The sequence below is a fragment of the Paenibacillus sp. J5 genome (assembly GCF_054955055.1).
Map to the genome: position 1 here is coordinate 576,716 of NZ_JBUEDD010000001.1, position 57,671 is coordinate 634,386.

General features: G+C 55.8%; 49 protein-coding genes and 1 riboswitch (2 of these 50 running past the window's edge). Of the genes, 19 read left to right on the forward strand and 30 right to left on the reverse strand.

The annotated features are described in order from the left end of the window. From purK to ACY1JZ_RS02335, 6 genes are all read right to left on the reverse strand, one after another. Positions 1-1,067: the 5' portion of a 5-(carboxyamino)imidazole ribonucleotide synthase gene (gene purK / locus ACY1JZ_RS02310; protein WP_462627885.1), read on the reverse strand. 109 nt of this gene lie to the left of the window's left edge; only the first 1,067 of its 1,176 coding nucleotides appear in the window; the start codon lies at positions 1,065-1,067; its stop codon lies off the left edge, out of view. Then, on the reverse strand, positions 1,064-1,549 hold the full coding sequence (purE, locus tag ACY1JZ_RS02315; RefSeq protein WP_270168361.1) for a 5-(carboxyamino)imidazole ribonucleotide mutase: 486 nt from the start codon (positions 1,547-1,549) through the stop codon (positions 1,064-1,066). Before purE ends, purK begins: the two co-directional genes overlap by 4 nt. A 233-nt stretch (positions 1,550-1,782) precedes the next feature. Then, a riboswitch (purine riboswitch) is annotated at positions 1,783-1,884 on the reverse strand. A gap of 294 nt (positions 1,885-2,178) precedes the next feature. Further along, a complete protein-coding gene (locus ACY1JZ_RS02320) occupies positions 2,179-3,267 on the reverse strand; it encodes a Gfo/Idh/MocA family protein (RefSeq protein WP_462627886.1) in 1,089 nt (362 codons plus the stop codon). Positions 3,268-3,285: 18 nt separating this feature from the next. Then, positions 3,286-4,011: a ThuA domain-containing protein gene (locus ACY1JZ_RS02325; protein WP_462627887.1), complete on the reverse strand. Its 726-nt coding sequence runs from the start codon at positions 4,009-4,011 to the stop codon at positions 3,286-3,288. Positions 4,012-4,042: 31 nt separating this feature from the next. Then, a complete protein-coding gene (locus ACY1JZ_RS02330) occupies positions 4,043-5,206 on the reverse strand; it encodes a Gfo/Idh/MocA family protein (protein ID WP_270168354.1) in 1,164 nt (387 codons plus the stop codon). A 99-nt stretch (positions 5,207-5,305) separates the two neighbouring features. Next, complete coding sequence (locus ACY1JZ_RS02335; RefSeq protein ID WP_462627888.1) at positions 5,306-6,322, reverse strand: LacI family DNA-binding transcriptional regulator; 1,017 nt, start codon at positions 6,320-6,322, stop codon at positions 5,306-5,308. A gap of 292 nt (positions 6,323-6,614) precedes the next feature. Here ACY1JZ_RS02335 and ACY1JZ_RS02340 point away from each other — a divergent pair, with 292 nt between their 5' ends. After that, positions 6,615-6,983 carry a TM2 domain-containing protein gene (locus ACY1JZ_RS02340; RefSeq protein WP_462627889.1) on the forward strand — a complete coding sequence of 123 codons (369 nt, stop codon included), beginning with the start codon at positions 6,615-6,617 and terminating at the stop codon, positions 6,981-6,983. A gap of 260 nt (positions 6,984-7,243) precedes the next feature. Here ACY1JZ_RS02340 and ACY1JZ_RS02345 read toward each other — a convergent pair whose 3' ends face one another. The 3 genes from ACY1JZ_RS02345 to ACY1JZ_RS02355 all read right to left on the reverse strand — a co-directional run bounded on the left by ACY1JZ_RS02345 (position 7,244) and on the right by ACY1JZ_RS02355 (position 11,613). Next, positions 7,244-8,830, reverse strand: a complete 1,587-nt coding sequence (locus ACY1JZ_RS02345) for a peptide chain release factor 3 (RefSeq protein ID WP_462627890.1) — start codon at positions 8,828-8,830, stop codon at positions 7,244-7,246. A 150-nt stretch (positions 8,831-8,980) separates the two neighbouring features. Then, entirely contained in the window at positions 8,981-10,537 is a 1,557-nt protein-coding gene (zwf, locus tag ACY1JZ_RS02350) for a glucose-6-phosphate dehydrogenase (RefSeq protein ID WP_462627891.1), read from the reverse strand. Between the two features lie 191 nt (positions 10,538-10,728). Beyond that, entirely contained in the window at positions 10,729-11,613 is an 885-nt protein-coding gene (locus ACY1JZ_RS02355) for a YwmB family TATA-box binding protein (RefSeq protein WP_462627892.1), read from the reverse strand. 182 nt (positions 11,614-11,795) lie between these two features. On the opposite strand from ACY1JZ_RS02355, the gene ACY1JZ_RS02360 reads away from it, so the two are divergent. Then, positions 11,796-12,167 (forward strand): hypothetical protein, encoded by a 372-nt coding sequence (locus ACY1JZ_RS02360; RefSeq protein ID WP_462627893.1) that lies wholly within the window; start codon positions 11,796-11,798, stop codon positions 12,165-12,167. A gap of 282 nt (positions 12,168-12,449) precedes the next feature. Then, on the forward strand, positions 12,450-12,743 hold the full coding sequence (locus ACY1JZ_RS02365) for a YesK family protein (RefSeq protein WP_270168342.1): 294 nt from the start codon (positions 12,450-12,452) through the stop codon (positions 12,741-12,743). A gap of 101 nt (positions 12,744-12,844) precedes the next feature. On the opposite strand, the gene cas5c is transcribed toward ACY1JZ_RS02365, so the two are convergent. Next, positions 12,845-13,510, reverse strand: coding sequence for a type I-C CRISPR-associated protein Cas5c (gene cas5c / locus ACY1JZ_RS02370; RefSeq protein WP_462627894.1), 666 nt, complete (start codon positions 13,508-13,510; stop codon positions 12,845-12,847). Positions 13,511-13,870: 360 nt separating this feature from the next. On the opposite strand from cas5c, the gene ACY1JZ_RS02375 reads away from it, so the two are divergent. The 5 genes from ACY1JZ_RS02375 (at position 13,871) to ACY1JZ_RS02395 (ending at position 17,883) form a co-directional block, all read left to right on the forward strand. Next, positions 13,871-14,593 carry a response regulator transcription factor gene (locus ACY1JZ_RS02375; RefSeq protein WP_462627895.1) on the forward strand — a complete coding sequence of 241 codons (723 nt, stop codon included), beginning with the start codon at positions 13,871-13,873 and terminating at the stop codon, positions 14,591-14,593. Next, the gene (locus ACY1JZ_RS02380; RefSeq protein ID WP_462627896.1) at positions 14,590-15,528 is read left to right on the forward strand and encodes a sensor histidine kinase; all 939 of its coding nucleotides are present in this window, start codon (positions 14,590-14,592) and stop codon (positions 15,526-15,528) included. Before ACY1JZ_RS02375 ends, ACY1JZ_RS02380 begins: the two co-directional genes overlap by 4 nt. 105 nt (positions 15,529-15,633) lie before the next feature. Beyond that, positions 15,634-16,545, forward strand: coding sequence for an ABC transporter ATP-binding protein (locus tag ACY1JZ_RS02385; protein ID WP_462627897.1), 912 nt, complete (start codon positions 15,634-15,636; stop codon positions 16,543-16,545). A gap of 3 nt (positions 16,546-16,548) precedes the next feature. Then, a complete protein-coding gene (locus tag ACY1JZ_RS02390; RefSeq protein ID WP_462627898.1) occupies positions 16,549-17,259 on the forward strand; it encodes an ABC transporter permease in 711 nt (236 codons plus the stop codon). 261 nt (positions 17,260-17,520) lie between these two features. Further along, positions 17,521-17,883, forward strand: a complete 363-nt coding sequence (locus ACY1JZ_RS02395) for an aminoacyl-tRNA hydrolase (protein WP_462627899.1) — start codon at positions 17,521-17,523, stop codon at positions 17,881-17,883. 84 nt (positions 17,884-17,967) lie between these two features. Here the strand turns inward: ACY1JZ_RS02395 and ACY1JZ_RS02400 are convergent, their stop codons facing one another. Continuing rightward, on the reverse strand, positions 17,968-20,202 hold the full coding sequence (locus tag ACY1JZ_RS02400; protein ID WP_462627900.1) for a heavy metal translocating P-type ATPase: 2,235 nt from the start codon (positions 20,200-20,202) through the stop codon (positions 17,968-17,970). Between the two features lie 144 nt (positions 20,203-20,346). Between ACY1JZ_RS02400 and ACY1JZ_RS02405 the strand changes: the two genes are divergently transcribed. Continuing rightward, positions 20,347-20,868, forward strand: a complete 522-nt coding sequence (locus ACY1JZ_RS02405) for a GNAT family N-acetyltransferase (protein ID WP_462627901.1) — start codon at positions 20,347-20,349, stop codon at positions 20,866-20,868. 42 nt (positions 20,869-20,910) lie between these two features. Here the strand turns inward: ACY1JZ_RS02405 and ACY1JZ_RS02410 are convergent, their stop codons facing one another. Then, positions 20,911-21,390: a free L-methionine (R)-S-oxide reductase MsrC gene (locus tag ACY1JZ_RS02410; protein WP_462627902.1), complete on the reverse strand. Its 480-nt coding sequence runs from the start codon at positions 21,388-21,390 to the stop codon at positions 20,911-20,913. 188 nt (positions 21,391-21,578) lie between these two features. Between ACY1JZ_RS02410 and ACY1JZ_RS02415 the strand changes: the two genes are divergently transcribed. Continuing rightward, positions 21,579-22,568 (forward strand): HD domain-containing phosphohydrolase, encoded by a 990-nt coding sequence (locus ACY1JZ_RS02415; protein WP_462627903.1) that lies wholly within the window; start codon positions 21,579-21,581, stop codon positions 22,566-22,568. 69 nt (positions 22,569-22,637) lie between these two features. On the opposite strand, the gene ACY1JZ_RS02420 is transcribed toward ACY1JZ_RS02415, so the two are convergent. From ACY1JZ_RS02420 to ACY1JZ_RS02440, 5 genes are all read right to left on the reverse strand, one after another. Next, positions 22,638-24,659, reverse strand: a complete 2,022-nt coding sequence (locus ACY1JZ_RS02420) for a methyl-accepting chemotaxis protein (RefSeq protein WP_462627904.1) — start codon at positions 24,657-24,659, stop codon at positions 22,638-22,640. Positions 24,660-24,696: 37 nt separating this feature from the next. Then, positions 24,697-26,493: a beta-glucuronidase gene (uidA, locus tag ACY1JZ_RS02425; protein WP_462627905.1), complete on the reverse strand. Its 1,797-nt coding sequence runs from the start codon at positions 26,491-26,493 to the stop codon at positions 24,697-24,699. Between the two features lie 77 nt (positions 26,494-26,570). After that, positions 26,571-27,917 carry an ABC transporter substrate-binding protein gene (locus ACY1JZ_RS02430; RefSeq protein WP_462627906.1) on the reverse strand — a complete coding sequence of 449 codons (1,347 nt, stop codon included), beginning with the start codon at positions 27,915-27,917 and terminating at the stop codon, positions 26,571-26,573. Positions 27,918-27,939: 22 nt separating this feature from the next. Further along, the gene (locus ACY1JZ_RS02435) at positions 27,940-28,770 is read right to left on the reverse strand and encodes a carbohydrate ABC transporter permease (protein WP_462627907.1); all 831 of its coding nucleotides are present in this window, start codon (positions 28,768-28,770) and stop codon (positions 27,940-27,942) included. Between the two features lie 15 nt (positions 28,771-28,785). Next, positions 28,786-29,718 (reverse strand): carbohydrate ABC transporter permease, encoded by a 933-nt coding sequence (locus ACY1JZ_RS02440; protein WP_462627908.1) that lies wholly within the window; start codon positions 29,716-29,718, stop codon positions 28,786-28,788. Positions 29,719-29,904: 186 nt separating this feature from the next. On the opposite strand from ACY1JZ_RS02440, the gene ACY1JZ_RS02445 reads away from it, so the two are divergent. Both ACY1JZ_RS02445 and ACY1JZ_RS02450 read left to right on the forward strand, forming a co-directional pair. Further along, entirely contained in the window at positions 29,905-31,692 is a 1,788-nt protein-coding gene (locus ACY1JZ_RS02445; RefSeq protein WP_462627909.1) for a sensor histidine kinase, read from the forward strand. Continuing rightward, positions 31,685-33,289: a response regulator transcription factor gene (locus ACY1JZ_RS02450; protein WP_462627910.1), complete on the forward strand. Its 1,605-nt coding sequence runs from the start codon at positions 31,685-31,687 to the stop codon at positions 33,287-33,289. The genes ACY1JZ_RS02445 and ACY1JZ_RS02450 overlap by 8 nt, the downstream gene beginning before the upstream one ends. Positions 33,290-33,389: 100 nt before the next feature. Here the strand turns inward: ACY1JZ_RS02450 and ACY1JZ_RS02455 are convergent, their stop codons facing one another. Both ACY1JZ_RS02455 and ACY1JZ_RS02460 read right to left on the reverse strand, forming a co-directional pair. After that, positions 33,390-34,304, reverse strand: coding sequence for an L-lactate dehydrogenase (locus ACY1JZ_RS02455; RefSeq protein WP_270168309.1), 915 nt, complete (start codon positions 34,302-34,304; stop codon positions 33,390-33,392). A 13-nt stretch (positions 34,305-34,317) separates the two neighbouring features. Then, positions 34,318-35,100 carry a formate/nitrite transporter family protein gene (locus ACY1JZ_RS02460; RefSeq protein ID WP_270168307.1) on the reverse strand — a complete coding sequence of 261 codons (783 nt, stop codon included), beginning with the start codon at positions 35,098-35,100 and terminating at the stop codon, positions 34,318-34,320. 318 nt (positions 35,101-35,418) lie between these two features. Between ACY1JZ_RS02460 and ACY1JZ_RS02465 the strand changes: the two genes are divergently transcribed. Further along, on the forward strand, positions 35,419-36,699 hold the full coding sequence (locus ACY1JZ_RS02465; protein WP_270168305.1) for a methyl-accepting chemotaxis protein: 1,281 nt from the start codon (positions 35,419-35,421) through the stop codon (positions 36,697-36,699). 84 nt (positions 36,700-36,783) lie between these two features. On the opposite strand, the gene ACY1JZ_RS02470 is transcribed toward ACY1JZ_RS02465, so the two are convergent. Continuing rightward, positions 36,784-37,323, reverse strand: coding sequence for a hypothetical protein (locus ACY1JZ_RS02470; RefSeq protein WP_462627911.1), 540 nt, complete (start codon positions 37,321-37,323; stop codon positions 36,784-36,786). A 253-nt stretch (positions 37,324-37,576) separates the two neighbouring features. On the opposite strand from ACY1JZ_RS02470, the gene ACY1JZ_RS02475 reads away from it, so the two are divergent. Beyond that, positions 37,577-38,737, forward strand: coding sequence for an iron-containing alcohol dehydrogenase (locus ACY1JZ_RS02475; RefSeq protein ID WP_462627912.1), 1,161 nt, complete (start codon positions 37,577-37,579; stop codon positions 38,735-38,737). Between the two features lie 108 nt (positions 38,738-38,845). Here the strand turns inward: ACY1JZ_RS02475 and ACY1JZ_RS02480 are convergent, their stop codons facing one another. Beyond that, positions 38,846-38,989: a hypothetical protein gene (locus ACY1JZ_RS02480; protein WP_270168300.1), complete on the reverse strand. Its 144-nt coding sequence runs from the start codon at positions 38,987-38,989 to the stop codon at positions 38,846-38,848. A 257-nt stretch (positions 38,990-39,246) separates the two neighbouring features. Continuing rightward, a complete protein-coding gene (locus tag ACY1JZ_RS02485; protein WP_462627913.1) occupies positions 39,247-42,555 on the reverse strand; it encodes an S-layer homology domain-containing protein in 3,309 nt (1,102 codons plus the stop codon). A 184-nt stretch (positions 42,556-42,739) separates the two neighbouring features. Between ACY1JZ_RS02485 and ACY1JZ_RS02490 the strand changes: the two genes are divergently transcribed. Beyond that, on the forward strand, positions 42,740-44,953 hold the full coding sequence (locus ACY1JZ_RS02490; RefSeq protein ID WP_462627914.1) for an ArpU family phage packaging/lysis transcriptional regulator: 2,214 nt from the start codon (positions 42,740-42,742) through the stop codon (positions 44,951-44,953). Between the two features lie 70 nt (positions 44,954-45,023). Here ACY1JZ_RS02490 and ACY1JZ_RS02495 read toward each other — a convergent pair whose 3' ends face one another. Both ACY1JZ_RS02495 and ACY1JZ_RS02500 read right to left on the reverse strand, forming a co-directional pair. Then, on the reverse strand, positions 45,024-45,743 hold the full coding sequence (locus tag ACY1JZ_RS02495; RefSeq protein WP_270168295.1) for a 3-ketoacyl-ACP reductase: 720 nt from the start codon (positions 45,741-45,743) through the stop codon (positions 45,024-45,026). 165 nt (positions 45,744-45,908) lie between these two features. Continuing rightward, positions 45,909-49,226 (reverse strand): DUF5107 domain-containing protein, encoded by a 3,318-nt coding sequence (locus ACY1JZ_RS02500; RefSeq protein ID WP_462627915.1) that lies wholly within the window; start codon positions 49,224-49,226, stop codon positions 45,909-45,911. Between the two features lie 142 nt (positions 49,227-49,368). Between ACY1JZ_RS02500 and ACY1JZ_RS02505 the strand changes: the two genes are divergently transcribed. Next, positions 49,369-50,259: a helix-turn-helix domain-containing protein gene (locus ACY1JZ_RS02505; RefSeq protein WP_462627916.1), complete on the forward strand. Its 891-nt coding sequence runs from the start codon at positions 49,369-49,371 to the stop codon at positions 50,257-50,259. A gap of 66 nt (positions 50,260-50,325) precedes the next feature. Here the strand turns inward: ACY1JZ_RS02505 and ACY1JZ_RS02510 are convergent, their stop codons facing one another. Then, the gene (locus ACY1JZ_RS02510; RefSeq protein WP_270168290.1) at positions 50,326-51,297 is read right to left on the reverse strand and encodes a DUF4261 domain-containing protein; all 972 of its coding nucleotides are present in this window, start codon (positions 51,295-51,297) and stop codon (positions 50,326-50,328) included. Positions 51,298-51,805: 508 nt separating this feature from the next. On the opposite strand from ACY1JZ_RS02510, the gene ACY1JZ_RS02515 reads away from it, so the two are divergent. Then, complete coding sequence (locus tag ACY1JZ_RS02515; protein WP_270168288.1) at positions 51,806-52,123, forward strand: antibiotic biosynthesis monooxygenase family protein; 318 nt, start codon at positions 51,806-51,808, stop codon at positions 52,121-52,123. Positions 52,124-52,270: 147 nt separating this feature from the next. Here ACY1JZ_RS02515 and ACY1JZ_RS02520 read toward each other — a convergent pair whose 3' ends face one another. From ACY1JZ_RS02520 to ACY1JZ_RS02530, 3 genes are all read right to left on the reverse strand, one after another. Then, a complete protein-coding gene (locus ACY1JZ_RS02520; RefSeq protein ID WP_462627917.1) occupies positions 52,271-53,122 on the reverse strand; it encodes an SDR family oxidoreductase in 852 nt (283 codons plus the stop codon). Then, positions 53,119-53,946: an aldo/keto reductase gene (locus tag ACY1JZ_RS02525; RefSeq protein ID WP_462627918.1), complete on the reverse strand. Its 828-nt coding sequence runs from the start codon at positions 53,944-53,946 to the stop codon at positions 53,119-53,121. The genes ACY1JZ_RS02520 and ACY1JZ_RS02525 overlap by 4 nt, the downstream gene beginning before the upstream one ends. 353 nt (positions 53,947-54,299) lie before the next feature. Continuing rightward, complete coding sequence (locus ACY1JZ_RS02530) at positions 54,300-54,629, reverse strand: winged helix-turn-helix transcriptional regulator (RefSeq protein ID WP_270168284.1); 330 nt, start codon at positions 54,627-54,629, stop codon at positions 54,300-54,302. A 144-nt stretch (positions 54,630-54,773) separates the two neighbouring features. Here ACY1JZ_RS02530 and ACY1JZ_RS02535 point away from each other — a divergent pair, with 144 nt between their 5' ends. Together ACY1JZ_RS02535 and ACY1JZ_RS02540 are read left to right on the forward strand one after the other, a co-directional pair. Next, positions 54,774-55,655, forward strand: coding sequence for a VOC family protein (locus tag ACY1JZ_RS02535; protein WP_462627919.1), 882 nt, complete (start codon positions 54,774-54,776; stop codon positions 55,653-55,655). Between the two features lie 40 nt (positions 55,656-55,695). Beyond that, positions 55,696-56,124 carry a DoxX family protein gene (locus ACY1JZ_RS02540; protein ID WP_462627920.1) on the forward strand — a complete coding sequence of 143 codons (429 nt, stop codon included), beginning with the start codon at positions 55,696-55,698 and terminating at the stop codon, positions 56,122-56,124. Between the two features lie 147 nt (positions 56,125-56,271). Here ACY1JZ_RS02540 and ACY1JZ_RS02545 read toward each other — a convergent pair whose 3' ends face one another. Both ACY1JZ_RS02545 and ACY1JZ_RS02550 read right to left on the reverse strand, forming a co-directional pair. Next, positions 56,272-57,504 carry a response regulator gene (locus tag ACY1JZ_RS02545; RefSeq protein WP_462627921.1) on the reverse strand — a complete coding sequence of 411 codons (1,233 nt, stop codon included), beginning with the start codon at positions 57,502-57,504 and terminating at the stop codon, positions 56,272-56,274. 3 nt (positions 57,505-57,507) lie between these two features. After that, positions 57,508-57,671, reverse strand: the 3' portion of a protein-coding gene (locus tag ACY1JZ_RS02550) for a sensor histidine kinase (protein WP_462627922.1). 1,621 nt of this gene lie beyond the right edge of the window; 164 of the gene's 1,785 nt are visible here — the last part of the coding sequence; its start codon lies off the right edge, out of view; it ends in the stop codon at positions 57,508-57,510.

The following is a 57,671-nucleotide window of genomic DNA, read 5'->3' on the forward strand; positions in this document are numbered from 1 at the left end:
CCATACAGATGAAGCTTCGGCACGACACCCAGCCGCGACGCCGCCTCGTCCGCCACAGCGAACCGCTCCAGCACAGGCGCAACATGCTCGCCCAGCACATTCACCATAACCACTGGCGTCATCAGCGACGTATCGCCGAGCGGCAGACTGCACACCGCGCGAACATGCTGCTCGAATTGCGACGTGCGACATGCCTCCATCGTATAGTGACCGCTATTATGCGGACGCGGCGCCAATTCATTCACATACAGCTCGCCGTCTGCGGTGAGGAACATCTCGACTGCGATCAGGCCGACCGCATTCAATCCGTTGGCTATCTTCACCGCCAGCTCACGAGCCTGCTCCTCCACCTGCTGCGAGATGCGAGCCGGGACGATCGACAGATGCAATATATTGTCGACATGAATATTCTCGGCAACCGGGAAGGTGCGAATCTCGCCCAGCGGGCTGCGAGCCGCGATGACCGACAGCTCCTTGTCGAAGCGGATGAACTGCTCCAGCACCAGCTCCACGCCCGCACGGCTCAGCTCGGCGTAGGCAGGAGCAATGTCCGCCTCGGAGCGCAGCACCCACTGACCCTTGCCGTCATAGCCGCCGGTTGCCGTCTTGAGCACACTCGGCAGCCCCAGCCTTATGACCGCCTCGCGCAGCTCCTGCTCGCTGCCAATCTCGGCATAAGGCGCAACCTTCACACCTGCCGCCTCGATAGCGCGCTTCTCGCGCAGGCGATGCTGGGTCGTATAGAGCAGCTCGCTGCCCTGCGGCACATAGGATTCCTCCATCAGCATCGCCGCTACGCCGGAGTCGACATTCTCGAATTCATACGTAATGACATCCGAGCGGCGCGCCAGCTCCCTGGCTGCCTCGCGGTCATCATATGCCGCCACGATCTGACCGGCTACTTGTCCGCATGGCGCATCCTGCGCCGGATCAAGCGCCACAAAGCGATAGCCCATGTTGCTGCCGGACAGCGCCATCATGCGACCGAGCTGCCCGCCCCCCAGGATACCGATCGTCGCGCCCGGGCGAATGACGCGCGGGGTCTTGCTCGCTTCCAGACTGCTCATAGCGTCTCACTGCTTTCCAGAACCGCCTGCTTCGTCCGCTCACGGCGAGCCTCCACGCGCGCCTGCACCTCCGGGTCGAACGCGCCCAGCATCTGCGCGGCCAGCAGCCCGGCATTGGAGCCGCCCGCATTGCCGATCGCTACCGTCGCAACGGGGATGCCTGCCGGCATCTGCACGATCGAGAGCAGCGAATCCATGCCGCTAAGGTTAGAGGATTTCACAGGAACACCAATAACCGGCAAAGTCGTCTTCGCGGCGACCATCCCCGGCAGATGTGCAGCCCCGCCCGCACCCGCGATAATCACCTTCAATCCGCGCTGTACAGCCGTTTCTGCGTATTCAAACATCAAGTCCGGCGTTCGATGCGCCGACACGACCTTCTTCTCATAAGGAATCTCCAACTCGTCCAGAACGTCACAGGCAAGCTTCATAGTCTCCCAATCCGACTTGCTGCCCATGATGACGCCCACCTTCGCAGACATGCATCCATCCCACTTTCTGATCTAAGTTTGGAAGCGCGGCTCCGCAGGCTATACCTTACTGCGACCACGCTTCGGTTATAAACAACAAAAACCCAGCCAGATGCGCTATGTTCGTGTGCACAGGCTGAGGGACAGCAAGCAATGTGAAGGAATGCGGCACAGGCAGGCTGCCCGCTTGCTGCCGTTTTATCTTTCCATAAAGACAGCAGAAGGCTGCCCCTTGCGGGACAACCTATTCCTTATACGATGCTCGTAGTCCGAAAATTTATGGTCTTCGGGTAGAAACTTTCGGGCCGTATCCCCAAATTTATACGAGACACTTCAAATTTCGACAAGCGGAGGACAGAAAACTGCACTCCCGGCCGACTTGCAACCGAAAGCCCATCCCCTTCATCTATTATAGCATGATTCCCATTGTCTCTTGCAATGTTGCCAAGCAAGCTCCACTGCTTGAAAGTAAAAGCTGATTCAACGTTTTAAACCTCTTCTAGTTTATCAATCCTCACAAGCCTTGTCAACGCCAAAAGGCGAACGTTATAAATAATTTTGTTATTTATAGTTCGCCTTTTTATGCTATTGCCGCCGATTCGGCGGAGATTAAATCACACCGCTTGTATATTGCCGAGTTATCAGATAGACAAAGGAGTCATAGGCTCCGGTCGCTCACAGCGGCTCTGCAGCTCATAATGCCGCCCTTCCGCGGACGCATCATGGAAGCCATGCATCGCCTCCAGCACATGGTAGGCCAGCTCGCCGCTGGCGCGATGCGGCTCCCCTGCCTGGATGGCACGCGCCATATCCGCAACGCCGACGCCGCGATCATTGTCGATATAGCTATGCGTCAGCTCGATCTTCTCCCATTCCCAACTGCCGGCACGGCGCAGCTTGACCTCGCCGCCGAAGAGGTTCGGGTCCGGGATCAACAGCGTGCCTGCACTGCCATGCAGCTCGATGCTCGGGAGCGACGAGCCCGCCTTCGCATCAAAGCTTGTAATGAGTGTGCCCACCGCGCCGCTTACAAAATCGATGACGCCCGCTATATGCGTCGGCGTCTCCACCTGAACCACCTCACCGCGCTTGGGCTCGCTCATAATCGTGCGTTCCGGGTACGAGATGACAGCCGAACCCGTCACGCGACGCATCGGGCCCAGCAGATTGACGAAGGCGGTCAAGTAGTACGGCCCCATGTCAAACATCGGCCCGCCGCCGCGCTTGTAATAGAACGCCGGGTCAGGATGCCAGCTCTCGTGTCCGCCGCAGATCATAAAGCCGGAGATGGAGATCGGTGTTCCGATCGCTCCATCATCCACCAGCTTGCGGCAGGTCTGAATGCCGCCGCCCAGGAAGGTCTCCGGCGCACTTGCCAACCGGAGTCCCTTGCGGCTCGCCGTATCCAGCATCGCCTGCGCTTCCTCACGCGTCACAGCCAGCGGCTTCTCGACATAGACATGCTTGCCGGCCTCCAGAGCCCGGATCGAGACCTCCGCATGCGCCTGCGGAATCGTGAGATTGACCACAATCTCGACAGCGGGATCGGCGATCAGCTCATCTACAGAGTAGGCCTTGCCCACACCGAATTCAGCGGCGCGCGCCTCTGCGCGGCTGACATCCAGATCAGCGCAGGCATAGACTTCAACTTCCTCATACTTTTGCAGATTCGTGAAATAAATCTTGCTTATGTTGCCGCAACCGATGATGCCTACCTTCATCTTGTTCATGATTACTATCGTCCCTTCTTACAACTGGTTATCCGCCATCCCTGTATAAGCTGCTTCTGCTGACGCTCCTGCGCGTGCCGCGAGCTCCTTGCCCTCCGCTGCCCACAGAAACCCTCTGCGCATCATTTCTTTCACTTCCGACATAGCGATAATATTGGCGACATGTCCGAGCGAATTGTAGTATACACGGCCCACGCCCCAACGCTTCGTCCAGGCAACCGGCATATCGACAGCCTTGTTCAGTACATGCGGCCCATCGACCAGCGGGAAGCGAGTCGTAGCCAGCACCTCAACCGCCGGATCAACATGCAGATAATATTGCTCAGTCTTGACTGTAAAATCCTGCAAGCCATCCACGAGCGGACTGGAGCTTTGCTTGATATTGACGACGTACTCCACCCCATCATTCCCCGGATGCGCCACCCAATTGCCGCCGGTCATGAACTGCCAGTCGACATTTTCGCGGAACGCATCGCACATGCCGCCATGGCAGCCTGCCAGACCAACACCGCTCTGCACAGCCGCCGATACATTGTTCACAAGCTCCTGCTCGATCTTGCCCATCGTCCAGAGCGGGATGATCAGATCCAGCCCCTTCAGCTTCTCGGCATCAGCGAAAGCCTGCAGCGTATCCGATATTTCCACCTCGAAATTCTCCTGCTTCAGCACCTCTGCGAAAATATCCGCCACCTGCTGCGGCTCATGCCCAAGCCAGCCGCCCCACACAATCAACGCTTTTCTCATCTGGCTGTCCCCGCCCTCCGTTATATAGTAGTTATTGCAATTCCTTGAGCTGCACCCATCTGCGTTCCTCGATCGAACGGTCGACCGCCTCCAGCACCTCCTGGCATTTCACCCCGTCCTCAAAGTTCGGCACCGGCTGGCGATCCTCCGCAATGGCACTCATCATCTCATGCATCTCATGGGTAAAGGTGTGCTCGTAACCGATCGTGTGACCAGGCGGCCACCACGCCTCCATATATGCATGCGGCGGGTCAGTCACCAGCACGCGGCGGAAGCCCTGCACATCGGCATCATCCTCGGTGAAGTACACCTGCAGTTCATTGAGCCGTTCAAAATCAAACTTGATGCTGCCCTTGCTGCCATTAATCTCGAACGCATTCGTACAGCGATGCCCTGCCGCGAAGCGCGTCGCCTCGAAGCTGCCGAGCGCACCATTCTCGAAGCGGGTCATGAACAAGGTCGCATCATCAACCGTCACCTCGCCCAGCGGCGCATCCTTGCTGCCCTTGGCGCTCAGCCCGGTCATCTCCGACGGCAGCGGCCGCTGCTTGATGAACGTCTCGCTCATGCCGATGACCTCCTGGAATTCGCCTACCAGGAAGCGGGCAAGGTCGATACAGTGAGCGCCGAGGTCGCCGTGCGAGCCGGAGCCTGCAATCTCCTTCTGCAGACGCCAGACGAGCGGGAAGTCCTCCTCAATAATCCAGTCCTGCAGAAACCAGGCGCGATAATGATAGATTTTGCCGATGCGCCCCTCGCTCACCAGCTTCTTCGCAAGCTGTACCGCCGGAGCAAACCGGTAGTTGAAGCCCACCATATGCTTCACACCCGCCTTGACCGCTGCTTCATGCATTTCCTTGGAGTCTGCCAGCGTCAGCGCCAGCGGCTTCTCGCAGAAGATATGCTTGCCATTAGCCGCTGCCGCCAGCGCAATCTCCTTATGCGCATCGCTGGGCGCATTGATGTCGATCAAGTCGATGTCGTCGCGTGCGACCAGCTCCCGCCAGTCGGTGACGGCGCTCTCCCAGCCGAATTGGGCGCGCGCCTGCTCGACGCCCTGAGGGTCGCGGCCACAGATCGCCTTCAGCTCCGGGTGCGGGACATCCGGCAGAAACATCGGCAATGCGCGATACGCATTGCTATGCGCCTTCCCCATAAATTTATAGCCAACCATGCCGACACGAACATTTGTCATGATCATACACCTCTCCTTGGTATGTTAATGAAATTCGCATGCCAGATTGTGTGAATGGCGCAGCCTGCAGCAACGTCTCTGCTAGCATCGCAGATTTCCCTATTCAGCCTTGAAGCGCAGTGTAGAGGCTCGTTCCACGAGCTGCACCGCCAGCTTAGAAGGCACAGCCTGCGCCTTCTCTCCGCTCAACCCTGCGAGTAATAATTCTGCCGCCTGCTCCCCCATCTCATAGAAAGGGACCGCGACGGACGATAGCTGCGGCTCGGTGAAGCGGGCAGACTCGGAGTCGTCATAGCCGATCAGCGCTACATCGCGCCCCGGCTCGATTCCTTGATCCCGCAGTCCCTGCAGCAGTCCAAGCGCCATCCTGTCGTTGGCCGCCACGATGCCGTCGATGCGTCCGTCACGGATCGCCGCCGCCAGCAGCTCTGCATACTGGTAGCCGCTCTTGCGACTGTAGTTGCCCCCAAGCAGCCAGGCATCATCCTGCTCCACTCCGCGAGCTGCCAACGCCTGCAGATACCCGCTTAGCCGATCACGGCTGTTGGAGTACGTCAACGGGCCATTCAGGAAAGCCAGCCTGCGGCAGCCTTGATCCAGCAGGTGAGCGGTAGCCAGCCTGCCGCCCTCGACATGATCAGCCTCCACCGTTACGAACGGCTCCGACTCGAAGCGCTGGTTAATGAGGCAGAACGGATGCTGCTGCTCAGCCAATCTCGACAACGCTGCACGCTCGTTCCCCATATCCTGCGAGCCGAGCATAATGCAGGCATCCACCTTTTGCATCTGATATAGATTCGTATAGCGGTGCTCTTCAGTCTGCGACAGGGGAATAATGAGCAGATTATATCCTCTGCGCCGCGCGCTCTCTCCAATGCCGCTCAGAATCTCGGCAAAATAATAGGTCGAGAACAGATGCACCTTCGGCACATACGGAAGCACCACACCCAGATTGCCGCTGCGCCTGCGGGCTAGCTGCTGTGCCAGCATATTGGGCACATAGCTGAGCTGCTCTGCCGCTGCCAGCACCTTGCGCCTAGTCTCCTCGCGAACCGGACCAATGCCGTTGAGCACCCGCGAGACGGTTGCCTCCGACACCCCGGCCAGCTTCGCCACTTCTTTTCTGCCGATACCAATTCCTCCTGCCTGCTTCTCTTGAGCCGTGGATTCCTCGGCCTGCCGCCGTTCATGCCAGCTCCCCGAAGCGGGACACCTGTCCTGTCCTGACCTGACCTGCTCTGCTCCAGCCGAAATCCGTCACAACTCTTCTTTATTGCCACTGAAACCAATTTTAATGTACGCGCGTACATTATGACATGAAAGCCGTTACATGTCAATGGTGAACTTGTTGTTTTTGTTATTTTTCTCTATAATCTTGGTAACCTTCGCACAAAAAGGAGTGGCGCCTGTGAGCAAGGAGCAGCTACTGTCGGCCCTCTACCCTTCCACCCCCTGGTATGCCGTCGTAGCTTCAAGAGATGCGGACGACCTTGAGGACCCGCCGGGTGAGCCGGGTAAGACACGAGCAGCCGCCTATATCATCTGGTATTTTCTCGGCCTATTCGGCGGACACCGATTTTATACGAAGCGTTACGGATCAGCCTGTGTGCAATTGCTGCTCTCCATGAGCTTGATCGGCCTGCCTGCCAGCCTTCTCTGGTGGATCAGAGATGCCTTCTATGTGCATCAATGGGTGAGTGCCTTCAATGAGGAGCGACGTAGACAGTATCAATCCCGGCTTTTTTATGTGGAGCAGCCCACTTTCTTTGTTCATTAGCCTGCAGGCCGCAATAGACCGCTTGGCAGCGCGGTGAAGTCCGTCATGGGCGGAGCCGCGGCTGACGTGTTACAATCCTCGCATAACAAGGCCCCTGACGGGACAGCGCAAGCTGCCGCTCATCAGGAGCCTTGTATGTTCCTGCTATCATCCGGGCTTCGAGAGCACCCGCCATACGCAAAGGCCTCTTCGCCCGTTCACCTGCCTCCGAGATTGCTCACTTTCAGCATACTGTTGCCGCCTGTGAGGAGAGACAGCTCTTACGGAGCCGTCTCCAGAAACTTCGTCGTCTGGTTTTTCTCCATCGCCGTGCGCATTGCATATTCATTCTCGAACAATGCTACGTAGTTGTCCTTCTTGTCCTTCACCAGCACCGAGTTGATGCGGAATTTGGACGGATCGATCTTGTCGTCCACCAGCCAGCGAGCGAACTGGTATGTCATCCGGTGCAGCAGAACGTCCACCCCATACTCCGCCTTCATCCGATGCTCGAACACTTCAAATTGCAGTTGTCCCACCACACCCAGAATGATCTCATCAAAGCCGCTGGTTGAATGGAAGACCTGAATCGTGCCCTCCTCGGTCAACTGGTCGATGCCCTTTTGATATTGCTTGTGCTTGAGCGCGTTCTTGACCGTCACCTTGGCAAATATCTCTGGAGAGAATGTCGGCAGCTCGTCAAAGACCAGCTCGCCGCCCTGCGACAGCGAATCGCCGATACGGAATATGCCGGGGTCGAACAAGCCGATGATGTCGCCTGGATAAGCGGACTCGACGATGTCCCGATCCTGCGCGAGAAATTGCTGCGGCTGCGCCAGCTTGATCTCCTTGCCGACACGCACATGCTTGACACTCATTCCGCGCTCGAATCGGCCGGAGCAGATGCGCAGGAAGGCGATCCGGTCGCGGTGTGCCGGATTCATGTTCGCCTGAATCTTGAACACATAGCCCGAGAACTTCTCCTCCGTCGGTTCAACGAGCCGCTCCATGCTGCGGCGCGGTGTCGGCGAAGGAGCCAGCTTCAGGAAGTTCTCCAGGAAGGTCTGCACGCCGAAGTTGTTAACCGCACTGCCGAAGAAGATCGGCGTCAGCTCGCCGCGCTGCACCTTCTCATAGTCGAACGGGTCACCTGCTACATCCAGCAGCTCCAGCTCGCCCGCCAACTGATCATGGAGAAAGTCGCCCGCCATCTCGCGTATGATCGGATCGTTATAATCCTCCACCTTGCGAACCTCAATTTTGGAATGATCATTGCCCTGGAACAGCTCCACCTGGCTATTCATCCGGTCATACACACCGCACAGCTCGCGTCCCATTCCAATCGGCCAGTTCATCGGTACCGAGCGAATACCCAGCACCTGCTCCAGCTCCTCCATCAACTCGAACGGACTGCGTCCCTCGCGGTCCAGCTTGTTGATGAAGGTGAAGATCGGGATGCCCCGCTTGCGGCATACCTGGAACAGCTTGATCGTCTGCGCCTCCACCCCTTTGGCTACGTCGATCAGCATGACCGCACTATCCGCAGCCGTCAACGTCCGGTAGGTATCCTCACTGAAGTCCTGGTGACCTGGTGTATCCAGAATGTTGACGCGATGACCCATATAATCGAATTGCATGACGCTTGAGGTGACCGAGATGCCGCGCTGCTTCTCGATCTCCATCCAGTCCGAGGTCGCATGCTTGCTCGCCTTGCGCGCCTTGACCGTACCTGCCAGCCTGATCGCGCCTCCGAATAGCAGCAGTTTCTCGGTTAGCGTCGTTTTTCCCGCATCGGGGTGGGAGATGATCGCAAAGGTTCTTCTCCGCTCCACCTCGTGCTTTAACTCATCCTTTAGCTTCGTACTCATCCTTGCCGTCCCTTCATTGCATAGATTATAAGCTTACGCCCATTATACAGCAAAATGAAGCTGCAAGGCTGGGGATTCTTCATCAATATTGAAGATTCCCCAGCCCTTGCAAGCCATCGTATTCAATTCGGCAGGCTTACTACGCCACCGTTATTTCCCGGTATTGCTCACCCAGATCACGTTATCCTCTTCCTGACCGTTCACCGGCCACCAGCGGAAGCCATCGCGAGCGAGCAGCTCATTCGCCTCAGTCGGCCCCCAGGAGCCGGCAGGGTATGGCCGTACATCCGATGCATCCTCGCGCCATGCCGAAGCAATCTGGTCGACGAACGCCCATGCCTGGGACACCTCGTCCCAACGGGTGAAGTATGTGGAGTCGCCGCGGGCAGCATCATAGATCAGCCGCTCGTAAGCCTCCGGCGTATTAATGCCGATCTGACAGCTCTGGCAGAACTCCATCGCCACCGGCTGAATCTGCGAGTCCGAGCCGGGCTGCTTCGCATTGATCTTGATGTAGATGCCCTCCATCGGATTAACGCGAATGACCAGCAGATTCGGAGACAGGTTATGACGGCTGCCAAACAGAACATTGTCGGGCATATTTTTGAACTCAATGACCACCTCAGTCGTCTTGACCGGCAGCCGTTTGCCTGTACGGATGTAGAAAGGCACGCCCGCCCAGCGGAAATTGTCGACGAGCACCTTGGCAGCAAAATACGTCTCTGTCACGGAATCGCTTGACACCGATTCCTCCTGACGGTAACCAGGCAAGGACTTGCCTCTGTGCACACCTTCAGAATACTGACCGCGCACCACATTCTCCCGCACATCGCCATGCGTTGCATATTGACGCAGCGAGCGAAGCACCTTGACCTTCTCATCACGGATATCCTCGCCATGCAGACGGCTAGGGGGCTCCATTGCGATCATCGTCAGCATCTGCAGCATATGGTTCTGACCCATGTCGCGCAGCGCGCCAGACTTATCGTAGTAGCCGCCGCGATCCTCAACACCAACGGTCTCCGACAGCGTAATCTGAATGTTCGCGATATGCTTGTTGTTCCAGAGCGGCTCGAAGAAGGCGTTCGCGAAGCGGATCACCTCGATATTCTGAACCATCTCCTTGCCGAGATAGTGGTCAATACGGAAGATTTCCTCCTCCTTGAATACCTGGTTAATCTGCTCGTTCAGCTTCTGGGCCGATGGCAGATCATAACCGAACGGCTTCTCGATGACGACGCGGTGCCAGCCGCTGCTCTCCAGAAGGCCGCCCTCGCGCAGATTGAAGGAGACTGGTCCGAAGAGCTCCGGCGCCAGCGCCAGATAGAACAGCCGGTTGCCCGGAATGCCGAAGCGCTCATCCAGACGCTCCGTCAGGCGGCTCAGCTCGCGGAAGCTCTCCACATCGTTAATATCAAGCGGCATATAGACGAAATGCTGAGCGAACCGATTCCATAGCTCGGCATCGTCGGATTTGTAGCGGCAAAACTCCTTAATCGACTCATAGACCTCGGCCTGGAACTGCTCGTCCGTCCGCACGCGGCGAGCCAGCCCGACAACCGCGAAGTCCTCCGCCAGCTTTCCTTCCTTATAGAGGCTGAACAGAGCCGGGAACAGCTTGCGGCGAGCCAGATCTCCAGTCGCTCCGAACAAATAATATACAGCGCCCGCAGCAGCTTGCGCTTCCGATTTATGTTGATCTGTCATGTACAGCATACTCTCCTATGTCAGTTTATAGGTTACATGTTATGTAGTGTAGCATATATGACCTTGAATCGCTATTCATTGATCTATAAAAAAAACTAATGATTCCCTCAACAATTATTAATCGGAATCGTATCCGCCCATGTAAGGTTGGCAGACAGATAGCGGCAGATATACGAATAATCTCCGCACGCTCATCGCAAGTATTCCCCCGTAATGAGCGGGACGCCTCCTGTCAGCCGATACTCGCCTTCCGTTGACCCCAGGAGCAGTGCCAACTGCAGGTTCACCTTATGCTGCCCGCTCTGCGCACTCAGCCTTAGCTTGCTGCTGTAGTAGGTATCGCTCACTGTATTCCGGTCGCTATAGCGCTCCAGCAGCGTCGCGCCTGCTGCCTCCGCCAGCCGTTCTGCCGCCTCCGGGCCTGTCGCCGCGCGAAAGGAGAAGCTGGGCGCAGCTAGCAATCCGCTATGGTCAAGCGACTGCTCGATTCGGGCAAGCCAAGGCGCAACCTCCTCATAGTCTGCCCCCTCCATGCTCTCCAGCAGGACAACCAGTCCGCCTGTCGGCTCCTCGCTGTGCTGCATGGCATCCTCTGCTGCCTGCCTCACGACCTCCTCCCCGTTGCCATCCTCCGCTTCGGCTACCCGGCTGCCCGTCTCCTGCGGCTGCGCATCCAGGTGATGCCAGATCGCCAGACGACCGCCGCCGGTACCCTCCTCGCGCTGCATGTCGCTCCGCCACACCCGCTGCAAGTTGGAACCACCCTCCGCATCATCTGCCTCCTTCGCATCCAGCAGCAACGCCAGCCGCTCCGCCTGTTCGCCCGTAACTGGCTGCCTGGCATCCCAACGAAACGACCAGGCCACATCCCCCGAGCCACCCTGCGCCTCTGGCACCACCCATTGCCACACCGTCTTCACATCATGCAGCAGAGGCGAGCCTGCCTCGCCCTGCCTCATCATTCCCTGCACCCCCGCCAGCGTCACTCCCGCCGCCAGCACAGCGAGCAGCGATAGCAGCAGCTTGCTGCCTGACCTTCTCTGCGCCCTCTGATCCTCCAGCAATGAACGTCGCATTGCAGACCTCCTTTTACCCGTCGTCCCTGTACTCGCAGCTCATAACAGGCCTCCCTGATGCCGACAGGCAGCAATAGGCGAAGCTTGCAAAAAAACTGCCTCCGGTCTGGGTATATAACTATACGCATCTGCCCTGCCCTGCATAGACTGCTCATAGAATTCTCAGGGAGGTGCCTGAATCAATGGAACGAGTCTATCCACTTAATGAAGAAACATTGGCGCCGCTGCGCGGTCGTGTCGTCTGCGCGATCACACAGGAGGGACATCACTATATCGGCGTGCTCCACTCCTGCAGCGGCGGTCGTCTGGTGCTGAACGGCCCCGAGGACGAGACACCGGGGGATGGGGAGCCTCATCATACGTCCGGGGCGCGACTGCGCTCCCGCCGCCGCAAGCCTGGCCGCAAGACACCGCAGAAATCCTCCAAGGCGAGCACGACGGCGTTGGGAGGCTATCCGGGCTATAACTATCCGCCATATGGTTACCCTGGCCGATATGGCCCGCCGATCGGACTGGATCTGGCGCTGCTCGCCTTTCTGTTTCTCCTTGTATAGCCTTAGCCCTGCTGCGCTCGGCATTACCCGTTGCGAGCTGTATAGCCTGCAAGACTCAGGAGCTGGCAGCACCCGCTGGCTTACAGGCGAAGACCTGCGCAATGCAGGAAGCCCCAGCTAATAGATTCATCGTTAGCTGGGGCTTCCTGGTGTCTTTCCTATCTATTATTCTATCGGGTTCAGCTCTCAAGTTCAAACTCCGCCTGACAGGTATGATATACTGGAGGCAGCTTCGCACTCCAACATCGTGCAGCCAACCATTTCTTATCAGGGGGTCATGTAATGGACAGCTTGTTCTTCTGGATTATATCCGCAATTACAGCCATCATCTGGCTTACGATTGCCCATTTTATGTATAAATTCGCCCCTTATCCGCTGTATCGCCTGTTTATGCCTGCTGGAGCCGGACTTTCTCTGAGCATTATGATGTTCGTTGTCAGCATGTTTATCAGCGGCTTCCGCGGGATGGGCATCGGGATTATCAGCGCCTCGCTCGGATTAGGCAGTGTGCTGGCGATACCGATGATCGGCCTGCTGGCTCTCATTGGCGAGAAGCTGAAGAAGGACAACGATTAATGGACGATAACTATACGCGACTTATGCGACTTATGCGACGGATAAACCCCGGCGGGACACGGAGGGACAAGGGACAAGCCCCTGCTGTGTTGCCGCCGGTTCTATTTGCTAGTTCTCTGTAACAGATCAGGAATGTTGATGGCTCCGTTCCTCAGCACCGCCTGGAAATACATCGGCTTCATTTGCTGCTTGAAATCCAGATCCCATAGCAGGGAACCCAGATGCTGCTCCGGCTTTCGTTTATAGTACGAGATCGGAGCCTCCTCATCATCCTCCAGCAACACATAAGAAGCCGGGAACTCCCTGCTTCCCAGATACGGATGATAGAAGCATTGCTTCTTGCGGGCACGACGCAAAAAGATATTATAGTGCTTCTCTGGATGATCATGCTCTCCCGCACGAGCCGTCATCTCGAAGTGCGCGTGGATCACATACTTCACATCGCGCAGCAGGAGGCTCGTCTTCTCACGTTCCTCGGTCAGTACCGGCGCCAGCAATGGACGCTTGCAGCTCATCGGCTCCTTCAACTGGGTAGCTGCCTCCGCTGTCCCTAGCTCGAGTCGCTCTGCACGCTCCAGGCGAATTTCATTAATCACTTCAATTCGATCCACAATCCATCGGATTGCAGGCTTCCAATGAATCGATTCCAAGACGCCCCTTGCAGCACAAGGCGGCATCACTTCATAGCTCTCTTTCTCATCCTGCTTGTCTGGACGGGCAAAGCAAGCATAGCTTCCCCAGACGAGCAGTCGAATTCCATATCCCATCAATTCTCCTCCTTTTGCTTATACAAAACGCAATCATTCTCCCTCCCTTTTCCAAATTTGGATACACACTTTTAGTATACTCTCTATAGGCCTATATGTGTAGTTTGATTTTACTAGAATAGCTCTAATATCATAGGATTTTGTCGCATTTTCGTGCATTTACTCGGTATTCCCCGTATACTCTCTTGTTTTTTTATCTTCTAGCTCAATTTTACTTCCAATTCAAGCGCCTAATGGTTCTCCCGCCTTGACGAACAAAGCTCCACGAACATGACTTATCATTTCTTAGATATGTACAAACAGGGCCCGCTCTCCCATAATAGTCATAGATCATACGAAACCGGAAGGATGAAGGCACTGATGGAACAGACTGCTCCCCGGCTGCTGCTCGTTGAAGATGATGCGGAGATCAGCGAGATGGTCAGACGCTATCTGACAAATGAAGGATTTCACATTACACAGGCATTGGACGGGGCTGAAGCAGCCGCCTTGTTCGCCGCCGCCTCTTATGATCTGGTGCTGCTCGATATCATGCTCCCCCGTCTGGGTGGAATGGAGCTGCTGCAGCGCATTCGCGAGCACAGCACCGTGCCGGTACTGATCCTGTCCGCCAAGGGCAGCGAGGTGGACAAGGCACTCGGCCTCGGCTTTGGCGCTGACGACTATATCGCCAAGCCATTCTCGATGATCGAGCTGACCGCACGTGTCAAGGCAGCGCTGCGGCGAGCCACCAGCTACTCCAGGCCAAGCCAGGCGGCCATCGCTGACGCTCCTGCAACAATACACATTCATGAATTAGCCATTGATCCGGAGAATTTCACTGTGACCAAGAATGGGCAGGAAATCAGGCTGACAGCCAAGGAATTTCAGCTATTGAAGCTGTTCGCCAGCCACCCTAAACGCGTCTTCACCAAAGCGCAGATCTATCAGAGCATCTGGGAAGACGACTACTATGGAGATGAGAATGTCATCAATGTCCACATGCGGCGCCTGCGGGAGAAGATCGAGGATGACCCCTCTCATCCCCAATATATTCGCACACTCTGGGGAATCGGCTACAAGCTGGGGGAATTCCAGTCATGATCACTGCGCTGCTCGCCGCCATCCTGCTGCTGGCTGCGCTCAATGCGATGCAATTCGTCGCCGCGCGCAAGCAAGCCTCCTTGCTGCGCATCATGGCTACCCGCCTCGACAAGCTCGCCGTCTCCCCACAGCACACAGAGAAGCTGCAACTGCTCACGCCTGATCCGGCTCTGCGCAAGCTGCTGGGCAGCATCAACCACCTGCTTGCGCGCAGCGAGGAGACTCGTGCCGACTACGCCCGTTCCCAGTTGGCGATCAAGCGGATGCTGTCGAACATCTCACATGATTTGAAGACACCGCTGACGGTGGTTGTCGGGTACACGGAGACCTTGCGCCAGCATATAGCGATGCCCCCTGAGGAGCAACGCTATATGCTGGACAAGGTGCAGGCCAAGGCGCAGGAGGTGCTGGCGCTGATGAACCGATTTTTTGACCTGGCTGTGCTGGAGTCGGCTGACAAGGAGCTGCCCCTCTCGCGCATCATGATGAATGACGTGTGCGAACGGAGCATCCTCGCCTTCTACGAAACCCTTGCAGCACAGCAGCTAGACGTGCAGATTGAGCTCCCGGAGCTGCCCGTCTATGCGCTAGGCAATGAGGAAGCACTGGAACGCATATTGAATAACCTTCTGTCCAATGCCATCCGGTATGGGTATGAAGGGAAAATGATAGGCCTTGCATTGCGGGTAGAGGGCAACGATGTCTTCATTGAGGTCAAGGACCGCGGCAAGGGCATCGCCAAGCCCCACCAGGAGCTTGTATTTGAGAGGATGTATACATTGGAGGATTCACGCAATATGGCTTATCAGGGAAGCGGGCTGGGCCTGACCATCACCAAACGACTCGTTGAGATGATGGAGGGGCAGATTGAGCTGCACAGCCTTCCTTATGAGGAGACCGTCTTTCGTGTGAAGCTGAAGCGTGTTCCGTCCTGACTTGGGATAGGGACCGTAAGAATTAATTAAGAATTGTGTAAGAGTAAAGCAAAGCCCTTCCCTTATGATAGAAGCATCAGGACAATTAGAGAGGAGCAAGCATAATTGAGCATTCTACTAAAAACCTCCGCGCTCACGAAGGTCATAGAGGGGCGCGAGATCGTATCGCAGATGAATATTCGTGTGCGGCAAGGAGAAATATACGGCCTGCTGGGGCCTAACGGCGCTGGCAAGACGACGCTGATGCGGATGCTTACCTCACTGGTTAGGCCGACAGCCGGCGAGATTGAGCTGTTCGGAGAACGGCTGCAGCCAGGCTCTGTCGAATATCTTAAGCGTATCGGCAGCATCATCGAATATCCGGTATTCTACGAGAAGCTGACCGCAACAGCCAATCTGGAGCTGCATTGCGAGTATATGGGCTACTACAATAAAAATGCGATCAGCGAGGCGTTGGAGCTTGTCCGCCTGCAGGATACTCAGGGTCGGCTGGTCAAGGAATTCTCGCTCGGCATGAAGCAGAGACTGGGCATCGCCCGCGCCATCGTAACCCGCCCGGAGCTGCTCATTCTCGATGAACCGATTAACGGACTGGACCCGATGGGCATCCGTGAGCTGCGTGAGCTGCTGTATCGATTATGCAAGGAATACGGGATGACGCTTATCGTCTCCTCGCATATCCTCGGGGAAATCGAGCAGATTGCCGACACGATCTGTGTCATGAATAAGGGGCGGCTGGTGAAGGAGGTCCCGATGCACGAGATTCGCGGCGCGCATACCGAATATATCGAGCTGCATACGCCTGATCCGGCCAAGGCAGCCTATGTGCTGGAGCATAATCTGAACCTGTTCAATTTCCGGGTGACTGCTGACTGTATTCGCATCTATGAGACCATGATTCCACAGACTGAGCTGTCTAAGCAACTGATCATGCATGAGGTGCCGATCCACGCCATCCATAGAAAAAACCAATCGCTGGAGCAATATTTTGTTCAGTTGATTCAAGGAGGAGAATAACCGATGCTACATCTCATGCGGTTGGAGCTGCGCAAGCACAAGCTGCCCCTTATTTCGCGAGGGGTATGGATTGCCTGGATCGTGCTGATCGGCTTGTTCTCCCTGTTTTATTTTGATCGGCAACTGTTCGGCGACAACCCCGGGGAGCCTCTCCCGGAATTTGATGGCTACAGCATGGCCTTTTCCATCATATTAACATTTGCGAATATTACGTTTACCATCTACGGCGCCACCCTGCTCTCTCGCATCGTCATCGCCGAATTCCGTAATAAGAGCATGACGCTGATGTTCACCTACCCGGTCAGCCGCTACCGCATGATGACGGCCAAGCTGCTGCTGGTCTTCCTGTGGACCTTCAATATGATTTTGCTGACCGGCCTGATTATGGGCACGCTGCTGTTCATTGCCGAGCAGTACTTTCACTTTATCCCGGAGCAGCTAACCATGAACATCGTGTGGACACTGCTGGCAAAGCTGGCATGGAATGCATTGTGCGCGGCCTGTATCGTCATGATTCCACTCTACTTCGGCATGCGCAAGTATTCCACAGTCGAAACGATCGTCGCAGCGATCATCATCGGCGGGCTGATGAATGGCAATACGAACGGCTTCTCGTTAAACCAGATCTTTCTGTTTCCCTTAGGATTAGCCATTGTTGGTATTCTGGCTGCTGTGTTTACGCTAAGAAACATACAGGAAGCAGATATAAGCTGAAGATAGCATAAGCATATGCATATGAAGCAACATGCGACCTGACATGCATTCGTTCAATTCGAAGTCATAAATCCCGCTGCCATTCGATATTTATGAATGTAGGCATTGACAGGCAGTCCGAGATCATCACAGCAGCCAGCAACCGTAGCGGGGCTGCTCTACAGCCGGCGAACACTGCCCGCTCATCGATGTCGAAGCAATAGCGCGAGGCGCTTCCACTGCCGGGAGACCAAATCCGAGGAATCCAAAGGAGATTGGAATATGACGTCACACGATGCAATGAACTGGACGCAATATTATGTACTCAATGAAGCGCTCAATATGCCGCCTAACGTCGCGGCTGTGCAGGTCGGTCATGCAGCCACGATGCTGACTCTTCATTATCTGGTCAATAATCAGGATCAGAACCAGGAACGGTTCCGCACATGGCTGGAGAACGGACAGCCTAAGTCTGTTCTCCGCTGCCCGGCCGATGCTCTGATGAAGCTGGCAGAGCAAGGCTTTCTATCCGTCCGGGACAGGCAGTTGGGCACGCAGGAGGAGCCTGCCCTCACCGTCGTCGCCTTGCCGCTCATGCAGGACTCGGAGGCTGCAGCCTATATCGCAGAACTACTGGAGCGATAGCTGACGTATTGCCTCTATTCCGAACAGAAGCCTCCGTCTCACTTTCAGTGGATGCGGAGGCTTCTGTATTATGGAATATATGCTCTATCGCAGCTTGACGCGCTGCAGCCGCAGCGCATTTAGCACGACGGACACCGAGCTGAGCGCCATCGCCGCGCCTGCAAGCCACGGAGCCAGCAGGCCGACAGCGGCAACTGGAATGCCAATGACATTGTAAGCCAGCGCCCAGAACAGATTCTGCTTAATATTGACCATCGTCCGTCTGCTCAAGGCAAGCGCATCAACGATACTGTTCAGATCACCTTGCATCAACGCAACATCTGCCGCCTCCATCGCGACATCGGTTCCGGTGCCGATGGCAATCCCGAGATCCGCTGTCGCAAGCGCCGGGGCGTCATTGATGCCATCGCCAACCATCGCCACCTTATACCCTGCTTCCTGCAGCCGCTTGACCTCCTCGGCCTTGCTTGCCGGCAGCACCTCTGCGATGACCTTCTCAATCCCTACCTGGGCGGCAATCGCCCTGGCTGTTCGTTCGTTGTCCCCTGTCAGCATATACACCTCCAGGCCAGCCTCATGCAGCTTGCGAATCGCTTCTGCTGAGGTCGGCTTGACCGTATCCGCCACAGCCAGCAGGCCGACATAGCTTCCATCCACTGCCACCAGCATCGCCGTCTTCCCCTCTGCCTCCAGCAGCTCCATCCTTGCCAGCGCGCCCTGGATGTCGATGCCTTCTTGCTCCATCAGACGCCGGGTACCGACAGCTACACGACTGCCCTCTACTACAGCCACGACTCCATAGCCTGGGAGCGCCTCGAATTCCGCAGCATCTGGCAGCTCCAGCCCTCGATTGCGAATGCCCGCTACGATCGCCTCAGCCAGCGGATGCTCCGAACCACGCTCGGCCGCGCCTACTAGCCGAAGCATGCGGCTTTCCTCCATCGCTGCTGCCCATACATCTGTCAGCTCCGGCTTGCCCTTCGTCACTGTACCGGTCTTGTCGAGCATAACCGCTGTAATTTTGTGCGCTGCCTCAAGGTGCTCGCCTCCCTTGAACAGAATACCCGCTTCAGCCGCACGCCCGGAGCCGGCCATGATAGACGTTGGCGTCGCCAGTCCAAGCGCACACGGACAAGCGATGACCAGCACAGCTATCGCCTTCTCCAGTGCCCCGGCGACATTGCCCTGCTCCACCCAGAAAAACCAGAGGGCAAAGACCACAACCGCGATCCCGACCACGATCGGGACAAAAATGCCCGAGATGACATCGGCAATCCGCTGAATCGGAGCCTTGGAGCCCTGCGCCTCCTCAACCACCCGGATGATCTGCGCAAGTGCCGTATCCTTGCCGACGCGCGTCGCCTCCATGACGAGCCGTCCATTCTTATTGAGCGTAGCGCCGATAACCTGCCCTCCCGGCTGCTTGGACACGGGCAGACTCTCTCCGGTCAGCATCGATTCATCCACCGTGGAGCTGCCCTCAATGACCTTGCCGTCAACCGGAATCTTCTCGCCTGGACGCACGATCAGCCTATCCCCAGTCATGACCTCCTCGATGGGAATGTGCTGCTCCTGTCCCTCTCGAATAACGAGCGCCGTCTTCGCCTGCAGCGACATCAACTGGCGAATTGCTTCGGAGGAACGACCCTTCGCCAGCACCTCGAACAGCTTGCCGAGCAGGATGAGCGTAATCAACACGGCGCTGGTCTCATAATACAGCTCCGCATGATGATGCGGATTGCCAATGCTGAGGATCGATTGGTATAAGCTGTAGAAGAAGGCCGCCGAAGTGCCGAGTGCGACCAGCACATCCATATTGGCACTCCCGTTACGCAGCGCCTTGTAGGCGCCGATATAGAAGGTACTGCCGATTACGAATTGAACCGGAGCAGCCAGCACCAACTGGAGCCATGGATTCATCAGAATATCCGGCATCCAGATCCAGGATGTAAATGAGAAATGGCTAACCATCGCCCACAGCAGCGGGAATGACAGTACAGCCGATACGAGCAATCGCCGCTTGTGGCGCGATAGCTCCTCACGCTTGCGTGCAGCCTCCTCCTCGCGCTTGTCGGACTTCACTGCTGCCTGATAGCCGAGCTGCTCCACCTTGCGGATCAGATCGTCTACGCTCAGCGCATCGCCGTCATAATCCACATGCGCGGTCTCCATGGTCAGATTGACCGCTGCCGACCGCACCCCCTCCAGCCGGTTCAAGCCCTTCTCAATTCGTGTTGCACAGGCAGCACAGGTCATTCCCGTAATCTGCAACTGCTCCTGCTGATCGCTTGTATGCGAACGATAAGCTTCTTTTTCCATCAATATCACCTCTGTTGCTCATATAATACCATACCCCCCTTATGTATGTAAAGGCATATCCTTTCTCGTTCCCCATTTCTTCGGTATACTGTTGTTATTCTGTAGCTGTTGCCCGATTATCATACTGAAAAGGAGCGAAAAGCGATGAACCAAGCTTCCGCAGAGCAGGAAGGGGTATTGCGCATTCGACTGGCCGAGCCCTCCGATCTGCCAGCCATTGTAGCCATCTACAACTCCACCATAGCCTCCAGGCAGGTGACCGCCGACCTGGAGCCAGTGACCGTGGAGAGCCGACAAGACTGGTTCGACGCACACAAGCCGAGCAAGCATCCGATCTGGGTCATCGAACGAGAGCACGACCTGGCAGGCTGGGCAAGCCTGAGCGCCTTCTATGGCCGCCCGGCCTACGCCTGTACAGCCGAATTCAGCGTCTATGTAGCCGCCTCGCATCGCGGCGCCGGTATTGGACGCCGGCTGCTGCGCTATGCGCTGGACCAATGCCCTTCCCTTGGCATTGATCATGTGCTCGGCTTTGTCTTCGCTCATAACGAGCCCAGTCTGGCGCTGCTGCGCAGGTTCGGCTTTACCCAGTGGGGGTACTACCCCGGCGTGGCCGAGCTTGACGGCATACGGCGTGACCTGGTTACGATGGGACTCCAACTATAGCTGCTCCCACACCGAATTAACGGCAAGGATGAGAATCGTTGCTTACAGATAGCGACCCAGCACCTCGTTGAACCGGATCAGATACCGAACATCTGTCTCATCGAATCTTCCCTTCACGGGGCTGTCAATATCAAGTACGCCGACGATCTCTCCTCTTGCGCGTAGCGGAATGACGACCTCTGCATTCGTCGCTCCATCACAGGCGATATGACCGGGAAACTCATGGACATCCGCCACCAGCACCGCCTCCTCCCGCTCCACCGCTGCTCCGCATACCCCCCGCCCCACCGGAATACGCGTGCAGGCCGGCAGCCCCTGGAAGGGACCCAGCACCAGCTCGCCGTTGTCCAGCAGATAGAAGCCTACCCAGTTCGTCTCTACCAAGCATTGCGCCAGCAGTGCCGCCGCATTCGCCAGATTCGCCACAGCCGGCAGCTCCGGCTCCATCAAGTATTCCAACTGCTTCAGCAGCAGCTCGTAATTTTCCTCTCTTGATCCGGCATACGCCTCCCTGTTAAACATGAAGCATCTCTCCATTCCATCATGACTATCATAACCATAACATAAGTGTGCCCGTGCTGTAATCGTCCCTCTCCTCTGACCGCCGCTGCATGAAACCACCGACTACTTGTTTCCATATCTTCTTGCTGATTGCGCTCCCTTATCCTATAATCAAGTTCAGACTACATAATCAAGCAGGAGTAGGGTTTATGAATGAAACATTGCGGAGCTTTCTTGCACTGACAGATGCAGTCATGATCACCGATGAGAGTCATCGCATCATGGATGTCAATCCGATCTACGAGCGGATCACAGGCTTCAGACGCGAGCAGATCATTGGCTCCCCAGCCAGTATTGTCAAGACACAGTATACATCAGCCGCCACCTATGACAGCATGCGCCAGGCACTGCATCAGAAGCAAGGCTGGTCAGGTGTATTTATTAACAAGAAGAGTAATGGCCAGCTATGGCATTCTTCCATCTCTATTACCCCCTACTATACGGAGGGGCAATGGTACTACATTGGCGTCTTCCGCGTGCTGGAGCATCTGCGGGAGGGAATATATGTCGGGGAGGAGAGACGCAGCAGCATTCAGGGTGTACTGCTCAAGGTGCTGGCGATCTCCTGCGAGATTCGCGACCCGGCCATTGAGGAGCATCTGACACGGGTACAGCAACTGACCACTCGGCTTGTCCACGCCCATAACGACCGCCTGAACCTGGAGCTCGACCATGATTATGTGCAGAGCATCATTCATGCCAGCATCATGCATGACATCGGCAAGTCCGGCGTCCCGGAAGGCATCTTATACAAGCCTGGCCCTCTGACCTCTTATGAGAGGCAGATTGTTGAGATGCACCCGCTAATCGGTGTCGATATTTTGGAGAAGATTCATAGCGAGCTGAATGACAGCTTCTTCAAGAATGAATTGGCTGTCACCCGCAACATTATTTTGCATCATCATGAAAAATGGAATGGCAGCGGCTACCCGCACGGCCTCAAAGGAACCAGCATTCCGCTCGAAGCCCGAATCGTAAGCGTGGTGGATGTATATGACGCTCTCACCTCCCGCAGAGCCTATAAGGAAATCTGGCCTAGAGAGAACGCACTCGCCTACTTGATCGAACAGAGAGGTAAAGCCTTCGACCCCGAGCTCATCGCATCCTTTCTATCCATTATGGAACCATCCTCTACATAGCAGAACCGGGAGGGGCAGTGTCGGCTTTCGCCGCTCTGTCCCTCCCGGTTCTTTATTAGGCATACAGGGTCAGATGCGAAAGCGGCCTGCCAGCCGTTCAAGCTCGCCTGACATCTCCTCCAGTCTGACCGCCGCCTCCTTCATCTGCTCCACCGTGCCAAGCTGCTGCTCGGCCGCCTCGGCGATCCCGCCGAAATGATCTGAATTATGCCGCGACAGCCCCTCCATCTCCGCAGCAGAGGCAACAACCTCCTCTGTGCTGGCGGAGATTTCCTCCGAGACCGCTGACACATCCTGAATCTCCGCGGCAACACGCTCCACGGCGTGCCGTATGCGGGCGAACGACTCCCCGGCAGCTTGAACGGCCGATAGCCCCTCCCCGATCCGGCCGCTTCCCGCCTGAACACTGCTCACTGCCCGCTGGATGTCGTCCACCATCGATCCAAGCATGCTGCCGATACGCTCCGCCGATTGATCGGCCTGCTCCGCCAGCTTGCGAACCTGCTCCGCCACCACCGTAAACCCCCGGCCGTGCTCGCCGGCCCGCGCCGCCTCGATCGACGCGTTCAGTGCAAGCAGATTGGTCTGCGACGATATGTCACGGATGACGGCAACCATCTCGCCTACCTCCTCCGAGCGAGCCGCCAGATGATTCATGTCATGTGTCGTCATCTGCGAGAAGCGTCCGATTTCCCCCATTTTATCCATCGCCTGCTGCACGAGTCCATTGCCTGCTTGAGAGACCTCTGCCGCCTCCTGAGAGGCTTCTGCGACGAAGGACAGAGTGTGGCTGACCCGTTCGACTCCGCCCGCTACCTCGCTGATGGCTCGTGATGTCTCGCTGCTATATTTCGCCTGAGCCTCGGCATTGACCGCAGCCTCCTGCAGCAGCCGAGTAATCTTACCGCTCGCCTCATGCGTCGTCTCGGCACTGGCAGACATGGAGGTTGCCGATTGCCGCAGTTGCCGGGAGCTGCCATGAATCGATTGGATCATGGAGCGCAGCACCTGAATCATCGAGCGGAAGGCCGAGCTGAGCCTGCTGATCTCGTCCTTACCCTTGACGTGGATGACAGGCGTCAGATCGCCCTGCTCGATCGTGTTCATACTGCGTGTCAGCCGCAGGATCGGAGAGACGATCATTTTGGATAGCAGATAGATAATAACCAGTGACACGACGAGGATCGCACCTGCAACAAGCAGCATCGTGCGGCGATTCTTCTCCAGCAGATCATAGACGCTGGTCGCGTCAAAGTCCGCGCCTAGCGCGCCTAACAACTGCCCGTTTGCATCGACAATCGGTACATATGCGCTCACTGTAGCTCCATAGGTATCGTCGCGGGTCAGCTCCCCTACCTTGGATTGCCGATCGGCAATGGCCTCCTCCAGCAGCGGGATCGCCTCTGTCTCCACCTTGCCCAGCTCCGAGACATCCTCGCCCTTGGCACCGACAGGCATCCCATCAACAATATAGTAGTATTCGCGCTGGCCGTTGTTGTCCCTGGCGGCCATCGTATACAGATATTTCAGATGATTCGCTTCCCGCAGCTCATTGAAACGTTGTCTGAGCTCCGTATAATATGGCGTTTCACCCGTCTTCGGAGTGATGTCGCGGTACTGCTCCAAGTCAATCTGATCCGCAGCATATTGCGCGATGCTGCGCGCCTGTTCTCCGATGGACTGGGTAATCAGCTTCATCGAGGAGGCATAGATGATGTAAGCCATCACAGAACTGGATAGTACAATTAATAAGGAAAACACGATCATGATACGCAAATGTAAGCTTTTCAATACCACTCGCCCTCGCTTCATATCATTAATAGATGATGCTGTCCGCCTGATGCCGTATGATTCGTTCGTTCTATTATAACGCGCCGCGGCAGCATTCGACATACAATTATGATGAAAGCTGGCAGTAATGGAGGCGAAATATAGTGAAATGTCCCTAGGGTCCCGGCTGATAGATGGGACATGCCGCAGCACACTCGAAGCATGGTATAGATCGCCAATCTGGAGAACGATATGATCCGGGTTATAATCGGGCAACAGATCCGAGCCTGGATGACCAAGACGAACGCGCAACAGCCCCATCGAGACGTTACGCTCGCGGGGCTGTTGCTCTAAGGGGCTATGATTTGTAGTTAAAGTCAGGAATGTCAGCCCACCGCTTCCGCAGCTCATGTGCAGCCGCCTTGGGCTTGCGATCGCGGGTGAAGATGCCCTTCTTATTACCTTGTACCCGGATGACACCCTGGCTCGTGTTGAAGTCCGCGAAGTTCCAGACATGCTCGCCGACAAAGTTGCGGCATCGGTCGAAGCTCCGATGGTTCGCTTCGAGGTAACGCACCTGATACTCCTCGGTGAACATGACCGGGTCCACATCATGGAAGCCAGCAATCGTATCCGCTCCGTATTCCGTCATCGCTATCGGCTTATCCGGGAACAGACGCTGCCATTCCTCCAGCTCTGCCGTCAGCTTGAGCGAGGCTACCTCCCACTCCCCGGCCTCCACGTACCAGCCGTAGTATCGGTTAAGACACAGCACATCGATAAGCGGGGCCACCTTGCAATGCGATGGGCCTTTGCCTACCATGGTGACGATCGTGACCGGGCGATGCTGCGGGTCCAGCGACTTGGTGAGCTCGACGAGCGGCTCGAAGTAACGGTCTGCCCCCTCCTCATCGGCCGCTGGCTCGTTAGCGATCGACCACATGACGACACAGGCATGATTTTTGTCGCGCGCGATCAGCTCACGGATGGCCGTCCGGTGGGCGTCCGCTGTCTGGATCTCCTCCCAGGTCTTCCGAGTAGCTCTGCCGTGAAGGGTCGCAATAAAATTCAGATGTAAGCCGACGGCAGCAACCTCATCGATGACGACGAAGCCCTCCCGATCCGCCAGTCGCATGATCTCCTCTGAATACGGGTAATGCGAGGTGCGGAAGGAGTTGGCGTTCATCCATTTCATCAGTTGAAAATCCATGACATTGGCAGGCTCATTCAGGCCCCGGCCGTGAATCGCTGTATCCTCATGCTTGCCGAAGCCCTTGAAATAAAACGGCTTGCCGTTAATAAGGAACTGACCGCCGCGAACCTCGACCGAACGGATGCCCAGCGGCAGCTCATAGACGTCCACTGGCGTCGCCCCGTCACTAAGCTCCACCCGGAAGGTGTACAAGTACGCTTGTAGAGGCTCCCAGCGCTGGGCATCAGGGATGGTCAGCATACCCTCGCTGCCGCTCGCTACGGCGACGGTGCGACCGCTCTCATCGATGACGGCAATCGTCACATCGCCTTCGCCGACACAGTCGACGCTATAGGCAACATGCGCCGCCTGACCATCCAATCTCGGAACGAGCGTAATGTCCTGCACATAGGTGCGTGGAGTCGTATAGATTTTAACCGGACGATGCAGACCGGCATAGTTGAAGAAGTCGAAGTTCGGCGGATTGCGCGTCAGCTTGCCCAGACCCTCTACTTCCCGTTCGACCAGCTTTCCGACAGGAAGCGTCGTTTCATCCAGGATGTTATTGACTGCGACTGTCACCCGGTTGCTGCCCGGACGCAGCAGCGCGTTGATCTCCGCCTCGAACGGCGTAAACCCGCCTGTATGCTCGACGGCCAGTTCGCCGTTAACATAGACCTTGGCCTGGTGTGTGGCCGAGCCGAAGCGCAACATGACTCGCTCAGACAGCAGCAGTGCAGGCATCGTGAATTCCTTCTCGTACCATACCCAGCCCACATGGTTGCGGATGTCCGATGTGACGCCAGCGTCGTTGAAGGAAGACGGCACAGCCATCGGCAGGGTGTCGGTCAATTTCTCGCGATACCATTCATTAGACAGACCTACGCCGGAGTCGAGCTTGAAGCTCCACACCCCGTTCAGATCAATGACCGTGCGGGATTCTGTTAGGATCGGATACAACATGATTAGTTCACCTCTTCAGATATAATGGAACATCTGCCGCGCCGGGCGGCAGATGTGAGAAGACGAGGAGATGTAGATTAGGATTTGGAATCAATTACTTTTTGGATGCGGGTCTGCGCGTTCTGCACGGTCGTATCCAGAGCTTGACCGGAGAGCATCATCCGATCGAACTCTTCCATGAAGATCTTTTCCAGCTCTGCATGGTAAGGCACTGCAACCTTGGCACTGTTGGCCTTCGTATGGTTCAGAACATATAGCAGCGATTCCTTGTCGATCATTTCCGGTGTTTTGGTGCCGGCGACCATCGCATCAACGACTTGGTTCAGATCGGCGTTCTTCCAGGATGGGAACGCTTTGCCCTGCAAGACGATCCCTTCGGTCGAGAACCAACGGATGAACGTATACGCTTCGTCTTTATGCTTCGACTTGCTATACACGGACAGTACATCGCTGCCGACGTTCGATGCGATCTCATCCCCTGCGTTAAGCTTCGGCAGCGGAGCAAACACGGTGCGGAATGTAGCAGGCACGGTATCGGTGCCGCCCAGCTCCGGTACGAGGAACGATCCCATCGCCAGCATGCTTGTATCCTGGTTGAAGTACTGTGGACGGTAATTGAGCTTCTGACTAACTACTTCAGCGTATGGCGTTGCCGACCCTTCGGCTTCGCCGCGCAGACGCAGCTCAAGCGTCTTGCGGACATAGGGATTGTCGATATTCGCGGTTGTACCGTCGTCGGTCGTCAGGTTCGCGTTCTCTACACGGCCAAAGTTCTGGATGAAGTATGCGAAGGCAGGCCAGCTATGAAAATATGTGCCATAGCGGGTTTTGCCGCCTTCCGTTTTGGTGAGCGCCTTGGCATAATCCATGAATTCATCCCACGTCCAATCCTTCGGCAGCTCCAGACCGCTCTCTTTCAGATGCTCCTCATTGAAGATGACAAATGATTGAGAGGATTTGCCCGGCAGTCCGTAGGCCTTGCCGTCAATGCGAGTATCTGCAGTGTACTCCTCAGTGAGGTTGATATTATCCTTCGCCAGATAGTCATCGAGCGGCTCAACCATGCCCAGATCGACGCGCTGCGACAGGAACGTCATATTACTGAACATGATGACATCGAGCTCATCCCCGCTGGCTGCTGCCAGATCAAGCTTCTTATAGTACTCGTTCGAATTGTTATCCTCTGCGGAGTTGAACTCCACTTTAATATTCGGGTACTTCTTCTCAAATGCCTCGATGACGACATCCCAGTTGTCCGTCTTCTTCGCGTACCAGTTGTGCAGCTTAATCGTAACCTGTTCGTTGGATGAGCCTTGCTCGCTTGTACCCGGCTTACTTTCTGTGTTGCCCGAAGCACAGCCACCCACCAGCATAGCTGCTGCAATGACTGATGCGACCCAACCTTTGCGATTCATTTTGAACATGCAACTTCCCCCTTTAAGTGAGTTATCCTTTGACACTTCCTGAGGCCACGCCTTCGATAACTTGCTTCTGGCCTATGATGAAGATGATCAACAATGGCAAGATGGCAGATACGGCGCCAGCCATCATGAGCGAGTAAAATTCCCCGCTGAAATCTGCAAACCTGCGAATGCCTAGCTGCAAGGTGAACAACGATTCAGAACGAAGGAAAATAAGCGGATTCTGGTAATCGTTCCAGGTCCATATAAAACGTAGGATCATATAGGTCGCCAGCGCCGGCTGCACCAGTGGCAAGGCGATTCGTGCAAAGATCATCCCGTGCCCTGCACCGTCGATCCGCGCCGACTCGATGATCTCCTGATGCACACCCATGAAGAACTGGCGAAGCAAAAAGGTACCAAGAACACTCGATGCTGCAAGCAGCACAAGTCCAAGATGGCTATCGAATAATCCCATCCAGCGATACATGATAAACTGCGGCACGAGAATCGCTTGCGTCGGAATCATAAAGGTGGAGAGCACCAGTAGAAATAGTGCATCCCGACCCTTGAACTCGATCTTGGAGAATCCGTAAGCCGCCATCGCTGATACGATGAGAGAGAGCGCCGTGGACATCAGCGTCACCTTGATGCTGTTCCAATAGTAGAGCGCAAATGGAACCGCCCCCGCCCATACCTGCGTATAGTTCTCCACCGCATTCCAGCGCTTGGGTATCCACTGAATCGGATAGGACATGACATCCAGCTCGGGCTTGAATGATGCAGATATCATCCATAGGAAGGGCAAGATAAACACTATGCCCGCCGCTCCCATCAATAATGTGACCAAAACACGGCCAGGCCTGATTGCATACATGTATGTCTTCCCCCCTTAATAATTGACCCACTTCTTCTGCCCGACCCACTGAATCAGCGTCAACAGCAAGATGAGAAGCAGCAGGACGATGCCCATAGCCGAAGCGTAGCCAGATTCCAGATTAATAAATGCAACCTCGTACAGATAGAAGACGATAACGGAGGTCGAGCCAGCCGGTCCGCCACCGGTCAGCACCATGATCAGATCGAACACCTTGAACGAGCCAACGACACCAGTAATGAGCAAGAAAAAGGTTGTGGGCGTCAGCATTGGAATTGTAATGCTAAAAAATTGTCGAATCAGCGACGCCCCATCGACATCGGCCGCTTCATACAGATCTTTGGGAATTCCCTGCAAGCCAGCCATATAGATAACTAGACTAAACCCGAGCGACGTCCACACCATAATAATCATGACCGACAGAAGCGCATAATTGGGGTCTGCCAGCCACATTGGCGGATTGTCGATACCGATCGCGCGCAGGAAGTTATTGATCGGACCGTTCGTCGGATGGTAGAGCACCCGCCATAGCAAGGCAATCGCGACGAAGCTGGAGATGAACGGCATGAAATAAATGACCTTGAACAATGTTTTGAAATAGGTCGCCTTGTCAATCAGCACCGCCAGCACGAGTGCGAGAAACATCGTCACCGGCACGGTGACAATCATGATGATGTTGTTCATCAGCGAACGATGGAAGGATTCGTCCTGAAACAGCTTCGCATAGTTGTCGAAGCCGATGAACCGTAGTCTCTCAAGCCCCGCGATGAAATTCCAGTCGGAAAAGCTGATGACCCCGGACAACACAATCGGAATAATGACGAGCATCGTTGTCAGGATCAACATCGGCCCGATAAATAGATAGCCGGCTATGGTGTCATATAGAGCTTGCTTGCGCCGTTTTTTTGCAAGCGGCTGTTGCGCTGCCTGCGGGGAAGCGTGCGCCATGTCCCTCACCTCTTTATTTATTGTTATCTTCATTATAGAAAGTAATTTTCCGATATACATGAAACGATTTTTTCTATCTTCAAAAGAAAACATGACAATATTTTTTCTCAAATGAAAAAAATATTGGATGAGTCTTGCTTCAAAATGACTTACGATAATAAAAAACAAACGAGGGAGGAGTAAGGCATGCGTATCGAACTGCCATTCAAGCGGCTAACCTTCCGCCAAAAACTAATCATCACCTCGATCGCTTGCCTGGTGCTGCCGACAATCGGCATGATCTTGAGCACCAACCATTATTCGAAGCTGATTATTCGTGAACATACACTGGACAAAGCCAAGCAATCTCTACTTATGGTGCAATCGCAGATTGACGCGATATTGACGGAGATGGTGTCCGTAGCCAACTTCGTCCATTTTGACCCCGAGATCAAAAACCTGCTGGAGGAGGCCAAGACAAATCCGGTGGCAAGCCGCCAGTTGACAACCCGACTGGAGCAGGTGGCCGGGGAGACGCGCGATCTGCGGATTACGCTGCTTGATAATGATGGCAGAGCATACTCGGATTATTCGTTCTACGACTTCGACCCGGTCGAGTTCAAGTCGCGCGACTGGTTCGCGCGTCTTGACCAATTGTCAGGCTACGATACGTTATTTGCGGGTGGCGAGGCCAACTATCTCGCCTCAGAGCGGGCTGATCTGCCGTATGTGTTTATCGCCGCCCGGGCATTGCGGGAGAGCAACAGCAAGCCACCCTTCGCATACTTGATCGTAAGCAGAACCGAAGCGGCGATTCGGGATCGTTTTCAGGAGCTGGAGGAGGACGTATTCGTGCTTGGAGCGGATCACACGATCCTCTCTAACCGTGATCCACAGCAGATCGGTTCGTCAATTGAATCCATTCTGCCCATCGCAGATTTGCATTCCACAGCTATTCTTCGTGTTGGCGACGCGAACCAGTTATTTATCTCCTTGCCGCTAGCGTTCGGCGATTGGTCTTTGGTAAGTCTGGCGCCCTATGAGCAATTGACCGGGCGACTTAATGGCTTATCCCGGTCAGGACTGCTCATTCAGAGTGTGTTTGCAATCGTCTTCCTGATGGCGCTGACTTATCTGCTTCGCCGCTTCACCCGGCCGATCCAGACACTGGGCAAGGCTGCCCGTCAGATCGAAGCTGGCAATCTGACCATTCGCTCCAACATCAGGGGCAATGACGAAGTCGGAAGTCTCGGGCGTTCCTTCGACCATATGCTGGACCGTATCGAACAGACCATGCAGGAGTTCAGAACCGAGCAAGAGCTGAAACGAAGAGCGGAGATTGCCATGCTGCAGGCGCAGCTTCATCCCCATTTCCTCTTCAATGTGCTCACTTCAATCCGAATGCGCCTGCTGCTCCAGAAGGATGAGGATAATGCGAAGCTGCTCGCCGCGCTAGCCGCTCTCTTGCGCTCCAGCTTCACCCGTCACGGCGAGTTCGTCACGCTTGGTCAGGAGATCGAATCGGCCAAGCAATATATAGAATTGATGCGATTTGCCATGCGGCACCCCACTACTTACGAGATGGATGTTGATCCGAAGCTGCTGGATGCGACCGTCCCCAGGCTGATTCTGCAACCCATCATCGAGAATGCGTACAAGCACGGGTTCGCCCGAAAGGGAGGCTGCGTCGTCATCCAGATCAAGACGAGGGATAACAAGCTGATCCTGACTGTAAAAAACAACGGCGCTCCCCTATCCAGTCAGACGATTGCCGAGCTGGAGCAGCGGCTGGCTTGTCAGCCTCACGAATACGGTGCAGACAAGACCGACAACATGGGGAGCGGCATCGGCTTATACAATGTATCCACGCGGCTGAAGCTGATCTATGGAGACGATTTTCAGATGTCCATTCAATATATAGAACCGGAATGGAGCGCCATCACACTGGTGTTCCCGATGCATCCGGGTGGTGAAGGAGGAGGCTTACATGTATAAAGTCGTCATGGCGGATGACCAATTGCCCGTCCTGGAATATCTGGAGTGCAGCATTCCCTGGACGCAATTGAATCTTGAGTTGATCGCCGCTTGCGCAGATGGCGAAGAAGCGTGGGAGGTCTGTCAGGCGCAGCAACCCGACATCCTGTTGACAGATATAGGCATGCCCGCAATGGACGGCCTTACCCTGATCCAGAAAGCCAAGGAAGCCAACCCGGAGCTGCAAGCGATCATCCTCTCCTGCCACGAGGAGTTTCATTATGCGCAACAAGCGGTCAAATTAAATGTCTCGGACTACATTCTCAAGGAGAGTCTGGAGCTGGAGCAGGTGACAGCGGTGTTGACAGAAGCGGTTCTACGGCTGGACAATGCCCGCCAAAGCCGACAGTCGATCCACAACCTGCAGCGAATGGTGGAGAGCAACCATGCGGCCATACGAAGCCGATGGATGCAGATGTTTCTGGAGCAGCCGCTATGGGATGGAGCAGAATGGATCGAGCAGGCCAACAGCATGGGCATCAAGCTGCACAGGGACACCCCCTACATGCCGGTCATTGCGTTTCCAGATCGCGCCCGTGAGCTGGAGCAACGGTTTGGCAGCTCGTCCAACATGCAGTTTGTCATGGATAACGCCCTGCAGGAGGCGCTCAAGGTAGAAGACGTCCTCTTGTTTTCCTTGTCGGAGCGGCGGTATGTCCTGCTGGTTCCTTTTCCTTATACACTCGTCCGCAATCGTCATGAAGAGCTCCGAACGGCGCTCCAGAAGGCGCAGCTTGACCTATACCGACATCTGAAGGTGAGTCTGACTTTCTTCTATGGAGAGGCTGAGCAGGAGTTGAAGCCGCTCAAAAAACAAATTCAGGCCTTGTTGTCCAATCAAAGCTTGCGTTTCTATGGAGGAGAAGCATCGATCCAGAAGGCAGTAAGCCTGCCGACAACTACAGAGGATCTCTTCCTCCACTACGCTCGCACCGTCCAGGAGCTGCGGGAGAGCATCCAGCGGGAAGATTGCGACCGCGTCGCATCGTTTCTGTCGATCTTGAGCCAGGAGCTGCAGACACACAGGTATCCGGTCGAGAGTCTGAAGAGCTGGATGCTCAAGATGGTCATGGAGCTGGAACTGAAATTTACGGTCATGCAGCAATTCGTAACCAACTTCGACAGCGAGCTCAATCAGCAGACGCTTCGAAGTGTGGAGACGCTAGAGGAGCTAATGGCATGGCTGGAGAAGTTTCTGCTTGAGAAGATCAAGAATGTCCATACCATGTGGAGACCCTCGATAAGGAAAGAGGTAGCCGAGGCGCAGCGCTATGTGCTGACACATCTCGGCGAGAAGATCAGTATGGATGCTATCGCCAAAAAGGTGGGGCTCAATCCCACCCACTTCAGCCGGGTATTCAAGCTCGATACGGGCTCAACCTTTATCGAATATGTCACCCGCTGCAAGATGGAGCGAGCCTGCGAATTACTGAATCAATCCAACCTATCAGTGATAGAGATTGCCGATCAGTTGGGCTACGACAACCCCAGTTACTTCATTAAACTGTTCCGCAACCTGATGGGCACATCGCCAGCGGAATACCGCAAATCCATCTAGCCTCCAACGGCTTATTGGGTGAATATGCTCATATACGAAAAAACGACTTGCCCAGCCTAGCATGGACAAGTCGTCTTCTTATATAGTTAACCTTGGCCGCCTACAGCCCCAGTGAGCTGTTCAGCTCCTTCAGCTTGTTAGCCGATTTGTGCAGCAGCTCTCTCTCCTCCTCGGAGATCGGCAGATCCAGCACCTCGCGCACGCCTTGACGGTCAACGATGCATGGCACGCCCAGGTACACGTCCGAGATGCCGTGATAATCGGTCAGCAGCGTCGATACATTCAGCACAGCGCCCTCATCGCGCAGAATCGCCGTACAGATCCGATCAAGCGCCAGCGCGATGGCGTAATAGGTGGCGCCCTTCGCTTGAATGATCTGGTAGGCCGCGTCACGAGTGTTGGTGTAGATTTCTTCCTTCTCCGTCGCATTCAGCTTCAGCTCCGTGCCAGCGACATTCGCCAGACTCCACAGCGGCAGCTCCGAATCCCCGTGCTCGCCGACGATGTGCGCATGCACACTGCGCGGGTCGATTCTCAGCTTCTCGCCAATCAGATAGCGGAATCGGCCGCTGTCCAGCAGCGTGCCCGAGCCGATAACCCGATTCACTGGCCAGCCGATGCGCTTGAACGTCAGATAGCTCATAATATCCACCGGATTGGAGGCGAGGAGCAGGATCGCATTGGTCGCATGCACCTGCACCTGAGAGATGATGCTCTCCAGAATCGACGCATTGCGCTTGAGCAGCTCGATCCGCGTTTCTCCCTTGCGCTGAGCCGCTCCCGCCGTAATGACGATAATGTCCGCATCACGGCAATCCGAATAGGTGCCCGCCCATACTTTGCCGCCGCCGATAAACGGCAGGCCGTGGTTCATGTCGAGCGCATCGCCCGCAGCCTTGTCCGAATCGGCGTCGATCAGAACCAGCTCATCTGCACGGTTGCGCAGCAGCAATGTGAAGGCCGTTGTCGAGCCGACAGCTCCGGCTCCTATAATAACAATTCTCGATTTTTTCATCGTGGAAATCCTCCTATTGCTCCTCATAGAATGGTTTATTAACATAATGATACATAACCGACATCAGCACACTGCCGCCAATAATATTGCCTATCGTTACAGGAACCAGATTATGTATGACTCCGCCCCATGTAATCGTACCCGGATGGTTCAGCACTAGCGCTATGGCAAAGGTACACATATTGGCGATGCTGTGTTCATAGCCGGAGATGAAGAAGCAGAACACAAACAGCATCATCGCGAACATCTTCGCCCCGTCCTCCTTGAAGGACATCGGTATGAAGAAGGCGAGACAGACGAGCCAATTACAGAGGATCGCGCGGAAGAACAGCTCCATCGTAGGCGCATGCAGCTTCTTCTCCACCACGCTGAGCAAAAATCCGTTAACCGAGCTTTCATTGAACAGCCCCGTCGTCAGAATCAGCAGGGCAAACACGGCTGCGCCCAATATATTCCCCGTATAGCTGGTAGCCCACAGCTTGAGCACATCCGGCCAACGCATCTTCTTGCGCAGCGCGGCAAAGCTGTAGTAGAACGTATTGCCTGTAAATAAATCCCCGCCCCCATACGATATGAGGATAATCGCTGCCCCGAAGGTCAGCGCCGCCATCGGATAGGTGAAGGGGGAGTGCTCCATATAGAAATAGTTCCCCGTCTTGAACGCAACAATCACGCCAAAACCGATAAACATGCTCGCCAGCATCGACCGCGACAGATAGCGGAGCCGGCTCTGCTTAAAAATCTTCAGCTTCTTCAGCGCTAGCTTCTCGACTTGGCGCAATGGTTCTGTCTCCATACAATCAACCCCTTATGCAATTCGAGCATGCGGCTCCTTGCTGATGATGGCGCCAACCTATATTTCATGCTGCCTGGTCAACCCAGACCACATAGCGCTATCTTCTGTTGAACTTATATTACCATAGTTTTTGCAACATTTGATGTGATTATTTTCACAGTGCTTCCACAGCGCATGTGATATAAATACCTGAGATAATTTAGGAGAATTGACAGATAAATATGGGCATTCATCCCTATTGTTGTGTACAATAGTAGAAGTGGCACATACACCACTGGCTAACCGATAGCCAATAACTGATTTGGGGGCCTTATAACAATGAGCGTGACCTTTAGTCTGGTAAGAAAGATTGTGGCAGGCATCGCACTGGTCGCCACGATTACCTACGGAACGAGCGCATTTTTTATTTATTTCCTCAAAGACTACATTGCGCCCGACATGAACTCTTGGCTATTCACCCTGCTGACCTTTGCCGCCGGCGTGTTCTGGACCGGGCTGCTCGGTTGGCTGACTGCCAGAATGCTCGTCAAACCTTTGAATGCGCTTCGACATGCCGCCGAGATCGCCGCGCAAGGCAATCTGACAGCAGATGTCGACATCCCGCAATCACGAGATGAGCTGATGCAGTTATCGTCCTCCTTCAATGAAATGCTGACAAGCCTGCGCAGCATCGTGCGGGACATTAATAGTCATTCCTCCCATGCTACCGGTGAGGTCGGCATGCTGAGTCATGCCGCAGAACAAGCAGCCAGCCTGCTGACCCAGATTACAGAACGTGTCGACGCCATCTCGCGCAATACAGACATTCAGGCTGAGCTGTCGCTGTCGATGTACAAGACGATAGAGGAGATTGCCAGCCTGTCCGCTGAAGCCCGCACTCGCACAGTCTCAGCCCAATCGGATGCCAGCGTCATGCTGGAATCGATGAGCAGCAGTAGTGAAGTGATACAATCCGTATCTGAAACCATGGATCGGCTGAGCAAGGAAGGCGCTGAGACGACCCGAATTGTGAAGAAGCTGGAGGAGCATGCGGACAAGATCGGAGAAATCATCGATGTAGTCGAGGATATATCCGCCCGCACGCATCTGCTCGCGTTGAACGCCTCGATCGAGGCCGCACATGCGGGCGAGCATGGACAGGGCTTTCAAGTTGTTGCGATCGAAATTCGCAAGCTGGCGAATCATAGTACGACAGAGGTACAGAACATTGGCAGCCTGATCGATGAGATTCAGAAGGATCTCTCTGTTGCTGTTCACCGTATGGAGCAGCAGGCCGAGACGACAGAGCTTGAAGCGGAGAAGACGCGCACTGGCATTGGTCAGTTGCAGGCGATCGCGGATTCCGTGCAGCGCACCGTCGAAGCTGTAGATAATGTAGCTGCCCTGATCGAGGAGCAATCGGACAAGATGAAGGCCATATTAGCCGGTGCGGAGCAGGTATCCGATGCTGCGGGTGATAACGCTGCCAAGCTCAGCAGCATCGCCTCTTCCGTACAGGAGCAGAACGGCATGGTGCAGGAGGTTGCCGCCGCCTCCCAGGAGCTGCACAACATGACTGCTGCGCTGCAGAATCGCATCGGCAAATTCCGCTTTGAATAAGTAACGATACGTAGCCCCATGCGAGCTTCAGACTACAAGCCGCATGGGGCGTCTTTTGCCCCTGCCGGAGTTTAAATAAACACTCTAGGCAAACTCTGCATATATAGAGGAGTTCGCACGAATATGATCGGCAATTCGCCGCAGACTAAGCGGGGCTACCCCCAACCATCGCTTGTACAGTGCTTCTGCCGCTTCATCGGGAACGGAATCATCCCCCAGCTTGCTCAGCCAGGCGCTGCCCGGATCAGAAGCTCGCTCGCGGCGATCCTCCAGCAGATGGCGCGTTTGCTGCAGGATGGCGAGCATGTCTTCATCACCATAGAAGCTCAGGCTGCCGCATACCCCTTCCCAGTAGCCAGGCTCCTCCATCAAGTACGACGTCCATGAGTAGAACTCCAGCCTCGATTTCACAGCATGACCATAGTACACCCAGAACATGCACAAGGCCCGCTGCTCCGGCTCTAGCCCGTCCAACACGGCCCTTTTGGTCTCCATATCCCGCGCTTTCATCTGCAGCAGAGCAGGCTCGGCACAAACCCAGCTCAGTCTTTCATCACTCAATGTGTGCAGCAATTGACGATCTAATGTAATGTTAATTCGCGCTTCCTCCTTTAATTTTACCAATCAAGAAAAATGACTGCCGCTGGCCTGGATGGGCGAAGCAGCACTCCTTCATAAACTATACCTTGATCTCTACGCTAATGTAAACCTGTGTCTTTCGAGTGTGCGCCTCTTGCATGCCGATCCGTGCCCCAGGTACCCAAGCAAAAGTTGAGATTTTTAGTTGTATCGGTTACAGTGTGAACATAAGGACAGTCTGCTGCCTTTAAGACAATGGAGCCATCCTGATTACCAAACCATGAGTGGAGGAATTGCAGTGAAAGCATTTGTTTATCAGAACCCGACCCGCCTTATTTTCGGCAAAGGCACTCTTGCGCAGCTTACCTCTCAAATCCCGCAACAAGCCCGCGTGCTGCTCGTATATGGCGGCGGCAGCATCAAGCGTAATGGCTTGTATGATCAGGTCGTCTCCCTGCTGCGGCCTCATGTCAGCCATCTCGCCGAGTTTGGCGGCGTCGAGCCCAACCCGCGACTGACCACCGTACATAAAGGAGCAGCGATCTGCAAAGAGCAGAACATCGACTTTATCCTCGCGGTCGGCGGCGGCAGTGTCATCGACTGTGTCAAAGCGATTGCAGTCGCTGCCAAGATGGAGGGCGAAGTATGGGATGTTATCTCCGGCAAGCAGTCCGCTACAGCCGCTCTTCCGCTCGGCACCGTGCTGACTCTGGCCGCTACCGGCTCCGAGATGAATGTGAACTCGGTCATTACCAATTGGGAGACACAGGAGAAGCTCGGCTGGGGCAGCGCGCTCGTCTTCCCGCAGTTCTCCATTCTTGATCCGACCTTTACATTCTCTGTGCCGCGTGATCAGACCATCTATGGCATGGTCGACATCATGTCGCATGTATTCGAGCAATATTTCAACCATACCGGCAATACTCTCGTACAGGACGGCTTCAGTGAAGCGATCCTGCGTACCGTTATTGCGACCGCACCGAAGCTGCTGGACAACCTGGAGAGCTATGAGCATCGCGAGACCATTCTATATTCAGGCACGCTGGCTTTGAACGGCACGCTGTCGATGGGCATCACCGGCGATTGGGCGACCCATAACATAGAGCATGCCGTCAGTGCCGTCTACGATATTCCGCATGGCGGCGGCCTGGCAATTCTGTTCCCGAGCTGGATGGAGCATGTGCTGGATGAAGGGGTAGCACGCTTCAAGCAGTTCGCTGTCAATGTGTTCGGCATCGACCCTGCCGGCAAGAGCGACCGCGAGACCGCGCTTGAGGGCATTCAGGCACTGCGTGACTTCTGGACATCGATTGGTGCCCCGTCACGGCTGGCAGACTATGAGATCGGCGATGACAAGCTGGAGCTGATGGCTGATAAGGCAATGCTGTTCGGATCGTTCGGCCACTTCAAGAAGCTGCAGCGCGAGGACGTGCTGGCCATCTACCGCGCCTCCCTGTAATATCTCGTTAAGAAAAGGCTCCGCCTGAGTCAGCCGCAAGGCCGTTCGGGCGGAGCCTTTCTCTATGATTGTTGCCATTCGCAGCTAGAGAATACAGCTACATGTGGCTTAGAAGAACAGGCCGGTATCGCTGACATTCTTCACCGTCTTATAGATGAGGTAGGGCAGCATCACAATGCCGAAGACACCAAACCCCATACCGGTCATCAGGGCCTTCCAGTTATTCCATCTCTCGCTTGATTGTCTTGTCATTGTGATCCTCTCCTCACATGAAGCGTCCGGCAAGCGGGCGCAGAATGTATTCCATACTGTGATTCCTATCACGATCCACCCTTGCGAATGTGATCTATGTATCTATTATAAGAATTTTCTGACAATTTGTCAATTGTGTGTCTTTATTTTGACCCCCAGCAGCTTGTGCGAGCCTCCTCATGGCATAGACACGAAGGGGCTATGCCGCAAGTCATACCTGACTTGTGGAACAGCCCCTTCGCTTTGCCCAAAGTGAGTTACTTCACCGTTTCGTCCTTCGCTACATGCTCCAATAGCCGTAATAGCACCGTTATCGCCTCTGCTCGTGTCGCCTCTTCCTGCGCCTCGAAGCGCCCGGCACTACGTCCGCTTACAATATGATGTTCATGCAGCGTTCGGATCGCTGATTTCGCCCATGGAGGGAGGAGCGCATCATCCTTGAAGCCCGTGGAAGCTTCCTGCGAGCTGGCGGGCATACCTAGCGCCCTGGCGGTCACTACAGCCATCTCCGCACGGCTGATCGGCTGATCGGGACGAAAGCTTCCATCAGCATATCCGTCGATCCAGCCCAACTCCAGAGCCTGCGCGATAGAAGCTTCCGCCCATGCTCCAATGGCCTCCTTGTCCGAGAAGGACAGCGCCACTCCCTTAGCTTGCGGGTGCATGGCGCGCGCCAGCATGACGATGAATTCCGCCCGGGTCACCGGCCGGTTCGGACGAAACGTCTGGTCAGGGTAGCCCTTCACCAGTTGCAGCGTCAGCGCCCTCTTAACCGCATCTTCTGCCCAATGTCCCGCGACATCCTGCCATCCTTGCTGCACATGCGGCTCCTCATCAAGCGGATTCGAATGCTCACCCGGCTGCGCCGGTTCTGATTCCGGTTCAGGCTCGGCAGCCGCTTCCTTGCCATCATCAGGGCCGCGGCCGCCCCCCTCCATATCGTCCGTTAGCGAAGGATAGTAGGGGGCAGGAGGCGCCAGACTGATCTCCATCTCGTTATAGGCGGCAATCGCCTGCTCCAGCTTGACCGTCGCTGCGGCTGCCTCTTCTTGAAGGACTGCCGCAGCGTCCGTCTTCTCTTGCGCTGCGGCTATCGCCTGTCTTAGCATCTTCCGCGCACTCGGCGGGAACTGTCCCGCTCTTGCGCCTTCAACCGTACTGTCCAGACGAAGCAGCGCCTGCTGAATGGTAGTGAGCAGCGCCGACGTATCCGCCGCCGTTTTCGCCACCATGCTCAAGCCCGTCCCTTCGCCTGCGGCATTGAAGGCTTTTACTGTAAGGGTATAACGAGCGCCTGCAGACAATTCCGTCAGCACATAGATGCGCTCCTCTTGGCTGCTGATGACCGCAACGGGCACCGTCTCGTCATTCCTGTAGATTCGGTACCCCGATATACCCGCAGCCGCCTGTGCCGACGGCCATGCCAGCTTGAGCGATGTCGTCGTTCCTTCCATGACGCTCAGTTCTCCAGCAGTCCAGACTGGGGCATCTGGCACCGGCACCTCAGACGAACGATATAACGTCAACGCCGCGTTCAGCTCGCGAACCGCTTCCGCAACTTCATCCTTCGTCGCCCGCTCATACCCGGCGACCACTTTGGCCGCAGCTATAGCCTCACCCAGCTTCACTCGCGCGCTCGTCGGATACTGCCCCGGGCTGTTCCCTTCCTCGGTTAATGACAAACTGTCGTCTGCCTGGGCAATTAACGCCGTCAGCTCCGCCGTATCTGGCTGAACCGTCACCAGCACGGTAGCCGTATAGCCGCCATCCACTGTCGCCACTTGAATCGAGGCCGTACCTGGCGCTCCTGGCGTCACCCATCCTGTCTCACCGATTTGCGCCACATCGGGATGACTCGATTGCCAAACTACACTGGAGTTCGTCGCATCCGCGGGCTCTATAATGGCTGTCAACTGTCGTCCCTCCCCATGCTCCTTCAGCACAAGGCTCTCCTCCGAAATTCGGACCCCCAAGACGGGCACAGCTTGCCGTATATGCGTGGCTTCCAGTAGTAGGCTGCTCCACCTCTGAATAAGGCCGTCACCGTCCGTCTCATACAAAATGAGATACTCCCCTGCACGAACATCGGTAATATCAGCCTCCGCTCCGCCACCCGGGGTATACCAAGCGGTTCCTTCAGGCAGCGCTTCTCCCCGCAATGGCCGTTCCGCCTCAGTTCGATCGAGCCGATAGGCAAAACGAGTCCCTGCTTGCTGCGGCTCTGCCGACACCGATGTCGAACCTAACGCTACTCCCGGATGCACCGCAAATCCATGGATGGGAGGAGCCGGCTCGACGACGACAAGCTGCAAGGTCGCGCTCGTGCTGCGAAGTGCCCGATCGGTTGCCGTCAGCACCACGGAGAAAGCTCCGCTTTCCTCTGGAAGGCCTGTGATCCGCCCCATGCCATCCATCTCCAACCCTCCCGGCAGCCCGCTCGCCTGCCAGCTCAATCCTCCTGATGCGCCGTCAACCCCGTCTGCATTTGCCTCATACCGCATGCCAACTCTTCCCTGAGGCAGCTCCTCCGTCAAGATGGCTGGACGCAAATAAGGATAGCCGTCATTCACTTGCCCATCTATCGTCCAGAGCTCATCGAAATCCCAACCCTCAAAGGACAGCGCCTCACGCATCGCTGCTGCGGACAAGCCGAGAGCTTTCTGATCCGTGCCGCTGGCATCTCCCCCCACCCCCAGCAGCCGTTCATTCGCATCCAGATTAAAGTAGGCATGATTTACACTCCCGCTAAAAAACATCACGCCCAAAAACCCGCCCATCGTGGCCGTTGTAAGCAGGGTGTGCCCCACCTTTCCAGATGCATAGCTGAATTCGAGCGTTCCGTATACCATATGCCCTACCAGACCGCCCAGAAATACATAGCCATTGTCGGTAACGGGGCTGTGCACATACCCTGTCGCATACGAATGCCGAATGAAGCCCTCGCCCTGCGCACCGCTCAAGCCCCCCGCATAGATGTTGTCGGCTGTGCCGCTTTGAACCTCTGCTGTAGAAAAGGATCGTGTAATGGAGGAATGATTCGACACACCTGCCAGTCCTCCGGTGCAGGAGACATTGCCTCCATTTCCCCCTTGAACTCTGCCTTGCGAGAACGAGCGGTCAATTGTTCCGCCATCGAGCAAGGCGACCAAGCCCCCCGTATACCTCCCGCCCTGAATGTCCACCACTACGCCTACATTTCGAATTTCACCAGACACCTTCCCGAAAAAGCCTGCGTGCTCCCGTTCGCCGCTGATGACGATCCCTGTAATGGTATGGCCTCGACCATCAAATATTCCGCTGTAGGCTGCATATTCATTGCCTCCAAATGGAAGCCAGCGGTGCCCTGTCAGATCAAGGTTCTTCACCAAGCGAATGTTGGCATCCAGGTACTGCTCCTGATGCATGTTCATATAGTCGAGCTGCTGCTCCGTACTTACAATTACCCAGCCATCCCGCTCGGCAGGCACAGCGGCCTCCTCCGCATACGTCATCGCAACCCAGCCGCCCTGCGGTACGAGCATCGTCCCTAGCAGACAACACAAGGTGATCCGAAAAATACGTCTCAATAAATGCATACCTGCTCCTTTACCCTACTGGTTATAAAATGATTATAATTATAGTATAAAGTAACGGTAGCATCGGGATGTTTCATCTTTGTTTCATTCTTCATCCCCAAAATTTAAGAGGAAAGTAGCGGACAGCATGCAACCACAACCGATAACACGACCGATAATAGAACATTCGCGAGAAATGGAGCACTTTAACGGCTGGCTGAATGACCAGGCGGCCTCCACGCTCATCCTGTCGATTCACGGAATCGGAGGCATTGGCAAAACCACTCTGCTCACCGAGATGGCGGGCACTGCTCAGCGTGCTTCCCTGCTTACCTTATGGCTGGACGGACAGAGCGAGCTGTCTAGCTCGAGCGCTTTTCTATCTGCGCTGGAGCTGGGACTGGCCAGTGAATATAATCGCCTGCGAGCTGAGGAGGATTCTCAGCTCGCCTATATTGTGTCGGAGCTGTCCAGGCAGAAGACGGTGCTGCTCATCGATCATTGCGAGAGTTTGGCTGCCGTTCAGGGCTGGCTGCTTGCCACCTTTCTGCCGCAGCTTGCCTCTGCCAACGTGCTGTTCGTCTTCGCCTCGCGAGGAGGTCTGCCGACCAAGTGGCTCACTAACCCGTATTGGAGCCCCCGCATCGTCTCTTGTCCCTTGCGGCTATTCAACCGTGCCGAGGTGAGCCGATATGTGCAAGGATGTGGTCTGTCACCCGACATACAACAGAGGATCGCCAGACAGACCGAGGGCCATCCACTATTGCTCGCATTGACGGTCGACCTGCTGCAGGAGCAGGCGGGTCATTCGCAGCGGACGCTGAATCTGAATATTCCTGCTATACTGAGTGCGGATTTTCTCCAGGAAGCGGCATCCCCAGAGCTATATCAGGCCTTGACGATGCTGTCTTTGCTTCCGGCTGCCGATCAAGGCAGTCTGACTTATATGCTGGAACAGCCTGTTCTGCTATCCGCGTATCATGCGCTAGCCCAGCTATCCTTCGTTCGCACCACTGCGCACGGCCTCGCCCTGCATCATGTCGTGGCCCATCTGCTGCGCGAGGACTGGGCACAGCGGCATCCACTGCAATTCCAAACATTGCGCCAACGTGCCCTGGAATGGCTAATAGATGAATTCCATGGCGCGGACAAGCGCTGGCAGATGCGTATTGCCGCGCATGTGCTGGAGCTGTATAGAGAATTCCTCCCGACTGCTCATGCTTATGCCGACTTCTCTACACGGCTGCTGTCTGGAGAGCAGCAGCCGTATCGGCCTGAGGATCTGCCCGTTCTCCAGCAATTGCTGTCCGAATCCATCCAGGGCTCCAACTGGCAATCTGAGCTCGTCCAGCCGGATGCTTATTATGCGTTACTGGACGATATTGCCTCCCATTGTCCAACAGGCATCTTCATCGTCCGCGATGAAGATGGCGCCCCGCTTGCCTTCTGTGCCGGATTGTGGCTGCATCAGCAGACGCTCCCGCTGTTGCAGCAGTATGTGCCAGCGCTTCTCCCTGTGCTTGACAATGAGCTGCCTGAACTGCGCGAGACACCGCCAGAAGCGGCGGACTCCGTCTTCATCCTGTTAGCTGCGGTCGATGTCCAGCAGCCCTTGTATGCCCCGGAAGAGCTGGGGGCGCTGCTGCTTCAGCACTGGCTCATCTCGATGACCTTAGGGGTGCGGGGAATGATGGTGACGGGCGATCCTCAGCTCAATGCACTGTTTCCGATACTTGGACTGCATTCACAGGGCACCCTCCCAGCCTGTTCGGCCGACCACGGCGAATTAACACGCTGGGAGATCGATTTCCGGCAGATCGCCTTCCCGGAATGGATTCAGACGATCATTCGGCAGACAGGGCTGCCCCGAGCCTCGGCATTACCGTCAAAGCCTGAGGCGAGGGCGGCAGCGAGGACGGCTGAGACGACACCGACCGGCTCCGCCGCCTCTGAGGTGCAGGCCGCAGCGAACGCAGCCCCATCAAGCGCGTCCGGCTCCGCCTCATCCGCAGCCGCCACACCGAGCCCATATGGAGACGGAGACGCACCTCCCGCACCGGGCATCTCGCGGCTGGAGATGAAGCGCGTGCTGGAGCTCTTGTATCGGCCTGAGCAGCTTCATGCTCTTCCAGCCGTCAGAGCGCTTCAACTGCGCGGTATCCATATCCATGCCCGAATCAACGAAGCGCTGCACGCCACTTCCGCCACCTCTCCACTCACGGAGCTGCAGCAGCGCATCCTGCGAGAGACCTACCTCAATAAACAGCGCAATAAAAATCAACTGGCCGATGCCTTCCATATGAGCAGAACGACCTTTTACCGCCAATCACAGCTAGCGCTGACACATCTTGCTTATCTGGTCTCATCCGATTCATTCTCTGAGAACAAGCACCAAGAGCAGTCCTCCTGAAGCCAGGAAGACTGCTCTTGGTTATCGCTTGCTCTGCTAATGTTAATCGAAGTGAATTCGTGTCGATGACCTATTGCGGATTGGTCGTCCAGATGCCTGCTGATTTGATCATCACGCGCTGCGGCAGCTTCACCGTTGCCAGGATCAGCTCCGCCACATCCTCTGCCTGCATCATCCGGTCTTCATCCCCGATCTTCAGCCCGGCACTGACAGCGAGCGGCGTATTCACTGTGCTTGGCGTTAGCGCCGTCACGCGAATATTGGATTTACGCACCTCTTGCATCAACGCTTCCGTCAGCCCCATCACGGCAAATTTGGATGCGCAATACGCCGAGCCCGTAGCAAATCCCCGCTCACCGGCCGTCGATGCGATGTTGATGATCGTCCCGCTGTCCTGCTTCAGCATCGTCGGAAGCGCTGCGCGGGTTACATAGTAGGTTCCCATCAGGTTCGTCTGGATGATGCCCTCCCATACCTCCGGCTCCATATCGAGCAGCGTCCCGAATTGTCCGATTCCCGCATTATTCAATAAAATATCGATCGCGCCCAGCTCTTCCGCCAGGCGAGACACTGCTGCGTCGACCTCGCTCTTGCGCGATACATCGACAACAGCCGTGTACACCTTAATCCCATATGTAGCTGCCAACTCTGCGCTCAGCGACTCCAGATCGCTGCCTGTACGGGAGATCAGCCCGAGATGAACGCCCTCCCGCGCCAGTGCCTCTGCCGTTGCCTTGCCGATTCCTTTGCCTGCGCCGGTAATGACGGCGGTCTTGTTCTTCAATTCCATTCTCGCTCTCTCCCTTGCCTGGATAATAGCTGCCAGCCTATGCCTGCCGCTCCTCCCATTATACCAAATGTACCCAGCCAAATAAAAACCTCTCCCACTCCTCCCTTCAAAAAGAAGCAGAGGCCGGGTTATCCCCGGCCCCGGCCTCGTCCTTCCTGCTTCATCTTATGGCAAATGCAGGAGTGCCCCTTGATGCCCTGGCTCTAGCTCAAGCACAGCGCGCAGCTCCGCGGCGGCTTCCTCATTGCGCTGTAGTCCGAGCAGCCCCAGCCCCCGCATAAATCGGCAATGAATACGGTTCTTGCGATTCAGATCCTCCTCGAAGACGAGGAAATCCGGCAGCGAGACGGCAAAATAGTCCATGCTCACCTCATCGAACACATGCCTCTCCGCATAATCAATCAGCTTGTTGAACCGCCGCTTCGCCTCCTTCTCATTGCCCAGCTTGAGCCAGGCCAGCCCCTGATAATAGATCATCTCCGGCGGCTGATCATTATAGTACATCGCACTCGCCGGCTCATCCAGGCCAACCGCAGCCTGAGCGAAGGCTTGCTCCGCCTCCTCATGCCGCCCTTGAGCTGCAAGGACGCAGCCCAGGTAATAATAGATGTTATTCTCCTGAGCGCCCGCCAGCTTGCCCTCGCCGAGCGAATGAGGGTAGACGGTGGCTGCCGCAAGCAGCTCCTGCGCACGGTCGTAATCGCCGGCAGCCAGACTGCGCTTGCCCAGCTCTACATGAGCGAGCACATATTGTCCGGTGGACTTGCCCTCACCGCCCTCCCACGGGTGGAAATTGCGGGCAGACAAGGCCGCAGCAGCCTCCTCGTAGCGCTGCAGCGTATTCAGCAGCGTCACGTACTCGATATACAGATCGTCGCGCTGCTCGACCAATTCCTTATGCTGCTCCAGCCGCTCCAAGCGCTCCTGCACAGGATGACCGAGCTTCTTATAGAGCTGATCCAGCTCGAACAGCACCCGCGCATCGTCTGGCGCACATGCGAAGGCTTGCTCCAGCGCTTCCCGCGCAGCCTGCGGCTGACCTTGCTTGTTGTAGTAAGCAAGCGCCAGATTGCGGTGCACCGTCGGAAAGCTGCTATTCAGGCTGCGTGAAGCCTCCCACTGCGCCACGGCCTCCGCAGTGCGCTTCTTGTCATACAGCAGGTTGCCGAGATAGTAACGCGCGCGGTCATCCTCTGGCGCAGCCGCTACAGCCGACTCCAGCACCTGCAGCTCGAACAGGCTGTTCGGGAAGCAGTAGTCCGGTGCAGCGTCATGCCCGGCCTGGCGGCTAGCCGCCGCAGCAGCCGCGTCGCCATCCTGCTCCTCCATCCAGGCCAGCGCATAGTGCAGCATCGGATAGGAGACGCCGCTGGCGATATAATGCTCCAGCACCTGCCGGGCTTCACCAGTCAGGCCGCTGCCCGCATAGTCCGCCGCAAGGCTCATCACATTATGCGCATCTCGACGCATCAGCCGTTCAAGCCGTTCCCGCGCCGCAGCAGCCTCTTCGCTCCGCTCCAGCGCCTCCAGTGCCAGCGCATACTCATTCGCAGCGCCGAAGTCTGCGATGTCCAGCCGCCGCGTCTCCTCCGCCCACTCCAGCGCCGCGGCAAGGCGACCCAGCTTGCGCAGCAATGCGCCCTTCAGATGGCGCGCCTTGTAATTATGCGCATTGCGCACGAGCGATCGCTCCACCAGCTCGAGCGCCTCCACATAGCTGCCCTTGGCGCACGCGATCTGCGCCAATGTGAAGTAGCCGCTATCCTGCCAGGCGGCAGACCAGACAGCCTTGTACAGCGCCGCATAAGCTTCCTCCAGCCGCCCCTGCAGCTTCAATGACAGCCCAAGCTGGTAATACGCTTCGCTGTCATATGGATTCGGGTTGCGCCAGGTCAGCGAACGGATTGCTGCGCGGAAGTGGTGCTCGCTCTCCACCCATAGCCCGCGGCGCGCAAGCAGCGTACCATAGGCGACGTTGATGCGAATATCGCCCGGATCACGCCGCAATCCCTCCAGATAATAAGCCTCCGGCTCGAAGGTCGCATGGCGATACTGCTCCAGATGCAGCCCCGCCAAGTATAGCTGCTCGTTCGTCTGCAGCTTCTCCGGCGCTTCCAGCGGCTTGGCAGCGTCCGGCACCTGCTCAATCTCCGGTCGCTTCGGCTGATAGGCTACCAGCAGCCGGCCATCCGCTGCATGCACGGTAACCCGAAGCTGATGCTCCTGCTCACTGGCATCCAGCCCAATGGCGGATCTGTAGGTGGAGCTTGGGGATAGCCGCACCGTCTCGCGCAGATAGGTACGCTCGCTCCCCCGCAGCTCCACTACCGCTTCTTCAAATACAGCCGTAGCGTACACCTGTACGATAGCGCTCCCGGCCTCCACCTCCAGGTTGATCGCAGCATCAATGGAGGCATTTTTGACGACGCCAATATTTTTGTAAGGCATGAAATATTGGGTGAATTGCTTCTCCTCATACGGCTGCAGCCACGTGAAGTCCGGCTGGTTATCCGTGAAGACTCCGGTCATCAGCTCGATATACGGCCCGTCCTCATCTGTTAGCTGGCGATCCCAAGCCTGACCGAACTCTCCATTGCCCCATGTCCATTGCTTTTTGCCTGGGGAGATATGATGATTGGCTACGTGCAGCAGTCCGGCCTGCACGCCATGATCATAACCGCCGACAAAGTTATAGTCCGACTTGTAGGCCATGTAGGAGGTCGGGACAGGAATGTTCTTGTAGCGAGATATATCGACGCCAGCGGAATAATCCATCTTATAGTAGGTGCCTGTCGCGATCGGGAAGCGGGACACATCGCGCTTGCCGTGGTCGAAGACGGCGTTCACATCCGGCGGGAATACGGACTGCGTATCGTCATTGACCGCTACCGCCGGATTGGCCCACCACAGGAACGTTTGCGCCTGCGGCGTGCGGTTGTACAACTGTGCATGGATTTCCAGATAAGCCTTGCCCGGATGCAATGTGAATCCAGCCGTCACCTTCGTCCCGTACATGCGGTCGATCTCGCTCACCCATACGGTAGCGCTGCCATCAGCATGCGACTGCAGCTCATACTCGACAGGGCCGAACGTATTCGGACGGTGATGCTGCGGCCAATTGAACTCGATGCCGCCCGAGATCCAGGGTCCGGCCAGCCCGACTAGCGCGGGCTTGATGACACGGTTATAATAGACGAAATCATACTGATTCGTCTTATCCAGCGCACGGTACACACGCCCGCCCAGCTCTGGCATGATCTCGATGCGCACATACTCATTTTCCAGAATCACCAGCCGATATTCCTTCGGCCTCTTCTCATCCTCGATCTTGTCGATAACCGGATGCGGGTATACTCTGCCCGAGCTGCCCTGATAGACGCGCTTCTCCAGAAACATCGGGTTTTTATCCGGTTTCCCCACCCCATACGTGGGGATGGAGACAACCTCCTCCCGCAGTTGAACAGCCGCCTTGCCTGCTTCCATCGTCAGTTCCTCCCTACGGCGCTCGGCGCCTTGCTTGATGCTCTAACTTTACCGCGCCGAGCGGCGGCTGCCAATTGACGAAACACGCCAGATGATGGATTATATTCTTATTGGAATGATACTCAAAAGGAGGCAACCTGGGATGGACGAGATTCAAAAGCCCGATGGCTTCGCTGCGCAGCGCCTGCTCGTGCTGCCAGACTATATGCGCAAGGAACTGGAGCAGCACCCGCTCACCAGCACACTCTACATCCAGGACATCGGATTTTTCCCGCACGCCCGTTATCATTACCGGGAGCGCGCGGAGGGCTGCGATACCCATATTGTCATTTTGTGCGCGCAGGGGTCAGGCTGGATCGAGCGCGAGGGGCACAGGCGAATCGGGCTGCTCCCCCGGCAGTTGTATATTATTCCGGCAGGCAGCACACATCGCTATGGAGCCTCGGACAGCGATCCGTGGAGCATCTACTGGTTCCATCTGCATGGCAAGGACGCGCTGGAGCTTATTCGCTGCTATGAGCTGGATCAAGGCGCTGTGCAGCTTACTCTAGGTGCCTACACGCGCACCATTGAGCTGTTCGAGCAATGCTGCGAGCTGCTGGAGAACCGTATCTACTCGCTCCCCGTCCATATCCATGTCTCGCAGACGATGCGCTCGCTTCTGAGTACGGTTGGACTCGGTGCGGGTCACTCCCCCCAAGTGCAAAAGCGGGAGCAGTATCTGGGCGAGGCGCTCCGCTACATGACCGAGCGGCTGGCAGAGCCGCTGACCCTCGCGGAACTTGCAGGTCATCTCGTTCTGTCCAAGCCTTATGTCACCTATCTGTTCAATCAGGAGACCGGCTTCCCGCCGATCGAATATTTTCTGCGCCTGAAGATGCAGCGCGCCTCGCAGTTGCTCGATCTCACCGGTCTGAGCGTGAAGGAGGTTGCCGCTGCCGTCGGCATATCCGACCCCTACTACTTCTCCAGATTGTTCAAAAAAATTATCGGCAGCTCCCCTAGCAGCTACCGCAGCATCCCCAAGGGATGAGCGTGTAGCAAGCAGGAGGCTGCCGATATGGTTCGCCCGCCGCCACGGGCGGGTTGATCGTCTATGTTACTGCCCGGCGGCGTCTTTCTCCTCATGATGCTGTCGACCGGCATAATGCTCTGGCCCGGGGTTCAGATCGAGCACCACCCGCTGCGGAGCCGCCAGGGCATACTGATGCTCGCAGAACCATTTCTCATGCTCTGTCGGTCCAACCGTTTCCCCGTCCGAGATGATATCGCCATTGTGGAACAGATAATAGCCGATGTCTCCGACGAAGGAAGCGATCTCGTTCGGCTCCAGATCGTAATAGTGACACTGAACATCGGGAATGCCGAGCGCCGCCAGACCTAACGTATCCACCAGCATCTCGCTGCGTTCGCTCTCCTCCCGATTGACATTATAGAACCGCACATTCAGCGCGCCGTATAACAGTTGCCCCTCCTCCAACGCAGCCAGATAGGCGGAAGGCTCGACGAGCTTATCACTCGCACGGAAATAGACCGCATCGCAGGGCGCTGTCTCCAGCAAGGCACGCAGCACACTGTTGTTCAGTTGGAGCCGTTCCTTATAAGGCAGTCCCGATGCGCAAAAATCGTTAAGCAGCAGCGAATAGCGACACTCCGACACGGTCTGCCCGGCATCCGGCCAGTGCCAGCTCTGCTGAATCGCCGTCTCGAAGGCTTCCATCTCCGGTTGTTGGTCTGAAGGCAGCACACAAGTCTGCGCGGGCAGCTCTCCTTCCTCATATTCCACCATATAGTGATGATGAAAGAACATGCGGATACCAGGCGCTGCCGCCTCTCCCGGATTAGACTGCCAGACTGCCAGTCCTTCGGGCTCCTCCATCTCCTCCTCAAGCGGACGATCGGTTCTTCCTGTATGTTCAATGATCTTCTGGTAGAGAAGCTCATCATCAATGAGCGGAGGCTCCTTGTACAGCAATTCGATCATATATACCCGGTTAAAGCCGAAGCGGGAGTCCTCCTCCACCTCTTCCAACACCGTCTCCTCATCGTATTCTGTTTCTAGCTCGTTCATCCTTCCCGCCCCTTCCCAGCTTCCCTGTCTGTCTTCTTTCTATGTGTTCTGTTCGCCAATTCTGGTTGCCAATTCTGGTTGTCAATTTTGGTTGTGTAGCAAGCTAATAACTTCTCAGATTTCCAAGCGTAAACGGCTGTCGCCGTCCTTGACGGACTAAGCTTGTTTCGCGTAGATATAGAAGCACATATAAGGCCAACAGCACTTATACATTCTTATATATTGACAAAAAGCCTGCATGCCATCTGAAAAATGAGTCTTCTTGCATCCAAATTTAGGCCCAAATTCACAGTTTTTGCGTGCAACAACCGTCTCTTCAGCCGAAAACATAACCGCTAATTATGCTTATTGCTCACTGATCTTGAATGAAGCTCTCCGTGAACTGGTATAATGGTGCCATCTCAAATATATTGGGAACATGCTTACGAATCGGCGCTTGGGAGTCCATATAGACGCACCGGACATCAAGCGGGAGGAACGAAGCTCATACTGAGGAGGAATCATAATCATGATACTGGAAGTAGCGATATTGCATATTAAGCCGGGTACAAGCAGTGAATTCGAGAGTGCCTTTCGCAAGGCTTCGCGGCTGATCTCCAGCATGCGGGGGTATGTGGGGCATGAACTGCAGAAATGTGTGGAGGAACAGGACAAATATATCCTGCTGGTGCGCTGGGAATCGATCAAAGCCCATACGGTCGGCTTTCGCGGGTCGCCGCAATATGAGGAATGGAAGGCGCTATTGCATCACTTCTACGATCCGTTCCCGATTGTCGAGCATTATGTAGACATTCGCCTGGATGACGCCGCTCCGACTGAGTCATAACCCTGAGCCGCCACAGCTTGGTCGTTTCCTCTACAAGACATGGCCCGATGCTCCTGCCAGAGAGTCAACGGGCCAGAACCGCAGTATCGCAGCAACGCCTGAGCAAGAGCAGCATCTTCCCTCTGCTCTTGCCCTGAGCCCATCACATCAGAGCGGCGGCGCTCCTGTCTGCTGCACACTCCACGCCCATAGTTGCTCTGCTGCCTTGCGGTCAGCCGCCTTAGAGCTGAGCCGCTGCGGGCGCTGCTTATAATAATATTCGCCGCTGACCTTGGCAACCTCAGGATGCCGAGCCAGATAGAGCGCCGTCTGCGAGCCCTCCTCCGCGGTCAGGAAGAAGGGGCGCATCAGCGCGTACATTCCTTTGCCGAAGCCGGTGCTGCGGTTGACGCCAAGGCTGGTGGCCACAGCACCTGGATGCAGACAATTGACGGTCACGCTCGTGCCCTCCAGCCTGCGCGCCAGCTCCGTCGTGAATAGAATGTTCGCCAGCTTGGACTGCCCGTAGCCTCGCATAACATTAAAGCCGCGTGTCAGGTTCAGATCTGCAAAGTCGAGCCGCCCCACCTTGTAGGCGCCGGAGGATACGATAACGATGCGGCCTTGCTCCGCTTCCTTCAGCCTACCCAGCAGCAGCAGAGTCAGCAGGAAGTGTCCCAAATGGTTGACCCCGAGCATCAGCTCGAACCCGTCCGCCGTCTCCTGACGCTTCAGGCTGATGACGCCCGCATTGTTGATCAGCACATCGAGCGGCTTGCCCGTCGCGAGAAACTCTGCGGCAAACCGGCGAATGCTGGCGAGCGAACCCAGATCGCACAGCATCAGCTCTGCTGTCCCTTGTCCTCCGCTCGCTCTGAGCGCCTGTTCGACCGCCGCGCGTCCCCGTTCCTCACTGCGACATACCATGATGATATGCCAGCCTTCCTTCAACAAGCCGATGGATGTCGCCAGCCCCATGCCGGCATTCGCGCCGGTAACGATCGCCGTCTTCGCCATCAAAAATTAAAATTGTCAGGATCAGGGCCAAAGCGCTTATCTTGATTCAATGCATCCAGACGAGCCATATCCTCCCCGGACAGCTCAAAATCGAACACCTTCGCATTTTCTTCAATGCGATGGGAAGTAACTGACTTCGGTATCGTCACAACACCATGCTGCAGGTCCCAACGGAGCACGATCTGCGCTGCCGACTTGCCATACTTGGCGCTCAGCTCTGCCAGCAGTGGAAGCTCCAGATTGCCCTGCATCAGCGGACTCCACGCCTCAAGCTGAATGCGCTGCTCACGGCAGAAGGAGAGCAGCGGCTTCTGCGTGAGCAGCGGGTGGAATTCCACCTGATTGACCATCGGCGCTACCTCGCATCCGTCCAGCAGGTCCTGCAGATGATGCACCTGGAAATTGCTGACCCCAATCGCTCGTACAGCCCCATCCTTATAGAGCTTCTCCAGCGCCCGCCATGTTTCCTTATATTTGCCCTTCACCGGCCAATGAATCAAGTAGAGGTCAAGGATGTCCAGGCCCAGCTTGCGGCGGCTATCCTCAAAGGCCCGCAGTGTGGAATCATAGCCCTGATGGGCATTCCACACCTTCGTCGTGATGAATAGACTGTCACGCGGCACGCCTGAATCCCTGATCGCCCGTCCAACGCCTTCTTCATTGGCATAAGCGGCAGCCGTATCAATGCTGACATAGCCTGTCTGTATGGCATGTCTGACAGAGGCTTCTACCTCTTCTCCCTCCTTGACCTGCCACACGCCCAAGCCTAGCCAAGGCATGCTTACCCCATTGTTTAACACTGTACAATCCTTCAAATGCTGTGCCATATGTACCTCCCAAAGATAAAGTGATGATACCTGTCCAAACACTAACCTCGGTCGCCGCCGACTGCCGGCGAATATGTCAGCCATTCTTATTATAGCCCAATTTTTCCTCCAAAAGGAATCCGAATCATCATGACTATGAAGATGCAGGCTATCACGGAACGAACCGCCGCATTACAGACGCTATGGGTCAAGATGCGCTATGGTCACCTGGGAGCATAAGCGATCCGCTCCCTGACAAACACAGAAACGCGATGTCGAAATGGCAGCAGAACCATTTTCGTACATCGCGTGTCTGTGTTTTGCCGAGCGAGCATTCGGCCAGATCAGATCGGTTCAGAGTGTTCAGACAAGCCCTAGTTCTGCGCTTCTGAAGGAAGCGTGATCCATTCGTAGGACCACTTCTCGATTCCTCGCACCACATCCTCCAGTGCTCTTCCCTTTTCCGTAAGCGAATATTCAATCCGAACAGGCGTCTCGGGGTAGACAGCCCGGTGCACGATGCCTTCGTGCTCCAGTTCCTTCAGCCGTTCGGATAATAGCTTGCCGCTGATCGGCAGATTACCCTCTATCGCGCAGAACCGCTGCGGTCCTGGCAGCAACTGATGGATTATTAGCGCGGTCCAGCGCTTGCTGATCAGTTGCATTCCCTTCTCGAGTCGCGGACACAACGCTGAAATCTCCATTTTATCACCTCTTTATTAACATCATTATACCAAACATTATACAAGTAAGAAAGTTAATTATATTCACTTAGTTACCTTGACGTAATTAATTTTATATATTAAACTACATTACGAAAAGTAAGTATGTGAGGAGTTGAATGAAGGATGTCGGGACACATGCACCCCAATATTACGCTCGGAGAGATCAAGCTGAAGGTGTCCAATTTGCAGCGCTCCCTGGACTTCTACACGGACATTGTTGGATTCAGGGTATTGCACACCGATGGCGCACAAGCTTCCCTGACCTATGATGGTGTCACTACGGCTATCGTTCTGGAGGAGCTGCCGGGCGCCCGCATTACCCCGCGCCGCGCCGCAGCAGGGCTGTACCATTTCGCGATACTGCTCCCTGACCGTCTGTCACTGGGCATCACGCTTCGCCACCTTGTTGACCATGGTATTCGAATCGGTCAAGCCGATCATCTGGTCAGCGAGGCGTTGTACATCTATGATCCAGACAATCATGGCATTGAATTGTATCGCGATCGTGCGCGCGACGAGTGGCAGTTGGACTCACAGGGCAACATCAAGATGGCCTCCGATCCGATCGACTGGGATGGCTTGCTGGAGCTTGCACAGGGGCATGAATGGCACGGACTTCCGAATGGCACGACGCTCGGCCACATTCATCTCCATGTCAGCAGCCTGGAGCAATCCAAAGCCTTCTACGTCGATACGCTCGGGTTCGACATTGCAGCCGATGCCAGAGCGCAGATGAGGGCGCTATTCATCGCCACCGGCGGATACCATCACCATATCGGCCTGAATAGCTGGGCCGGAGAGGGCGTACCGATCGCGCCAGCAGATGCAACTGGCCTGGCCTACTACACGATCCTGCTGCCTGACCACGCTGCCTTACAGGAGACCGTCGGCCGACTGAAGCAGGCTGGCATCACCGTCACAGGTGAAGCCGGGCATTGCCTGGTACATGACCCCTCGGGGATTGAGCTTCGCTTGGCTTCAGTAATCCATTCACTCCAAACGTAAAACCATGTACAAGAATACCATTAGTAAAGGAGAATAATTAATGAATCGAACAGCAGAAATCGGATTGCTAATTGCAAGAATTGTGCTCGGACTTACATTTGCTATTCATGGCTATGACAAATTTCAAGGTGGCATCGGCAATGTCGGCATGTGGTTCGATAGCATGGGCATTCCGCAATTCATGAGCTATATTGTCGCGATCGTCGAGCTGGTGGGCGGACTGCTGCTCATAGTTGGACTGGGTACGCGCGCCATCGGAGCGCTGCTGGCAATTACGATGGTCGTCGCGATCTTCAAGGTCAAGCTGGCAGTCGGATTCACTGGCAATGGCGAGATGGCTGGCTATGAGCTCGATCTGGCGTTGCTGGCCATGTCGGTGATGTTCGTACTGACTGGCAGTCGCCTGCTCTCTGTGGATCAGTTGCTGTTCAAATCGGATGCTTCCAGCAAATCCTCCATTTCTTCCTAAGTATACGCAAGCGGCCAAGAGCCTGTGATCTCAGCATCCATACGCTGATCACAGGCTCTTGGCCGCCCTTGGCGAGACCTGCCCCCTTGCTTCTATACTGCCCCTACAACGCTCCGCAAGGGCAGCCGCCCAGCCCTCACATCCGAGCTAGCGATTGCGGTATTCCAACGGCGTCATCCCTGTCCGCTCCTTGAAGAGCTTGCTGAAGTAATGCGGATTCGCATAGCCGACCGCTGCCGCCACCTCATACACCTTCATGCTGCTCTCGCGCAGCAGCCTTTGGGCATGAGTCATTTTGTTACGAATAATATACTCGCTGAAGCTCTCCCCAATCTCGCGCTGGAAGATTCGGCTCAGATAGCCCGCGGTAATTCCGGTCATCTCCGAAGCCTTCTGCAGCGACAGCTCCTCCACCAGATGCGCATCAATATATTCCTTGACCATCCGCACATGATGACTGTCGCTCTGCTTGTTGATCGGGAAGCGCAGCAGGGCCTCCATGTAAGCTGCCGGGATGTCCTCAAGCGACTTGTAATCGCCGCTTGCCGAGAACACGATCACCTCATTCAAGATGTCGAATACCTTCTGCCGCAGCCGTTCCAGGTACTTGCCCCTGTCCTTCGCCCCCGTCCGTCCCGCCTTATCCGTCGCTGGAGCCAGCCATATAATCTCCCGGTGATTGCGGTGAAAGACATCGCCCCCCCAATCTCTGGATACATACTCATCAATGACGTAGCGCACGGATAAAAATTTGAGAGGGTCGCCTTCATTGTCCCCCGTGCTGGCACGACCTGACTCCAGATGCGCCTCTGCAGCCGTCAGCTCCTGGTGCGCATCATCGCGCACACGGAACAGGCAGACCCACAGCGGCCCGGTCAGCCAGCCCCCCTGCAGCTCCTTCAGAGCCGAACGGTCCGGGAACGTATACGTATCGAGCAGCGACAGCAGCAGATCGTTCTTCTCCTGCTCGGACAGTCCCGGCTTGCTCCGAGTGGAACTGTCCTTCTCCAGCAGCAGCTTGGCCTTAGTTAGCGCCCCGGCAATCTCCTCCTCCGCCATCGTCGGCTTGTGCAGATAGTCGATCGCCCCCAGCCGCAGCGCCTCCTTCACATACGGGAAATTGTCATAGCTGCTCAAGAAAATGATCTGCACATGGCTGTACCGCTCCTTAATCTGGTCCGCCAGCGCCAGCCCGTCCATGCCCGGCATCCGAATGTCAGTCATCACGATATGGATGTCCTGCTCCTCCATCAGCCGGAGCGCTTCTTCGCCATTGGAGGCCTCCGCCTTCCAGTGCACATCATGGCTTTCCCAGTCCACCATATAACGCAGCCCGACCCGCACGAGCGCCTCATCCTCTACCACCATCAAATTCCACATGCTTCACGTCCCCCCTTGGACATATTGACAAGGCAGCGTGATAACGATCTGTGTCCCCCCGCCTTCCACACAACGGATGGCCAGCCCATATTCCTCGCCAAAGCGCAGTTGTATCCGCTCGCGCGCATTCGCAATGCCAAAATGCTCGGAAACATCACTGCTGCTGC

Bases quoted from the DNA above. Each gene is read 5' to 3' on its own strand.
- ACY1JZ_RS02460 (WP_270168307.1), bottom strand. From the start codon at position 35,100: ATGGAGACAGAACCATTGCGCCAAGTCGAGAAGCTAGCGCTGAAGAAG.
- ACY1JZ_RS02515 (WP_270168288.1), top strand. From the start codon at position 51,806: ATGATACTGGAAGTAGCGATATTGCATATTAAGCCGGGTACAAGCAGT.
- ACY1JZ_RS02420 (WP_462627904.1), bottom strand. From the start codon at position 24,659: ATGGGGCTGTTGCGCGTTCGTCTTGGTCATCCAGGCTCGGATCTGTTG.
- uidA (WP_462627905.1), bottom strand. From the start codon at position 26,493: ATGTTGTATCCGATCCTAACAGAATCCCGCACGGTCATTGATCTGAAC.
- zwf (WP_462627891.1), bottom strand. From the start codon at position 10,537: ATGACAGATCAACATAAATCGGAAGCGCAAGCTGCTGCGGGCGCTGTA.
- ACY1JZ_RS02510 (WP_270168290.1), bottom strand. From the start codon at position 51,297: ATGAACGAGCTAGAAACAGAATACGATGAGGAGACGGTGTTGGAAGAG.
- ACY1JZ_RS02525 (WP_462627918.1), bottom strand. From the start codon at position 53,946: ATGGCACAGCATTTGAAGGATTGTACAGTGTTAAACAATGGGGTAAGC.
- ACY1JZ_RS02435 (WP_462627907.1), bottom strand. From the start codon at position 28,770: ATGTATGCAATCAGGCCTGGCCGTGTTTTGGTCACATTATTGATGGGA.
- ACY1JZ_RS02440 (WP_462627908.1), bottom strand. From the start codon at position 29,718: ATGGCGCACGCTTCCCCGCAGGCAGCGCAACAGCCGCTTGCAAAAAAA.
- ACY1JZ_RS02345 (WP_462627890.1), bottom strand. From the start codon at position 8,830: ATGAGTACGAAGCTAAAGGATGAGTTAAAGCACGAGGTGGAGCGGAGA.
- ACY1JZ_RS02330 (WP_270168354.1), bottom strand. From the start codon at position 5,206: ATGACAAATGTTCGTGTCGGCATGGTTGGCTATAAATTTATGGGGAAG.
- ACY1JZ_RS02530 (WP_270168284.1), bottom strand. From the start codon at position 54,629: ATGGAGATTTCAGCGTTGTGTCCGCGACTCGAGAAGGGAATGCAACTG.
- ACY1JZ_RS02495 (WP_270168295.1), bottom strand. From the start codon at position 45,743: ATGGAATTGAAGAACAAGACCGCCGTCATTACCGGCGCAGGCAAAGGA.
- ACY1JZ_RS02480 (WP_270168300.1), bottom strand. From the start codon at position 38,989: ATGACAAGACAATCAAGCGAGAGATGGAATAACTGGAAGGCCCTGATG.
- ACY1JZ_RS02405 (WP_462627901.1), top strand. From the start codon at position 20,347: ATGAACCAAGCTTCCGCAGAGCAGGAAGGGGTATTGCGCATTCGACTG.
- ACY1JZ_RS02410 (WP_462627902.1), bottom strand. From the start codon at position 21,390: ATGTTTAACAGGGAGGCGTATGCCGGATCAAGAGAGGAAAATTACGAG.
- ACY1JZ_RS02545 (WP_462627921.1), bottom strand. From the start codon at position 57,504: ATGTGGAATTTGATGGTGGTAGAGGATGAGGCGCTCGTGCGGGTCGGG.
- ACY1JZ_RS02375 (WP_462627895.1), top strand. From the start codon at position 13,871: ATGGAACAGACTGCTCCCCGGCTGCTGCTCGTTGAAGATGATGCGGAG.
- ACY1JZ_RS02535 (WP_462627919.1), top strand. From the start codon at position 54,774: ATGTCGGGACACATGCACCCCAATATTACGCTCGGAGAGATCAAGCTG.
- ACY1JZ_RS02395 (WP_462627899.1), top strand. From the start codon at position 17,521: ATGACGTCACACGATGCAATGAACTGGACGCAATATTATGTACTCAAT.
- ACY1JZ_RS02380 (WP_462627896.1), top strand. From the start codon at position 14,590: ATGATCACTGCGCTGCTCGCCGCCATCCTGCTGCTGGCTGCGCTCAAT.
- ACY1JZ_RS02365 (WP_270168342.1), top strand. From the start codon at position 12,450: ATGGACAGCTTGTTCTTCTGGATTATATCCGCAATTACAGCCATCATC.
- cas5c (WP_462627894.1), bottom strand. From the start codon at position 13,510: ATGGGATATGGAATTCGACTGCTCGTCTGGGGAAGCTATGCTTGCTTT.
- ACY1JZ_RS02505 (WP_462627916.1), top strand. From the start codon at position 49,369: ATGGACGAGATTCAAAAGCCCGATGGCTTCGCTGCGCAGCGCCTGCTC.
- ACY1JZ_RS02355 (WP_462627892.1), bottom strand. From the start codon at position 11,613: ATGCGACGTTCATTGCTGGAGGATCAGAGGGCGCAGAGAAGGTCAGGC.
- ACY1JZ_RS02415 (WP_462627903.1), top strand. From the start codon at position 21,579: ATGAATGAAACATTGCGGAGCTTTCTTGCACTGACAGATGCAGTCATG.
- ACY1JZ_RS02360 (WP_462627893.1), top strand. From the start codon at position 11,796: ATGGAACGAGTCTATCCACTTAATGAAGAAACATTGGCGCCGCTGCGC.
- ACY1JZ_RS02455 (WP_270168309.1), bottom strand. From the start codon at position 34,304: ATGAAAAAATCGAGAATTGTTATTATAGGAGCCGGAGCTGTCGGCTCG.
- purE (WP_270168361.1), bottom strand. From the start codon at position 1,549: ATGTCTGCGAAGGTGGGCGTCATCATGGGCAGCAAGTCGGATTGGGAG.
- ACY1JZ_RS02430 (WP_462627906.1), bottom strand. From the start codon at position 27,917: ATGTTCAAAATGAATCGCAAAGGTTGGGTCGCATCAGTCATTGCAGCA.
- ACY1JZ_RS02465 (WP_270168305.1), top strand. From the start codon at position 35,419: ATGAGCGTGACCTTTAGTCTGGTAAGAAAGATTGTGGCAGGCATCGCA.
- ACY1JZ_RS02445 (WP_462627909.1), top strand. From the start codon at position 29,905: ATGCGTATCGAACTGCCATTCAAGCGGCTAACCTTCCGCCAAAAACTA.
- ACY1JZ_RS02500 (WP_462627915.1), bottom strand. From the start codon at position 49,226: ATGGAAGCAGGCAAGGCGGCTGTTCAACTGCGGGAGGAGGTTGTCTCC.
- ACY1JZ_RS02450 (WP_462627910.1), top strand. From the start codon at position 31,685: ATGTATAAAGTCGTCATGGCGGATGACCAATTGCCCGTCCTGGAATAT.
- ACY1JZ_RS02490 (WP_462627914.1), top strand. From the start codon at position 42,740: ATGGAGCACTTTAACGGCTGGCTGAATGACCAGGCGGCCTCCACGCTC.
- ACY1JZ_RS02325 (WP_462627887.1), bottom strand. From the start codon at position 4,011: ATGAGAAAAGCGTTGATTGTGTGGGGCGGCTGGCTTGGGCATGAGCCG.
- ACY1JZ_RS02400 (WP_462627900.1), bottom strand. From the start codon at position 20,202: ATGGAAAAAGAAGCTTATCGTTCGCATACAAGCGATCAGCAGGAGCAG.
- ACY1JZ_RS02540 (WP_462627920.1), top strand. From the start codon at position 55,696: ATGAATCGAACAGCAGAAATCGGATTGCTAATTGCAAGAATTGTGCTC.
- ACY1JZ_RS02320 (WP_462627886.1), bottom strand. From the start codon at position 3,267: ATGAACAAGATGAAGGTAGGCATCATCGGTTGCGGCAACATAAGCAAG.
- ACY1JZ_RS02390 (WP_462627898.1), top strand. From the start codon at position 16,549: ATGCTACATCTCATGCGGTTGGAGCTGCGCAAGCACAAGCTGCCCCTT.